This window comes from Teretinema zuelzerae (assembly GCF_021021555.1).
Taxonomy (GTDB): Bacteria; Spirochaetota; Spirochaetia; order Treponematales; family Treponemataceae; genus Teretinema; species Teretinema zuelzerae.
Genome location: NZ_JAINWA010000001.1, coordinates 574,983 through 632,653 on the forward strand (window position 1 = coordinate 574,983; position 57,671 = coordinate 632,653).

Sequence of the window (57,671 nt, forward strand, 5' to 3'; positions counted from 1 at the left end):
GATATTCCTCATCAGGATCCCGATAGCGATATTCACCCAGGCATGGGACAAATAATAGTCCTGATTTGCCCCTCTTGAAGCGAATTCCCCGAAGGGATCTTCTTTTGCCATTTGCGCGGTAAAGGAAAAGCTTTCGATACTTTTTCGTATTCCGGAAACAAGAGAAGACAAACGCATCAGATTTTCGCGTCCTTCACTACGAAAACAGACGCCTTTGTCTGTTTTATACCCTTTTGTCCTCCTGTGCTTTTTAGATAATTATTTATCGACATATTAACGCCTCTCGTCATAAGATTTATCACTGCTGTCCAAGATAATTTCATAGACAAAACTCAAATTGCATACAACTGACATCTGGAGCGTGAACAGAAACTGGCGGCGACGACCCGGCAAACCAAAGGTTCAAATCAATACGTTGGAATAATGAAACAGAGATTTCCGAAATAAAATGTGTGAAGCATTTCGTTATACTGCCTGTCGATTTTTTGAGCATTATATACAAAAGGTAAACGATCATAGCAATCCAAATCTGCGTTTTTACCGCATTCTCAGAGGTTCCATAAAAACGTTTTATTTTCAGGTTTTGCTTAATAGTTTTGAAAAAGAGTTCTATGTGCCAACGCTTTCGGTATATTTCAGCAACCTTTTCCGCGCTGCAGCTTATCATGTTCGTAAGTAAAATAATTGCGCTTCCAGTCTCATTATCAACGGTCCGAATACGCCTGAGTTCATTTGGGCATTTGCTTTTTGCAACCTGGCCGGTAAACTGAATGATATGGTCGCTCGATATCTTTGTGGTATGCGTTTTTCTTCGTTTAATTACTTTGTAGGAGGCATTATCTTTAAGTCTGGTAACGAAATAGACACCGTTATCACAAAAATCAGAAAACTGAGCGTAGTTATTGTATCCCTTATCAAAGGTAACAATATCGCCTTTCTTAAGATTCATTTTTCCAAGCGTATTGTTCTCATGCTCTTCTGCATTAGTAATGAACAAATATTCCGGAACTGATTCGCCAACGTCATATTTCACATGGATCTTAACACCGCTTTTTGTCGATCTGAATTTCGCCCATGGGAAATCATTCAGAGAAAATCCGATTGTGGTTGCATCTACGGCATACAGTTTCTTTTCCGTCAACTTACGTGCGCCGCGCTCAAGCGTTGAAAATAATTGATAATACAAGGACTCGAAAAACTCGGAGCCGTGATTTTTATTTGCGTATGAAATCGTTGATCGTTTTATTTCTTTGTTCAGGCCGAGATGGTAAAAAGATTTTTTTTGGCAATTCATTGCATTTTGAATACTACGCAGGCCGTTTTGTCTAGTTATTTGCGCAAAGGCCATGACAACGAATTGATCCCATGTATTGAAATCTTTTCGGAATTTGTCTGATTCCATCGTTTTGCACAGTTTATCAAATTCAGGTCTCTTAACTTGTGATAGAAGCTGTCCAAAAAGTGTGTTATAGTTATTCATACCCGATTTCCTTTTGTGGTAAAGGTTTGTGTGGTAACAAAACTGTATCACGGAAATCGGGTTTTTAAAATAGTTCTATTTATCTTGGACAGCAGTGAAGATTTATTAAACTTTTCAGGTCAATTACACACGACGCCATACTGCACATGGCTGAAAATCGCATACCTCATCGCGTCCATGTAGTGGTCATTCACCTTCACGATCTGGTTTCCTTCGTCCCGGGCGTAGTCCGCAATTTCCTGCAATACGCCGGTGCACTTCACGCTCACAAAAAACCGGTTCCGTTCCATCAGGGCGCAGATGTAATCAATCCCCGAATCGACGGAATTGTTCGCCTTCACACCGCCAGTGATCTCCTGTATCCGCTCGCCGCCCGCCGGATCGCAATAGGTCGGAAACAAATCCGCTTCGTTCTTGTCGTTCCGGTACCACCCGAGGTCTGTCAGCTCCTCGTTGAAAGTCCTCGTCGGCATGTTGTACGCGCCGTAGTCGGCGATCAGGTAGACGCTGTTCCCGATCCAGCCCACCTTCACATTCGTGATGTTCAGGCCGAAATCCTGTCCCGCCGTCACGAAGTCAAACTGCTCGGGTATCCTGTCTTGCGGAAGGATCATTTCCTCCCGGAACTTCTCGTACACGACGCCGTCGGCCTTTACCCACAGTCCGTCCCGGAAACGCGCACGCTGCTTTTCGGGCATCGTGTCCAGAATGTCGCTTATGTAATCCTCAGCAAGATTCCCCGCATTGTCGGCGGGGTTCAAAACCATGGATACATAGAGGTCCGGTTTAACGAGGGGCGTATCGGTCCGCGCCTCGATCTTCCTGATGAATACCTTGTACGCCCAATGCATGGGAGACGCCGGATTGCAGTCATACAGAAAAAGGTTCCTGCATCCCGGAACGTGCATTGCAAGGCGGCTGTAGGCGACGTTTACTGCCGCATACGAAATCTGGCTCACCTCGTTGAAGTAGATCGTGTTGTACTCGTGCCCGAGTATCTTGTCGACCTGTTCCTTGTCCCCGAGCCCGCCGATCCATATTTCCGAGCCGTTCCACATCTTGATGTAGTTGTCATGGACGACAAGCTTGTACCGCGCGTTCCCCACGATCTTGTCGAGCCAGGGAACGAGGGTTTCGTGCAAGACCGAACTCCGCGCGTCCTTCGTCCGGAGGCGGCAGATCAGGTGCCGGCTCCCCGCATACCGTATCGCCCGGAAAATGATGACGATCACGAGGATCGTCGTCTTCCCGCTCCGCGATCCACCGAAGAGCAGAATATGTTTTGCGCCGCTTTTCAGAAGTTTCAGTGCTTCCCGTTGCACGCGCGTCGGCAGGAATACCTTATCGGATAGGAGCATCACAAGCCCTCGAAGTCCTGCACAAAATTGATCTCAAGCTGCCCGCTTATCGGTTTTCCGTCCCCGGACCCGTTGCCGTCCGCCGCGTGGGCCTTGCCGAAAATCGTCCGCTCGATGTCAATGGAGTTTTTCAGCCAGTCGATCACGTTCGACTGCGTCAGCTCCTCGGGGTCAAACCCCGCCAAACGCTTCTCGACAATGCTCAGCACCTTCTCGGTAATCTTCTGGTACATCTTCTCGCGCTCTCCGTACTCCCGCTCCCGTTCGGCTCTCTTCAGTCCGTCGAGATACACGTCATACGCGCCGCAGCGCTTTACCCAATCGAACTTTGCCGACCACTTGCACCAGACCCCGTAGCGTGTCCGGGAGATCCCGTTCAGCGCGATCGCCTTCAGGATCCCCCGGTCCACACCGTAGTCCCGGTACATGCAGAACGCGTTCCACGACGCATTTGTTTCATCGGGACTTCTTTCCCACAACTCGGAAATTGATCACCTCCCTGCGCCTCACGCTGCGCCTGTGCTATTTTCCCGGCTCAAGCTCAAGGGCACACAATGAACGGATAATCCTGATGCTGTTCTCGTACTCCTGCACCCACTCGGCATTTCCCGTTTCAATCGCGTGCGCCTTCCGCTTCTCCAGAAACTTCACCGCCTGCCGGATACCATCCAGCGTCAGATACGGCTTCTTCATTTTGCCTCTCCTCTCCTTTTTTTGTTTTACGTGCCCCTACAACACAAAAACAAAAAACCTCAAGTTATTTCAGGGCTAACTGTAAACCCGTTCGGAAACAATTTTTATGTGTGTTTTTACGACAGGTTTTTCCCTTTTCTCGCAAAAATACGAAAAAGGCAATCTGGCATGGTGTTTCTTGCGGTGAGAACGAAGAGGTTCGCATTTTGCTGTATGGCCCATCGTGTTTCTAACGGGGGAGGGGCAATTATATGTCCGGTGCCGGAACCCCACAAGGCCAAGCAAGCGTCGTCGTCGCTTCGACGATTACGTCTCCGCTCCTAGCCGGCCTTGCGTGAACCCGGCACCGGACAGAAACTATTTTTCGCCCCCGTTAGAAATCTTAAAGGGCGAATCTCGTCCTTCGAGAAAAAAAATGACCAAAGGAGAACGCTATGGCAGACTTAGCAATTCAACAGGACGCGCGCGCGGAAACAGTCGAGAGGATCGAAAGCCGATTCGAGCAGAAAGGTTCAAAGGCGTTTTATGGGGATCAGGATATTTTTCTGTATCCCGCCGTTTTCGGTTCCGGCGGAACCGTCTCGTTCGACGTTTCGCGCACCGCCTGGCAGCACGGCATACAGACACCGCTTCACCTGTCTGCATCCCTGTATTGCCGGTGGATACTCAATCCGCATTGGAATCCGGTAAAAACAGTCGCGGCGCTTTGTCACGCATTCCTGTACCATGTCGACCTGGACAACGAAGGACAAAGAAAATTGCTCTTCACGTTTCCGGCATTTTCGCCAGTCGAAGGAATCATCGGGGTCCCGGTTCGGGCGACAATCAACGGATTCAGGACCGAATACATTTTCATCGAAGGTGACGAAGAATAAAAAAAGGCCGGTCAGGGAATATGAACTGACCCCACAAAAGTGGACAGTGATTTAAGCAGTTTGACTGAAATGGCTCCTGTAAGCAACAGGGGCCATTTTTAATTTTGTCTGAATTCGTTCTTTATTATAAAAATCGACATATTTACGAATCTTTTCCTCAAGCTCTTCTCGTGTTTTTGGCTTGATCCTATGAATTAATTCGCTTTTCAAATGGCTGAAGAAATTTTCCATAACTGCGTTATCCCAGCAATTTCCCCGCCTGGACATGCTTTGTATTGCTCGCTTTTCGCTCAATAAATTACTGTAAGCCAGCGACATATAATGCCCTCCTTGATCGCTATGAATCAGAAGGTTTTCTGTAAGCCTGTGTGCAAATGCATCCTTGATCGTTTCTAACACGAAAGCTATTCCAAAATCCGAGCTGATCCGATATGCGACCAGTTCATTGTTGTAAAGATCAAGAAGCGCGGACATATATAATCGTTGAGAACCGGACTGAAGATAGGTTATGTCGGTTACCCACTTCTGGTTCGGTTTCTCAGCGATAAAGTTCCGATTCAATATATTTGGCTTTGCCCCTTCAATAACGAATGATGATTTCGGATAGTTAAACCTTTTACGTCTGATTACAGCCTGAAGATCATTTGCTTTTTGAAGTCGTGCAATCCGTTTGTGGTTGACCGGGTAATGTAACTGTGCTTCGATAGCGATTTTCATTCGTCGGTATCCATACGTCAGACTAGTTTCGGTTTGAATAGCCCGCATACATTGCACAAGAGCATGGTCTCCATCGGACTCCTTGTCTGTTGCCTTTAAAAACTTGTAGAATCCGCTTCTTGAGACGCAAGCGACAAAACAAAGTTCTCTAATGGGATATTGGGATTTCAATCGTTTGATGATTCTGAATTTGTCTTTTTTTTTAAGTCCACACGATTTTGAAGATACTTGAGAAGCTCGGTTTTGTACGCCAGCTCGACCTTCAATCTTTCATTTTCCATTCTTAGACTAGATTCAAGGTCATCGCGCACAGTGATTTTTTGTATTTTTGTTGGACGGCCGCGTTTCATTGCCAGTGGCTCTCCTGCTATATAGCGTCTTGTCCATTTTATAACGTTTTCTGAGCTAATGTGATAGATACGGCTGAGCTTATTGATTCCGTATCCGTCTTCCAGCCGTTTCTTGACTATGAATTCTTTGAACTCGATAGAGTGTTTTCTGAATTTTTGTCCTTTCTTGGACATAAAAAGACCCCCTGAAGTGTCTACTTCTAGGGGGTCAGTTCAATAATCCCCGACCGGCCCCGATCAATCCGATTATGCAACCTTTTTTCTGTAAATTTCGTTCAAAGCAGGTCGGTCGGTTGACTCAGGCAAGTACCGTTTGTCATTCTGCCACTGGTCGTTTTGTTCGATCAGCATAGAAGCCGCAAGGCGAAGTAAACTCTCGGCGTTCGGGAAAACACCCACTACTTTCGTTCGCCTGTTAATCTCCTTCATCTGGCGTTCTGCCAGATTCGATGTTCGCATCTTCCTCCTGTGATTTTCAGGGATGTTGAATACACTCAATCCTTCCCGTATATTTACATCGGCCCAAGCCGCTAAACGCGGATGGGTTTTTTGATATTTTTCAACGAGCTGTTGCAAATATCGTTCTGCATTCTCGCGGTCAGGCGCATTGAACACCTTCCGAATATCGGCGGCTACCAGCGGGATGTCATCTTTTTTCGTGACGTAGGAGTGGGCATTCTGCTGCAGATGAAACTGGCAGCGTTGCCACAGAATTCCAGGGAAGACAGCATCGATTGCAGCGCGAAGTCCTGAGTGGTCATCACTGGTGATCATTCGAAGGCCGTGCATCCCTCGTCGTACGAGATCCTCGAGAAAGGAACGCCAGTTTACCTCTGCCTCACTGTTCGCGACTTCGGCGTCAAGAATATGCCGATTCCCGCTGTAATCAACGCCAATAGCCACTAGAAGAGCCTGCTTGACCACCTGGGAACCGACGCGCACCGATTCATAGGTCGCATCAAGTACCAAGTATTGAATCTGTCCGACAGGCTGCGCCTTCCAAGACGTAATCTCTTCATCGAGCTCCTTTGCCAGCCTGCTGACCTGGGACGAGCTGACTTCGGTGCCACAAAGAATTTCGACGATATCCGAGACCCTGCGGGTACTTACTCCTTTGACATACATTTCGGCGATGGCGAGCTTGAGAGCACGCTCACTGCGCATGCCTTTCTCGATGCAGCTGGGGTAAAACTCCATCCCGCGAACTTGTGGTACTTTCAAGAGGACTTTCCCGGTCGCAAGATTGAGCGTCTTGTCTTTAAATCCATTGGCATGCCCAGTACGCTCTTCCGTGCGTTCATATGGTTCGGCGTTGAGAGCCTTTGCTCGCTCGATCTTCATGGCCTCATTGACGACCACTTCGATAACACGAGAAAATTTATTGTCCCCATTCGCTGCCAGCATCTGGATCACTTGCTCCAAAAGTGTATATTCTGATTCGTAGGCCATCGGGTTCTCCTTATGGTTGGTTTGGTCACTTACCATTTGAGCCCGATCGGCCTGCTTTTTTCAACCCAATTTACAGAAAGAATTGTACACTAACCTTCCGTGCGTTCATATGGTTCGGCGTTGAGAGCCTTTGCTCGCTCGATCTTCATGGCCTCATTGACGACCACTTCGATAACACGAGAAAATTTATTGTCCCCATTCGCTGCCAGCATCTGGATCACTTGCTCCAAAAGTGTATATTCTGATTCGTAGGCCATCGGGTTCTCCTTATGGTTGGTTTGGTCACTTACCATTTGAGCCCGATCGGCCTGCTTTTTTCAACCCAATTTACAGAAAGAATTGTACACTAACGTAACGATCATTTTGTTGGTTTTGATGGTGTATATACAAAAGTTGATAGCGATACATGGAACCAAGCAGTTTTTTTTGAAAATATTTGGCTGGTTTTTTTTATACTGGCAATTATCTCAATCCTTTACCTATCTTATGGCTTTTTCCTCGTGAAACATTATCAGCATTATAAAGACAAGCTCTTAACTTTTTTTAAGAATAAGGAATAAGATGACAATATAATTTTTTTAGAATTATAAGATGAAATCCTCTTTAGTATGTTGTTGATAAAAGTTCAAGTTAAGCTTCAAGCGCCATCCAGCGGGAGGGGGAGGCGCTCGCTGGCTTTCAAACCAAGTAAGCTTGTCCGCTTGAACTGCTTTTTTTTATTTCTCCGCGTCTGGAGATCAGAAATTTATTATTATGCCCTTGACTTCATATGAACTACAAGGTATATTCAAGTATGTGGAAAGTAGTTGCAACGGATGAATATCTTAAGTGGTTCGGTTTGCAGGATGGAGATTCTAAGGAATCTATACTTTCCAAGGTAATTCTATTAGAGGAATTTGGTCCTTCCTTGGGACGACCACATGTCGATACTTTAAAAGGTAGTTCTATGAGAAATCTGAAGGAACTTCGCGCTCGAACTACTTCACATGTTCTTCGAGTTTTGTTTTACTTTGATGAAGATCGGCAAGCGTTACTTCTTATCGGTGGTGACAAGAAAGGGAAAAACGAAAAGGAATTTTATGACCGGCTTATACACCAGGCTGAATCCTTGATAAAGCGATACCGGCATTAAGGAGGTTCTGAATGGCAACAGCAAAGAACGCGGTTAAGAGTATGGAATCTTCGATGACTGCAGATCAGATTAAACGCGCACGAAATGAGGCTGAACGAGAAATACTATCAATTCGTCTTTCCGAGCTTCGGGAACGCCGTGGGATTAAACAGTCGGAAATGGGCTCTTTTAGCCAGACTGCTGTATCCAAATTGGAACGACGAAAAGATATGAAGCTATCAACATTAATTGAATATCTTGATGGAATTGGAATGGGTCTGGAACTTCGTGTATATCCAAAAGAAACAAACGGGATATCTGAAACAGAGATGCTTCTTAAGGTATAGCCCGAATGTGATTAGTGGTAAGAATGTCGAGTACAGATTTCCTTGATTCTTTACCATGATCTTTGACATGACTTTCGCCTTTAAGTAACGCTGGAAACGCTCGCCGGTACTACGATAGCGCGATTTCGGGAGACCGAAAGCGCACACTACTTCAACGCCCGCTGGTACGATTCAGATACCGGCCGATTCATCACCGAAGACCCCATCAGGGACGGCGAGAACTGGTACGCGTATTGCAGCAATAACCCGGTGATGTGGGTTGATCCGACGGGGTTGATAACAAAGGCTGCGCATTATGCTAGGAATAAGTTGCAGGAAAAGGAAACGTTTTTAACGCGTGATGAAGCAATAGAAAATGGTTATACTCAACTAGGTATTGATGATGGTATAGAGAATGCAGAAGGGTTAGACCGTTATCATGAAATGGGCAATAAACATGATGGTACGATATATGGCAATGGAAATGATAAATTTATAAAACCAAGTGTTGATGGGAAAGGTTCTTATGAACTTGTCTTTGATAAAAATGGTAACTTGGTAACAGACTCCATAAATGGAGGAACGTATAATTTTTCAGATTCAGGATAATCAGTTTTAGGTCACATCATTAATGACATGATTCCATATTATTTATGGGGAAATGATGAGACTGATAAAAAAACCACAAACATTTTCCAACGTGTCTTTGGGACCTATAAAGGGGAAATTTCAATCAAAGAAGAGGTAAAAGATTGTACCATAGATTGATGAAGTCATGTGTTACCATTATTGGGTTCATTTTACTCTGTTCTACGGGGTATAGTCTTCCTATGATGGACTTTGAAAGATATCGCTCTTTTCATACGCAAACAGAACCTCAACTTTATAAGATTGTTGAAACTGGTAATTTAACAAGTGATACTCTCTTGCAGTATACAGTCGATGATATTATTTTTGTTCTTATTCTTGAGTCTTCGTCAAATGAGATTAAGGGAGAAGATATAAAAAAGGATCTTGCAGTAAGTAACTATGTGTTACGTGTTTTTACAAAAAAGAAAGCAAATTTTATTTATCGCATTAAATCCATGAAATATCGTGCACCAGACTTTTGTGACGATGTAAGTAGTCTTGTTTACTATCAAGATCATAATGCTACTGGAAAGCAAACTCCCTTTCGTGTTTTCAATAAAAATATGGATTATCAGTATTCTGTTATACTAGGTGGGTATTTTAAATATCCTCGACCAAAGGATATGAGATTCTCGATTGATATCGTACTAGAAGTTGAATGTGAGGAGAAGTTAACTACTCACTCATTTACATTTAATTATTCATTGACAATGAAGGATCATTGGATTCGTTTAAAATCATGAGATATACACTTATTAAAGTCAGATCATAAAGGTTATTGAATATTTGGTTATTAAACATGTTAACACCCAATGTCGATAAAAGTTCAAGTTAACCTGCAAGCGCACTGACTGGAATCAGAATAATTCTGAGAGCTGTGCTTGTCAGGTTGAACTGCTTTTTTTATTGCTCCGCGTCTGGAGAACAGAAACCAAATCCTAACGATGCTTCAACTTGACACCCCGGCTGTGCCGTTAGTGTACAATTCTTTCTGTAAATTGGGTTGAAAAAAGCAGGCCGATCGGGCTCAAATGGTAAGTGACCAAACCAACCATAAGGAGAACCCGATGGCCTACGAATCAGAATATACACTTTTGGAGCAAGTGATCCAGATGCTGGCAGCGAATGGGGACAATAAATTTTCTCGTGTTATCGAAGTGGTCGTCAATGAGGCCATGAAGATCGAGCGAGCAAAGGCTCTCAACGCCGAACCATATGAACGCACGGAAGAGCGTACTGGGCATGCCAATGGATTTAAAGACAAGACGCTCAATCTTGCGACCGGGAAAGTCCTCTTGAAAGTACCACAAGTTCGCGGGATGGAGTTTTACCCCAGCTGCATCGAGAAAGGCATGCGCAGTGAGCGTGCTCTCAAGCTCGCCATCGCCGAAATGTATGTCAAAGGAGTAAGTACCCGCAGGGTCTCGGATATCGTCGAAATTCTTTGTGGCACCGAAGTCAGCTCGTCCCAGGTCAGCAGGCTGGCAAAGGAGCTCGATGAAGAGATTACGTCTTGGAAGGCGCAGCCTGTCGGACAGATTCAATACTTGGTACTTGATGCGACCTATGAATCGGTGCGCGTCGGTTCCCAGGTGGTCAAGCAGGCTCTTCTAGTGGCTATTGGCGTTGATTACAGCGGGAATCGGCATATTCTTGACGCCGAAGTCGCGAACAGTGAGGCAGAGGTAAACTGGCGTTCCTTTCTCGAGGATCTCGTACGACGAGGGATGCACGGCCTTCGAATGATCACCAGTGATGACCACTCAGGACTTCGCGCTGCAATCGATGCTGTCTTCCCTGGAATTCTGTGGCAACGCTGCCAGTTTCATCTGCAGCAGAATGCCCACTCCTACGTCACGAAAAAAGATGACATCCCGCTGGTAGCCGCCGATATTCGGAAGGTGTTCAATGCGCCTGACCGCGAGAATGCAGAACGATATTTGCAACAGCTCGTTGAAAAATATCAAAAAACCCATCCGCGTTTAGCGGCTTGGGCCGATGTAAATATACGGGAAGGATTGAGTGTATTCAACATCCCTGAAAATCACAGGAGGAAGATGCGAACATCGAATCTGGCAGAACGCCAGATGAAGGAGATTAACAGGCGAACGAAAGTAGTGGGTGTTTTCCCGAACGCCGAGAGTTTACTTCGCCTTGCGGCTTCTATGCTGATCGAACAAAACGACCAGTGGCAGAATGACAAACGGTACTTGCCTGAGTCAACCGACCGACCTGCTTTGAACGAAATTTACAGAAAAAAGGTTGCATAATCATCGTTACCTTTGATATACCCCAAGCTAGCTCTTCCTCCAATATCATTGGTATACAAGCCAAAAATAATTCCTACTGAAAAAGAAATAACTAGCTGTATCACTGCATAAATCTTAAATACTTTACTCATTTCATTGCCCTTTCAAAAATAGAATTCCAATCAAACGCAAATTTTACTCCAAGACCAGCCCCTGCGGGAGCACCTTCGACTTTTAGTGTTTTTGGTCCTACTTCGAATCCAGCACCAACTCCTACAAATCCAAATATTTTGGCATTTACACCATAATCTTTAAATTGCCCACCGACTTGAACCGCAGAAGCTTTTGCTTTTACAATTAATGCTCCATCCTTTATTCCAAAGACACCTTCTGCAACAAAGGTACTCGCTGATGCATCAACAGGAGTTTTAGGAATTGATAATTTTAAATCTGCACCACCAACTACTTTACCTGAAATGTATAGATTTCCTTTTAGTACATTTATATTTGTTGTAACCTCATAACCCACAGCCTTCGAGTTTAACATCCCTTTATCTTCAGCTAGATATTTTGATGTAGAGAAATCGTTTGAAATGTTATCAAGGGAATCACTTACATCATTAACAACCGCTTTTGTCGCTTCTTTTGTTAAATCAGTCATTAATACCGAAGACTGTTTATTTCCAGATACTGCATCATGGAATAAATTTACAACCTTCGCAAATGGATCAATAACGCTAACCATATCCCAAAGATTCTGTAATGAAAAAATATCATTACAGCCCCGTGGGATCTGTGAACATCACCGGGTTATTACTGCAGTACGCGTACCAGTTCTCTCCGTCCCTGATGGGGTCTTCGGTGATGAATCGGCCGGTGTCGGAGTCGTACCAGCGGGCGTTGAGGTAATAGAGGCCGGTGGTTTCATCAGAATCTTTTCCGGTGAATTTCAGACCAAGGTTACTGTATGAATCGGATGAGACGACCGTGAAATCGCCGAAGGGAGACGCGTCGGCGGTCCATACAGGGATTCCTTTTGAATCAGTCATCAGAATCGTGGACGAAAGATGGTCGGTGCCGTAGAACAGGACTTCGCCCTTCTCCACTCTCGCCAGATGCCGTTCCTTCAAGAACACATACTGAACGCTTTCCTCTTCTCCCGCCTCCTCAAGAATCTTTCCTGATAGATCGAACACGTAATCGGTCCGTTTCGTTCCGCCTACTGTCTTCGATACCCGTAGCCCGTCAATATCATAAACGTACTCGACTACCTTGTCCACGGAATTCTTCACAGGGTCGTACTTGCTCACTGAATGAAGCCGGTTCTTCAGGTCGTACTCATATTCCCAATACTCGGCACCAGCGATCCCGTTAGGTACCGTGACAACGCCGAGCTCGCCCTTAACCGTTCCCTTCTTTATCAGATTTCCATTCTTATCATATTGATAATAGTACTTTCCGTTTGTCCACAAAAGGTCGGAGTCGGAGTAATACTCATAGCTATCGCTCTTCACTGCTGTCCAAGATAATTTCATAGACAAAACTCAAATTGCATACAACTGACATCTGGAGCGTGAACAGAAACTGGCGGCGACGACCCGGCAAACCAAAGGTTCAAATCAATACGTTGGAATAATGAAACAGAGATTTCCGAAATAAAATGTGTGAAGCATTTCGTTATACTGCCTGTCGATTTTTTGAGCATTATATACAAAAGGTAAACGATCATAGCAATCCAAATCTGCGTTTTTACCGCATTCTCAGAGGTTCCATAAAAACGTTTTATTTTCAGGTTTTGCTTAATAGTTTTGAAAAAGAGTTCTATGTGCCAACGCTTTCGGTATATTTCAGCAACCTTTTCCGCGCTGCAGCTTATCATGTTCGTAAGTAAAATAATTGCGCTTCCAGTCTCATTATCAACGGTCCGAATACGCCTGAGTTCATTTGGGCATTTGCTTTTTGCAACCTGGCCGGTAAACTGAATGATATGGTCGCTCGATATCTTTGTGGTATGCGTTTTTCTTCGTTTAATTACTTTGTAGGAGGCATTATCTTTAAGTCTGGTAACGAAATAGACACCGTTATCACAAAAATCAGAAAACTGAGCGTAGTTATTGTATCCCTTATCAAAGGTAACAATATCGCCTTTCTTAAGATTCATTTTTCCAAGCGTATTGTTCTCATGCTCTTCTGCATTAGTAATGAACAAATATTCCGGAACTGATTCGCCAACGTCATATTTCACATGGATCTTAACACCGCTTTTTGTCGATCTGAATTTCGCCCATGGGAAATCATTCAGAGAAAATCCGATTGTGGTTGCATCTACGGCATACAGTTTCTTTTCCGTCAACTTACGTGCGCCGCGCTCAAGCGTTGAAAATAATTGATAATACAAGGACTCGAAAAACTCGGAGCCGTGATTTTTATTTGCGTATGAAATCGTTGATCGTTTTATTTCTTTGTTCAGGCCGAGATGGTAAAAAGATTTTTTTTGGCAATTCATTGCATTTTGAATACTACGCAGGCCGTTTTGTCTAGTTATTTGCGCAAAGGCCATGACAACGAATTGATCCCATGTATTGAAATCTTTTCGGAATTTGTCTGATTCCATCGTTTTGCACAGTTTATCAAATTCAGGTCTCTTAACTTGTGATAGAAGCTGTCCAAAAAGTGTGTTATAGTTATTCATACCCGATTTCCTTTTGTGGTAAAGGTTTGTGTGGTAACAAAACTGTATCACGGAAATCGGGTTTTTAAAATAGTTCTATTTATCTTGGACAGCAGTGATCGCTCTTGATATCGGTCGCCATGACGCTCTTACCGGTTCTATTTCCCTTGGAGTCGTACATGTAGAACTCGTTTCTGCCGCCCACTATGCAATACGCCTTGATTGCGTCCGAACTGGATACCCTGAAAGTCGATATAGACGTATCCGGGGAGCCGTCCTGCATCATCTCGTTGTAATGACAGTGAACTTTCATATATCGGGCATAGATGGGAGTTTTCAGGACAATCGTGATCACTCCGGTAGAAGAGTCAATCTTGACGACAGGATTCTCGACAACGTCGTAATAGCCGTCATTATTGAACATCGCCGTATGGATAGAAAGCGTTTCGGGGGTGATTCTATGATCAACCCTGGCAGGCGTTATCTCAACCTTGGATATCCGTTTCGGATAGGTGTAATCGATTACCAACGATGACGCTGAATTATCCAGAACAACAGTATCAGAGACCGGTACGGCTTCCTCTAACCCGAGAACATCCTCTTGCGCGTGCATGGCTTTTGCGTAATCAATGGGAAGCTCTTCAGCCAACGCATCTCCAATAATACTGGCAGAAATAAGCTGATTTTTAACATCGTATCCATACGCATCGCCATTTCGCGCTGTCATATTGCCGGCTCTGTCATAAGAATACTCGAACCCTGGAAGAAGAAGGCTTGTATCAGTGCTTGTATACTGAAGCGAAGAGAGATACCCATTATCCTTGTAATCATAGGCAACAGAGATGCCATTTTTTTGCTGATATGACTTGAGATAACCAACTTCGTTGAATGAAAAGCGTGAAGCATAATCAGTGACTTCTTCAAGCTGTCCAAGACTATTCCATTTCTGGTTCACCTTGAGACCGCTATGAAAATCGATCCCGGTTAATCGATTGAGCGTATCGAATGAATATGATGTGCCATAGGTCTTTCCTGAAAGTATTACCCTTTAGGGGTGCATTTCATTTTTACCAGTGCAAAACGACTTGTTTACCAGTGCAAAACGATTTATTTACCAGTGCAAAACGACTTGTTTACCAGTGCAAAACGATTTATTTACCAGTGCAAAACGATTTGTTTACCAGTGCAAAACGATTTGTTTACCAGTGCAAAACAGTTTGTTTACCAGTGCAAAACAGTTTGTTTACCAGTGCAAAACGACTTGTTTGCCAGTTGTAAACGAGTCATTTACCATTTGAGCCCGATCGGCGGGCTTTTTTTCTACCCATTTTACAGAAAAATTGTACATGAACACATTTATAGCTATTCGTGTGTACTTTTACCGTACAAAGCGGTATACTTTGTTATGAAGGAGAGACATTATGCAAACATCCGCTTCAATCAGGTCTGATCGAATCGACGTACGAACAAATCCGGAAGTTAAATCGATCATCGAACGAGCAGCCCAGCTCAACCATAAAACTATATCCGCTTATATTCTTGAATCTGCGCTGCAAAAGGCCCGTGAAGATATTCGTGAAACCGAAAAAATGAGCCTCTCAGAAGCTGAGCGCGAGTCATTCTTCGCTGCCCTTATGAATCCGCCGGAGCCTAATGACGAACTCAAATCGCTCTTAAGCAATCCTTGAGGACGTGCTAGCATGCAGCTCTCGCTTGTGCCTATAACCAAAGAACTCCAAAAGGTCCCCTTTGATTGCGGTTACCCCGACTTGAACTCCTATTTTAAGCATTACGCCCTAAAAAATGATACTCTCATGATTGGTAAAACCTTCGTAGCGATCGATGATTCGGGAATCGTTACTGGATTCATGACATTTTCAAATGCCCGGATTGAAGCAACCAACCTTCCAGAATCTATTACACGTAAACTACCTCGTTACCCGGTACCTGCGTTCCGTATCGGAAAACTGGCCGTTGATTCTCGATTCCAGGGAATGGGAGTTGGATCATGGCTTCTGAAAATGGCGCTGCAACGAGCGCTTGATGTTTCGACATCGGTTGGAATATTCGCCGTATTAGTCGATGCAATAGACGAAAAAGCAAAAGACTTTTATCTCCGTTACGGATTTATTCCTATGGATGATCATCCACTCACATTGTATTTACCGCTCGCCACTATTCGACAGGCGAGAGAATCATAGCGTGAGAAAACCTGAACAGGGCGGCTTCAGCCGGCCGGTCGCCCTTTTGTATATTCGGCAAACCGGCTGCCGGCGAATCGGGATCGCGGAGTTATTCCGGCTGATTTCCGGCGTAGAAACGAAGATACCGCGCGAGGTTCGGGTGCCAGTAGGCGGCGTTATGCGCGCCCGGAGCGGAGAAGAAGGCGACGTCGGCCTTCCGTTCCGAAAGAACGTCGGCGAGTTCCTTGCATCCGGCGAAGAGGGAATCGTCCGCGCCGCAATCAACGAACACGCTCATGCCGCGGAGATTTTTCTTCCGCGCGAGCGCGATCGGGTCGACTTCGGCCGTTTTTCGGGGTTTCGCGTAGAGGAAGTAATCAGGGATTTGCGGTCCTCTGAGCGCGGGGCTGTGTCCGCCGACTCGCGCGAAAAGCTCCGGATGTCTGAAGCCGATATGAAGGGCGGCGAATCCGCCCATCGAGATCCCGCCGAGGCTCCGTTCTGAGCGTTCCTTCGAAGCGCGATAGCGGGTTTCCGCGAGGTACATGACTTCCTTGAGGAAGTACGACTCGTAGGGGCCGCTGAAAAGCGCCCGTTTCGGCGACGGCCCGTTCATGGCGGGTTTTCCCGAATCGATCCCCCAGCTGTTGTCCATCCGCGGCGCGATAATGATTGTCGGCTTCATCAATCCCAGCGCGATAAGCCTGTCGGCTACCTCGCCCAGCTTGTGATATTCGAACCATTCGATTTCGTTGTTGCCGAAACCGTGAAAGAGATAGAGTACGGGCCACTCGCGTTCGCTCGAGTATCCCGGGGGGAGGTAGGCGTAGAGAGCCATCGTCTTTCCGAGAATCGCGCTGTGAAACTCGATTCGCTCGAGTCCCGGCTCAGCCGGGAGAGGGGGCAATTCGGCGGTCGTACGCTTGAACGCGGAATCGCACGAGCAGAGCGCGAAAATAGCGGCGAGAGCGAAGAAGGAAGCCGACAGTCGCGAGAAGGCGGCGGCGGGTTTTGCATCGTGAATGATCATGAGTACTCCTTGCGTCGCATGGAACGCGGGCTCGGCGCTACCGATACGTCGATCGGATCATGAATGTTTTGCCGCAGTTCGGACATTTCGATCTCATTTCCATACCCCGAGCGTAGACCCTCTCCGCCCGGGCGTCAACCCGATTCTTCCAAAAAAAATTTTCTCAAAGAACATGCCGCAGTACGCGTTCCGGTGCTCCCTGTCATGGCGGCGATCGTGTAATAGATACGGGGATGCGCCGGAAAAGGCCGTTGCCCGGTTTTCGGCGCCGGGGCGTTAAAGTCTGCCCCGATACTTCCCGGAATTCCCTGCGGGATCTGAACGCGGAGGGAAGAAGGCGGACGGTTTGCAAAGGAAGGGGGAGGCCGCAACCATGTGCGGCCGGGGGGGAAGGCTGAGAATGCCGAAAGGCAGTCTCTTCCCCCTCGTATGGTCGCGCTTCACTCGCTTGGAGAACCTTCGTTTATTATGGCGCCGGCGGAGCGGAGATCGGCGAGCCAGAGCCGCTGGGAAGGAGTCCAGCTGATAGGGCTGCCTTCCAGGTTGAGGGTTTTGAGATTTTTCAGGGCGGTGAACGATTCAGGGAGGCGGGTCAGGCTGTTGCCTTTTGCGACGAGGTACTCGAGGGAGGCGCAGGAGCCCAGGCTTGGGGGAAGCTCGGAGAGGCCGTTATCGGAGAGGGCCAGTTCGCGCAGGTTGCGGAGACGATCGAAGACGTCGGGCAGGGAGGCGAGGCGATTTCCGTACAGGGAGAGTTCCCGCAATCCGGACAGTTCGCCGATTCGGGGAGAAAGGGTTCGGAGGCGGTTTCCTCCGAGGGTGAGGATTTCAAGGCGTCCGAGGCGGCCGATCCACTCGGGCAGCTCCGCGATTTCGTTCTGAAACAGAACCAGAATCTTGAGGTTTTCGAAGCCGGCGAGCCAGGAGGGCGCCTCTTTCAAGCCCATGCGGGCGAGCGCGAGTTCCTCGAGGCCGGTTTTTTCGCGCAGCCATAAAGGAAAATCGCCGAGGGGATTCCCGCTCAGGTTGAGGGTCTTCAGCTGCGAAAGGTTCTTGATGCAGTCGGGCAGGTCGGTAAAGCGGTTGTCGATTAGGGAGAGGGATTCCAGGCGAGGAAGAGCGCAGAGGGAAGGCGGCAGAGCGCGAAGCCTGTTGCGGTTCAGGTCGAGCCTCCGCAAGCCGGAGAGACGCCCGATCGAAGGAGGAAGCGTTTCCAGTTTTTTATTGTTGAGGCGGATCTCCGAGATCTCCCCGTCTTCGCAGGCGTAGCCGAAGTGTTTGTAGTCGAATCGTTCAACGCGGGGAAGGCTTTCGCCCAGGAGGGCTTCAATGTCGTCAAGAAATTCTCTCATGTTTCGAAAGTACGGATAAATCGGGCAGCAATCAAGCGGAGGAGAAAGGGATGCGACGCGCCGCCGGAGGCAAGCCCATCAAAGCCGGCGCGTTTCATGAATCCCGCGAAGGGTTGACAGCAAAAGCGATAGAGATTTAACATCGGACAGTTCGCATCAAAGCGAACACAGAGCAGAATGAAGATTCCGCGGCGATCGACGCTGGACTTTTGAGGTATACCGATGGCTTTACCGCGCAAGCAACATGATTACAGCGAGGCGATGATCATAGCGTCGCTGCTCTTTCTTACGCTGTGGATCAGGATTTCGACACAGATGATCATCCATACCGGCGTGGACGAACGGGATTACTGGTACGCGGCTAAGGCGCTCTCGCAGGGGCTGCCCTATCCCCGGCTGACTCACCGGACCGTTCGCTGGGCGATCATACTCCCCGTAGCCGCGCTTCAGAAACTGTTCGGAATTCATCCGAACGTGTATTACGTTGCGCCGTTGCTGAACGCGTTAGTTCAAACCTTCCTCCTGTACCGGCTCGGGAAATCCTTGGGCGGACGTTTTGCCGGAGTTCTATCCGCGCTTATGCTGATCGTCTTCCCCTACCAGATCAGAGCGGCGAGCCAGGTGAGGCCGGAAATATTCTCCATCACCTACATGCTCCTTTGCGCGTGCCTCCTCGTACCCGCGCTGAACAGGGACGGAAGGGGCAGGGTCCGACTGATCGTCGCCTCGAGCCTCGCCATGTTCCTTGCCTATGAAACAAAGATAACGAATCTTTTTTTCCTCCCGGGCGTGTTCATCGCTTTGCTTCTTTATGGAGGAAAAACGCGCATCAGGGACTGTTTCGCGTTCGGGCTGCCCCTGCTCGCCCTTTTCGTCGCTGAAACTGCGGTTTACGCCGCTTTCACGGAATTCAGTTTCGGACAGCTATCGGTCATTACCGCCAACCATCTTTCCAGCGATTACGCCGATCCCCTCTCGTCGTATTGGCAGGTGTTTCTCCGGTACACCCCCGAATACCTTCAGCTGTACTGGCAGCTGCCCATCGCAGCGTTCGCGGCGGCAGGCGCGTATTACCTTACGCGAAAAAAGAATCATGAGTTGAAGACTCTCGTAATCATGGGATTCAGCTTCATATTCTGCATCACCTTCGCCGTCAGCGACACCGATCCCATCATGGTTGCGGAAGATTTCATCAACCGCTATTTCTGCGCGCTGCTGCCCTTCGCGTTCATCGTCATCGCTCGGGTTCTCCGCGACGCCGCTGCGAAACTGGCTCCGAAGGCGCTGGATCGCGCGAATTCGGCGTCCGCCCTCCCCTATGCGCTTTCTGCAGGGGCTCTCTCGTTGGCGGTTTCGGTTTTGTTTTCGCTTCCGATAGTCCCCGATTCCGCGAAGGAATTTGCCCATAGCCCGCTGAGGCCTGAAACGCATCCGTTCGCGACGACCGCCGGATACTACCGGGAATTGAACAACGCCTGGAATGCCGGAGTTCCGGTTCTTTCGGCTGAAGGAAACGGCGGCGAGGACGCGGCGCAGACCGTCTGCAAGTACTTCCTGGACCTCGACGCGTACAATGACGGAGGCGCGCCCGAACCGGCGAGAGCGACGGAAAACGGAACGGAAGTGTATATCGTTTCGAAAGACGGCGGCGTACAGGGAGAAACATTCATTCAGGCAGTCCGGTTTCCCTTCAGGATCTCGACTGTTCCGCTTTCACGCATTTCAGAAATAGACAGCGAAAGGAGCATACAATGAACGGCGTCAGCATCATCATCCCGACGTACAACGAGGAAAAAGCGATTCTCGAAACGATACGCAACCTTCATGGAACCATGAAGGCAAGCGGAATCCCCTATCAGATAATCATCGTCAATGATTGTTCGAAGGACGGCACCCGGGAGATTCTCGAATCGAACGGCGGAGGAGAGGGGCTCGGAGCGACGTTGATCCACCACGAGTTCAACAGGGGCTACGGCGCGTCGATTAAAACCGGTTCCAAGCACGCGGTATACGACGTATTGTGCATCACCGACAGCGACGGCACGTACCCGAACGACAGAATCCCGGATCTGTACGCGGAGATGAAAAACCGCGACATGGTAGTCGGAGCCCGCATCGGCAAAAATGTCCACATACCCTGGCTCAGAAGGGCTCCGAAAGCTTTTATCAACAGGTTGGCGTCCTATGTTTCGGAGGTCGACATTCCGGATCTCAATTCGGGCCTTCGCGTTTTCACGAAGGAACTCTTCGACCGCTATTTCAGCCTGTACCCGAACGGATTTTCGCTCACGTCTACGATAACCCTTGCCGCGCTCACGAACGGCTACGAGGTAAAATACGTCAAGATCGATTATTTCAAGCGAGAAGGTTCATCGAAGATTCGCCCCATAAAGGATACTATGAATTTTATCATGCTTATCCTCAGGATGTGCGTACTTTTCAACCCCTTGAGGATATTCATTCCGCTCAGCCTGGCTCTTTTGGCTCTCGGCACGGGCGTTCTCGTCTGGGGTCTCGCGTTCATGGGCAAATTCTACGACGGAACGTTCATCATGCTCTCCCTGAGCGCGATTCAATTCTTCTGCATGGGCCTCATCGCCGACGCGATATCCAGAAGGGAGTAATCAGGAACGGAACAGGATCAGGCGGCGGGCGGCGTACTTCCAGGAGTAGCCGATCGCCGCCGATACGACGCGGGCCGCGAGGTAGTACAGAGAAAACAGGCTGGCGCAGATCCACATCACCAGAGTGTTGACTCCGAGGCCGGCAATTCCGATGCCCACGAATATCGCGAACTCTTTGCGGCGGTCTGAATAGGTACGGGTGCCGAATACCCAGTTCACCGAAATATAGTAGTTGATGACGAGCCCGAGCGCGTAGCTGAGAACGCTCGACGCGAGGTAATGGACGCGCAGAACGTCCGTAAAAACAAACAGCGTGCAAAAATCAATAACAAGAGAAAGGCCTGATACGACGAAGTAGCGGAACAACTGAACGAGCACGTTGTCGGTTTTTTCGAGCATAAGCCGGTCGAGTTTTTTTTTCAGATCCACACGGGACTCCTTACATCATTTCAATTCAAGCGGCTGCAAGAAGACGGACTTCGCGCCTTTTCCGATAAGCAGGTCTTTGAACCGCTGCGCGTCCGATTCTGTCCCTTCGGCGGAGCCGTAATGAGTCGGAACGCCGATCGACGCTCCCGAGTCGAGAACCGATTCGACCGCGTCCTCCACGGAGAGCATCGTATAGACTTGGCCGAGCGGAACAACGGCGATGTCGCATTCGATTTCTTTCATTTCAGGTATGCGCTCCGTGTCTCCGGCGACGTATACGCGGGTTTCGCCCAATGTGAAGATAAATCCGGCATTGCCGTCTCGCCTGGGATGGTACTGCGTTTTCACCGCGTTATACGACGGAACGGTTTCCACGCCGATGCCGGAAATCTCCCGCTTTTCGCCTACCGGAAACGAAGTGATGCCGGTTGCGTCGAAGGGCGCGTAGACCGGAACGGATTCGCCCAGCTTGGAGATCGCGATTTTATCGTAATGGTCGCTGTGCCGGTGGCTGACGAAAACCGCGTCGGCTTATTCGCTCGGTACGGAGCCGATGGGATCTACGTAGAAAACGGTTCCTTTCCATTCGATCCTGAGCGTAGCGTTCTCTCCGCGCGTAATGCCGCGCAGCGCTGTTTCGGCCGGAGAACGCGCGCAGGAAGCAAGGAGAAGGGGAAACGCGATAACCGCGGCCATGGATGACGTAATTCTGAAACGATTCATATGACACCTCGTTGATTTTTTTTGCGGATGATTACCCATGCCTCCGCGCTTGGGCTCGAGTCGATTTTTATCGGTTTTCCTTCTTTGCCGCGGAGGCGATGAATACAAGAAGAAGAACGCCGGAGAAAAAGGCCATCGATCCCTGGATGCCGACGCTGTCCGCGGCCAGTCCTGACAAGGGCGCGAGAACGGCGACGCCGATCGCCTTGGCCTGCGAGGCAACCGACAGAATAGTCGCCTGGTCGGACGCGTCGGAGTACGAATCGTACTGGGCGACGTTGACCGGAACCCAGAGGTTCTGCAGGATGAACAGAACGACGAAGACCGCGATCGCGATGTAGATCCGGCCGGTGTAAAGACCGAAGGCAGAAGCCGCGAAAAGAGCCGAGCCCGCAAGCAGAAGTATGAGGGCCGCCCGGTTTTCCGATTTCGCTTTTTTTACGAAGCCGTGGGCGCGGCGCGAGGTGAAGGCAGACACCATGTGCAGAACGAAGTATACGGCGCCGACGCCCAAGGATGTCGCCCGGTCTTCGCTCAGCGCGATATAGGACGCGAGAACGAGAACCTGCGCCTTTAACAGCGGCTGGATGAAATCCTTCGATACGACGAAGCAGCCCTCGAAAGCCATGTTCTGGGCGACGAGAGTCCGCAGGCGCGGATGGGAGACAGCCTTCTTCACTCCTGAAAAAGTATGCAGCAAGACGTCGCGGACGGACACCGTTCCGCCGTTTCTATGGTTGAGCTCGTCGGGATAGCAATACATGTTCCACAGGCCGACCAGGCCCGGAACAACCGAGAGCCAGAAAACCAGCCGGTAATCCCGGAAGACGATCATTATCGCCGCCGCTATCAAGACGGAGAACGCGCTGCCGTAGTTCGACCAGGATCGGGTGTATCCGTACACCTTCGTGCGCTCGTCCAGGCGTCCGTTTATCTTGAGCCAGTCGAAAATCATCGCTTTGTGCGTGCCGGTTCTGAAGGCGTCGCCCATGGCGTAGAACACGAGGGGAAGAAACAGCATGGCGAAGGACTGCGCGACGGCGAACAGGATGAAGGAGACGACGTAGCTCGCGAGCGAAATCATCATGCAGGTTTTCCGCCCGTAGAGATCGGCGAAGGCGCCGCTGGGAATTTCCATGGCGTTGATGAGCACGTTCTGAAACGCGACGAGAATGCCTATCTGAAAGAAGTTGAGGCCGAGTGAGAGCCAGAACAGTATGAGAAACGGCTCGGAGAAATCGAAATTCTTCAGAAAGCCGTAGAGCGAAAAACGCGTAATCATTTTCATGAATGTCTCCTTGTCATCGTTTCCAAAATGCGGGAGTGAACAGCACAAGAACAGTGTATATTTCAAGACGGCCGAGAAGCATCACGAACGATAGCCAGAGCTTCACCCATTCCGGAAAGAATCCGTAGTTGAAAGAGGGACCGACGAGAGAAAAGCCGGGACCGATATTTCCGATGGTCGCGAGGGTCGCGGAAAGACTCGTGAGAATATCGAACCCGGCCGCGGATACCACGAGGGTCGATACGAGCACGGAGCTCAAAAAGAGAAACACCATGGCCGCGATGTCGTACACGATATTTTTGTGTACGTACCGGCGGTTGACGAAGATGCCGTAAACGCCGCGGGGATTCAACAGGTACTTCATCTCGGCCGCGCCCATTTTTAAAAGAGTTACAACCCGGCCGACCTTGATTCCGCCGGCAGTCGATCCGGCCGAGCCGCCGATGAACATCAGGCAAAACAGAATCGCCTGCGCGAAAGACGGCCACCCCAGATAATCCGCCGTGGCGAATCCGGTGGTGGTCAGTATCGAAGCCGCCTGGAACGACGCATAACGCCAGGCCTCGGCAAACGATCCGTACAGGCCCGAATCGGCCAGCGAGAGGCTGATGAAAATCGACGAGCCGAAAAAGATTCCCAGATACAGCCGCCATTCGCTGTCCCGGAGCACGGTCAGGGGCTTTCCCTGCATGAAGCGCCAGTGCAGAGCGAAGTTGGTGCCAGCGAGAACCATGAACAGCGTGATGATTCCGTCTATATACGCAGAGTTCCAGGCGCCCACCGAAGCGTTTCTGGTGGAAAAGCCGCCTGTCGCCATGGTAGCGAAGGAATGCGTCAGAGCTTCGAGGAAGTCCATGCCGCCGAACAGCAAAAGGACGAAGAGAATCACGGTGAGGCCGAGATAAATAAGCCAGAGAATGGCCGCGGTGTTTGAGAGGCGGGGCGTGAATTTATCTACCTGCGGACCGGGGGCCTCCGCTTCCATCAAAGCTTTTCCGTTCAAGCCGAGCAACGGAAAAATCGCGACGGTCAATACGACGATCCCCATTCCGCCGAGCCAATGCGTGCAGGCGCGCCATAACAGGAGGGAGGCCGGCAGCGCTTCGATATCGGCGAGGATGGTCGCTCCCGTCGTGGTAAAACCGGACATGACTTCGAAAAAAGCCGAACTGAACAGGGGGATGCAGCCGGAAAGGACAAAGGGCAGAGAGCCGAGACAGGCGGACAAAAGCCAGCCGAGAGTTACGAATAGATACCCCGTTCTGGGAGAGAGAGCGGTTTTATGACGGTTTCCGGTAAAGGCGAGAACAAAACAAAAGAGGCCGATCAGGCAGGGCGGGATATATATCCACAGCGATGACGGCGCTTCGCCGTACGCCAAGCCGACAAGGGCGCAGGGAACCATGAAGGCGGTGACGATCGCCAGAAGAAGCGCAAGCGCGCGGAATAGAGATTTAGTCTCCATCCGCGCCGCCGAAAATGTTTTCTATTTCAGTTATGTTTGTTTTATGAACTATCAGTGCTATCGTATCGCCGGCATTCAACACCGTATTTCCGGTAGGAACGATGAATCCGGAGTTTTGATGGAGAAACGCTATGAGCACATCCGAAGGCAGGTCGACCTCGCGAAGCTTTTTTCCGGCGACCGGAGAACGCGCGTCGAGGCGGAGCTCGGCTATTTCCACGGAATCCTCGTAGAAACTGTAGATGGTGCGGATATGCCCCTTTCTGAGGGTTTCCAATACGCTTGCAGCAATGGCATCGTTTGCGCATACGAAGGAGTCCACTTCAAGATCCGGGCCTATCGGGAGGAATCGGTGATTCAGGGTAACCGCCATGGCCTTTTTCGAACCCAGGGTTTTCGCAAGCTGGGCGGTGATGATGTTTTTTGACTGGGAATCGGTGGCCGCGACGAACAGGTCTGCCTTCGCGACCCCTGCGCTTTCCAGCACGCCTTCCTCGGCGCAGTCTCCCTGAATTACGGTGATATTCTGAAAAGCCTGGGCGAACTTTTTGCAATCAGGCTCGGAGGCGTCCACGAGGGTGATAACGGATTTCTTCTGGAAAAAACGCCTGACCGCATGGGCGAAGCCGTTCGAAGCAGTTTCGTTCCGGTTTTGAAGAAGCGATATCAGGCGCTCCGACACTTTGGTCGCGCCGAGAATGACGATTCTCCGCGGAACATCGGTCAACCCTTCTACCGCGCCGAGCACCGCATCGAGAACTTCCGGCAAGCCCAGAACATAGAGCCGATCTTCTTCGCGGATTTTGAAATCGCCCTTTGGAACATGAATCCGGCCTTCGCGCACCACGGCTGCGATCAGATAATGAGCCGAAGAATCCATCTTGATTTCGCTTAACGTTTTGCCGACATAACCGGGAAGGTCGGCTGTTTCCACCATGCGGAGCTGGAGAGATCCGTCGTGCAGGGGAGTCACCTGTTCGGCAAAGCCCTCCGCGATGATGCGCGAGAGGGATCGGGCCGTTTCCATGGCGGGATTCACGAGAAAATCCAACCCGAAAGTTTTTTTCTGGGCATTGGACAACGCATTATAGAAAGAAGCTTCCATGCGGGCGATGGTGCGGGTCTTGGGAGACTCCGCGGCGACCAGGCCGCAGGCGACAATATTCACGGCGTCGGAACCGGTCAGGGCGATAAACCAGTCTGCTCGATGAGTTTCGGCTTTTCGCAGAGTTTCAGGACGGCTCCCGTCCTCGTTCAGCACGAGACAATCAAGCTCATTGTCGGCGAGGCGGGCAAGCTCGGGATCTCGTTCGATGACGACGACGTCCCGGTTTTCTGCGATGAGTTCGCGGGCGATCTGGATGCCGACCGTGCCGGCTCCAAGAAGTACAATACGCATAACACGACTATAGATGATAGATCTTGCAAGGGCAAGAGTTTGCATTTCTCTGTAACGCCTGTACCGGTGGATCCTTATTACTATATATTCAAGACGGCGGCGGCGCTTCATTCGTCCGCCGGCCGGGGAGACAGCAATGAAAAAACCGCTCTTTGCGCTACTGAGCATATTTCTCTGTACGGGCGCCGGATATTCCATTCTGCAGGCGCAGGACGCTCCGTCGGTTTTGCGGAACCGCATCGAACAACTCTCCCCCGGCACGAGGCCGAGCATAGCGCTGGTGCTCGCCGGAGGCGGAGCCTGGGGTCTGGCCCATATCGGAGCCGTTAAAGTAATAGAAGAAGCCGGCATTCCGGTCGATATAGTCGTCGGAACCAGCATGGGTTCCATCATCGGCGGCCTGTACGCCTCCGGCTACAACGCGACTGAGATGGAAGAAATCAGCGTTTCCGCGGATTGGGGATATTTATTCGAAGAAGGCGGAGCTTCGGGCCGGGAAACCATGGAAGAGCTCAACGCCCGTTCCCGGCAGGCCTTGAGCGCGCAATTCGACCGGCAGGGTTTTTTCCTGAACGGCGGGCTCATAAGCGGCGTGCGCATTATGAGGTATCTCGACAGTCTGCTCGTCGATATGCCGGCCCAGTCACATTTCGACGAGTTGCCGAAGCGATTCCGAGCGATCGCGACCGACGCTTCCAGCGGCGAGCGGATCGTCATAGACACAGGCAGCGTTACGGACGCGATGCGGGCGAGCATGAGCTTGCCCGGCATTTTCACTCCCTTCCCCTATCAAGGGAGGTATCTTGTCGACGGCGGCGTCGTGGACAACCTTCCGGTAACCGTGGCGCGGTCGCTGGGAGCGGACATCGTAATCGCCGTGGACCTCTATAACGGAAAACCGTTGGAGAACGGCGAGGCGGCGAGGTCCCCGACGGCAGTGCTGTCGCGATCGATGGAAATAATGCGGCACGAAAACTCCCGCCGCGAAATACCCTTCGCGGATCTCGTCGTTTCGATCGACGCGCAGGGCTTTCTTCCCACGCAGTTCGAACGGGCGAAGGAGTTCATCCTCTTGGGAGAAGAAACAACGCGCGAATATTCGAAGGATCTCGCCGGACTGCGCGCCCTCTTAAGCGAATTCGAACCGGCAGTTCATGCCGAACGCGAGAAAAATCCGCCGCTCGACGGCTTCACCATTTCCGGAGGCTCTGAAAAGGACCGGGCGCTGGTTCGATCCTTCATCGAGAACCTGCCGGATCGCCATCCGTCCTACGACGAATTGAACGCGCTCTTCTCCCTGCTCGACCGCACCGGAAGAATACAGGCAGTCAGAATACACCGCAAAAAAAACCGGCAGGGCGAGTATCTGGAGATAGCGCTAACGGAAAAAAACGCGAAAAAGAACGGGCTCAGCCTCGGTTTTCTCTACGAATCCACCATGGGTTCGTCCATCGTCACCGATCTGGACATCATGCCGGCAGTCGACCTCCGGGGATTGACCACGAAGGACTCCAATCTGCATATCGAAGCGGAAGCGCTCGACGCACCGGGAATATCGGCGGTTTTTCACCAACCGCTGGGCTCGTTTTTCACCCTCAGCCCCTTCTACCGCTTCGAGCGCGACTTTACCACGAAAATCACCCAGTCTTCGGTGAACTGGCAATACCAGACCATCGTGCAGACGGGAGGCCTCGTCTTCGGCATAACTCCGTATCCGGGAATCAGAATTTCCGGTTCCTGGAGCGTCAAGGGCATGGAGGAAGGAGACATCCCGGAAATCCCCGCCGTTCCTGAAGAACATCTGTATTCGCTGATCAGCGGATCGTTCGAAGTCAGGCGCCTTGATTCCCCGGTGTTTCCGATGCAGGGAATCGATATGATATTCCGCTCGACTGCGTCTCTGCCCGCCCTCGGATCATCGATCCCCTTCCGGGTGTTCGAAACCGAAGGAAACACCTTTCTCTCGCTGGGAACGCCGTTTTCGGTCGCGTTGATCTGGCAGGGAGCGACGGACTTCAGCCTGGACCCTGACGCGGCCGGAGCCGCCCCCGCCTACTTCAAGCCGACCGTAACGAACCGGCGGCTCTTCCCCGGCCCGCTGTCGATCGAAGAGCGCAAGGGCAGCCACGTCATGACGGCCGGCATGGAAATCAAGCACAATCTCAATTGGAACTCCAGGGGAATATCGTTCCCGGCATTCTTCATCCTCCAGGGAGCAGTCGGTTCGACGATCCAGGATCTGGAGCATACGAAGGCGCTCGACATGATGCAGAACTATATGTACGCCTCGGGAAACGCGGGAGCGGGAATCCGTTTCAGCGACGCATTCGGCCTTTCTCTGCGGGGAGGCCTGCATTTCAGCATGGAAAGAGAAATCAGGCCGTATATAACGCTCGACGTCGGCGCCATCGGAAAAGACCGGGACGGTTTATGACAGACGGATTCCTTCGAGTTCGCACAACCGGCGCTTGATGCGCATTCCCCCGCTGAATCCGCCGGGGCCGCTTGCGCCGACTACGCGATGGCAGGGAATTATGAGCGGCAGAGGATTTTTCCCCACCGCGGATCCGACGGCGCGGCAGGCATTGGGATTTCCGAGAACCCGGGCAATCTGCCCGTAGGTTCGCGTCTCGCCCCGGCCGATTTTCCGCACCTCCGCCCATACCGCCATTTGAAAGGGCGTGCCCCGCGGATCGAGAGGAACCGAGAACTGGTCGATCTCTCCGGCGAGCCAGGCGGCGATCTCCTGCGCGGCGAGGCGAAGCGGTTCGGGGCCGGAGACAGCGGACATGGTTCCGGAAACCGTACGGCATGCGGCGTTCAGCGGTTCGTCGCGTGAGGAGGAACCGGCGGGTTCGGCGCCGAAACGGACCGAAACAAGCGCCGTTTCCGTAGATTCGAGAAAAAGCGGGCCTATCGAAGTTTCGAGCCTGCACGCAGAAAGTTTTTCGATTTCAGAATTACGCATCGATTCAATAGTACCCCCGATGCGCCGGATAGTACAGAACGGCTTCGCGCGCGGATACGAAAAAAACTACAGGTTGCGTTAGCCCCGGATATCCCCTATACTGGTACGTGATGACACGGGTCGGACAAGGAGGAACACATGTCCCTGAAAGCCATGGATTTATTTGAGGCATACCAGCAGAACAAGCTTCCAATGGACGAGGGCTATATCGTCTCTTCGTTTTTCAAGACGACATCGTCGTACAGCATTTACGAGATAGTGTCGTATTCGGCAGTAAAGGATTTTTACGCTTCCGGAAACAGCATTACGCTTCAAACCAACGGAAAGAAAATCTACGTTCTCGTAGAACCGTCGAATTTCATACAGAAAACAGTCGAGCCGTACTGCCGCGCGCAGGAGTTCCAGATTCCGCTCCGCTTCAGCGAGGCGAACATCATAACCGCGAAGAACCAGGCCAGAATCATCTTCAACAAGGAGCCTCAGCAGGCTATTTCCGCCTTTACGGTGCTCAGGCCGGAAGGAATGAACTTTGCCTTCCTCTTTTATTCGCGGCCGGACGTATTCAAATCGATGGAGCTCTTTTTCAGCAAAACGCTGAATCAGGAAGCAGGAATTCCCCAGGCCGACGCAGCGAAAGCCTCCGCCGAGATCGCGGAAATCTGCGCGCAAACCCTTACCTGGCCGAAAGACCGCGAATAAGGCCGTGCGGGCGATTGCCGTATGGGGATTGAAAACCCGCGACCATGAATGGCTCAGGACCTTTCGTCCTGCGCAGAGATTAAAAACCGAAATGGAAAACCGGGGCGTTCAGCTCCGGTTTTTATTTCGCGAGGAAGCAGCAGCCCTCCTCCAGCCAGACGGGGCGGCCGGCTTCGATCCGCGCGATACGCTCGTCCTGCTCCGCGGGGCGCTCCCGAGGGACCTGCCCTTCCGCCTCGAGGAAGCCGGCTGGACCTGCGTTAATTCCGCGCGTTCCGCGGCCCTTGCCAACGACAAGCTTGAAACATTCCGCTTTTTCTCCGCGTTCGGCTATCGCCTTCCCGCGACTATCGATGCCGAAACCGTCGATGCCGCGAGCGAACTCGCGGCGGAATCGGCGTTCCCCTCCCCTCCCTGGATTCTCAAGCCGCGTTTCGGTTCGAGAGGAGAAGGAGTCCGCCTGATGAGCGGCGCGGCGGAACTGGATGCTTTTCTCGCGGCGAAGGACTCAGGAGAGTTCATCCTGCAGGAGTATATTGCAGAATGCGAAGGAACCGATATCAGGGTGTTTTTCGCGGCGGGGAGAGTAATCGCCTCTGCGGTCCGCCGGGCGCCTGCGGGAAGCGTCGTTTCCAACGCGTGTTCTGGCGGCGCGATGCGGAAGGCGCCCTCGCGCGATCCGCTCGTTCGGGAAGCGGAACGACTCGCTCTGGAAATGGGAAATCTGGCAGGCCTCTATTACGGCGCCGCGGATTTTCTCCCCTCGATGAACGGCAACGGGACGGCAGAACCGGTTCTCTGCGAACTGAACGCCGCTCCCGGCTTTGAAGAGCTGGAAAAACAGTGCGGAATCGACGTCGCCGGCCCCCTCGCCGCCGCGATAGCCGACTATCCGCGCGCGAAACTGTAACAGCGCGCGCTCACACGGTGCCGGCAAGCGCACACGGTGCCGGCAAGCGCACACGGTGCCGGCAAGCGCGCTCAAGGTGCCGGCAAGCACGCACGGTGCCGGCAAGCGCTCACGGTGCCGGCAAGCGCACACGGTGCAAGCCAGCGCGCTCACGGTGCCAGCCCGCGCACACGGTGCCGGCAAGCGCTCACGGTGCCGGCAAGCACGCACGGTGCCGGCAAGCACGCACGGTACCGGCAAGCGCTCACGGTGCCGGCAAGCGCACACGGTGCCGGCGCGCGCTTACGCTTCGCCGAGCAGGCTTTTGAGTTCGCGAATCTCCGCGGCGAGCTTAGAGCGCTCGAGCTTCTGATATTTCGCCGGAACCATTTCCCGGCTCGTGCATTCCAGCACCGCCACCAGATTCTGAAGCTCGATCTCGTAGGGATAGCTCGGCGGAATAAAATCACGTATCGTCTGCTCGAGATCCTCCCGCGTGACTATGGCCCGCCCGTCCATGGTGGCGCTCATTTTCGCCCGCACGAGGATCGCTTCGATGTCGGCCCCGGAAATATCGAACTTGAACGCCTTGAAAATATCCGTAAGGGAGAAATCCTTCACCTTGATGTCGAGCTTGCGCTGGAGGATGCGGAAAATATCCGCCTTTTCCTCCACCGTTTCAGGATAGAACAGGGCCAGATGCTCCTCGGCGCGGCCCTGCCTTTTAAGGTCGATCGGGAGGAGATCAGGGCGGCAGGTGATCAGGAACCAGATGATTTTCCCGCGGTACTCGGTGTTCCCCATAAAGTTCGCTATCTGCGCGAACACCCGGTTCGAGGTTCCCGAATCTCCGGCTGAATCCCGGTCGCCCAGGAAGGCGTCGGCCTCGTCGATCATTACCGCTACCGGAGCCATCGCCTTGAGAATATTCAACACCCGCTCAAGATTGCTTTCCGTCGCGCCCTGCCACTGGGAACGGAAGTTCCGCAGCTTCACCATCGGCACACCTATTTCTCCGGCGAAGGCGGACACCATGAAGGTTTTTCCGGTGCCGACCGGCCCGGCGATGAGATAGCCCATGGGGAGCACGTCGGTGCGGTTCTGTTTTATTGCCTTCGCCGCGCTCTGGAAGCGCCGACGCACAAAGTCATGGCCGGAGACGTAGCTCAGATCGTGATCGGTCTCCACGAACTCGAGCAAACCGGCGGCCTCGTTTTCGATGATGCCTTTTTTGCGGTCGCGCAAAAACTCGAGGGTGATCGGCTTGTCCTCCTGAAAGGACTCGGCGACCAGCTGGTTCAAATTAAGCAGATTCAAGCCCGAGGTGAGCGCTCCCACCCGTTCCGGATTGAGCCCCCGCTCAAGAAGAAGCATTTCCCTGCTTTCGAGGAACTCGAGGAACTGCGTCCGCACGAGCGTGCCGGGAAAGGGGATCGCGACCTTCACCGTGGAAGGCGAGCTGGAAAGGCGGGGATTGATGTCGGTCAGGTTTTCGGTGAGCATGAGCACCGAAATATCGCCCCGGGTAAACTGGGGCTCGTGGGACCAGCGGTTGAGGGTAACGAGGCAGTAGCGGTCTATCTCGTCGAGGCGGCCGATCTCCTCGGCGGGAACGATGGTCTCGGCGTAGTCGATGATGAGCACGATGCGCTGCGCCTTGGGAAGATTCAGGACGAAGTACCGCTCGAGCCAGTCGAAGGCTTTCTGGGGATCCTTGGAAAGAAAATCCTCCGGCGGCACCGCCGGGTAGCGGGCGGTCATCGTCTTGAGATAGTCTTTCTCCATCTGCGACATGCAGAAGCTCACCCCGCTCGATTTATCGTAATAGACGATGATGTCGCGGTTTCCGAACAGCACCTCGGAGATGTATTCCTGGATTCTGACGAACATGAACTCGCCTTCGTTCATCTGATGCGGAAGGAAATCCCGGATATTACCGTGGACGAAATAGAGATTCGCGGTTTTTGAACAGTACTTGACCGATAATTCCTGAGCCCAGGCCGGCAAAATGTTGATGAAATCGAGGTTTTTTTTGATAAGCTGTTGGCTCTCGGACATTGGTGCCCCTCCCCTTACGCTCGCGCTGACCCTTTATTTAACACCACAACAGGCAAAAAAACAACCAAAACGATAGTGTGCCTCGAGCTCTTGTTTTTTCCCGCCGAATACGCTATTTTTTTACCAATATCAACGAGAAAGGAGTCTACCCATGGCTTATAAGATTTCCGATGCTTGCATCAACTGCGGCGCCTGCGAAGGCGAATGCCCCGTCAGCGCGATCAGCGAAAAAGGCGACAAGCGCGTCATCGACGCCGCCACCTGCGTCAGCTGCGGCGCCTGCGCGGCCGTCTGCCCCGTAGAAGCGATCTCCGAAGAGTAATCTTCCCGCAGATTGCTGATACAACAACCGTTCGGCGCAACTCTCCCGAACGGTTGTTTTTTTTTGTCCCCGCAGGTATTCTGTTTCCATGCTGAAACGAATTCTTGCCGGCTACGCCGCCTTCATCGGAGCTCTGGGGAAAACCCTCCTTCTCGCCGGGATCTGCCTCGGCTCAGCCCTCCTCATCGTCTGGCCCCTGTGGAAACTCGCCTCCTCGAACCCTTCAATATATACGGTTGTTTTCGTAACCTTTTTCGGAGCCCTCGTTTCCTGGATGCTCTTCGACCGTCTAAAGCCGGTCTTTAAAAGAAATCCTGGGGCTTTAGCTCGAACGCTCGTACGCATAGCGATTCTCGCCTTCGGCGCCGCGGCAATCGTAATTCTCGTTCTTTCCTGGCGTAGAACAGCAGCGCTCGCCGTGTTCCTGCTCACGATTATCGGATACGGGATCGCCGCGTTCGGTTTTCCCCCCGATTCCCGGAAATAACGAAACATGGCCGCCCGGCATCCCGCCGAATTCGCATTTCACGGAGCGAGGCTTTGGGCGATTCTTTGCGCATGCTTATTTTTGCCGCACTCCATTTTCGCAGAATCCTCCCGCTATCCCCTCATCGAAGAGCTTTCCGCCCGTGACCCGGTGTTTCTGCAGTATTCGGACGATGTGGCCGCTTCGCGAATGGCCATGGCCGCCGCGAAACCCGATCATCCGCTCTCGCCGGGAATCTACGCGTATATCGCGCGCGCGGGAGACAGCCTGTTATCCATCGCGGCCCGCTGCGCCGTTCCCTACGACAGCATCGCAAGCCTGAACCGCATTTCTTCCATCAAGACGGAACTTGAAGGCAGGCTTCTCATGCTTCCAACCCTCCCCGGCCTCTATATTCCAGATTTTGCGCAAAACGCCCTGGAAGCCCTGCTCCTGTCGTCCTTCGATCCCAACGATCCAACCCTCGTCTCCTTTGCGCTGGCCGGGGAAAACGGAGTCCGGCACGCTTTTCACTGCCTTCCGGGCGCGAATTTCGACGGCACGGTGAGAACCTTCTTCCTGGTGCCCGGAATCCGCTTTCCCCTGCCGGAATCCCGGGTAACATCCACCTTCGGCATGAGAAAAAACCCGGTTACCGGCAACCTGGTCTTCCACAACGGCATCGATCTCGCCGCTCCCCGGGGAACGCCCGTTTTCGCCTGCGCCGCCGGCGCGGTGCGGAAAACGGGATACGACCCGATCTACGGCAATTTCGTCATCCTCTCGCACGACGGAAACCGCGAAAGTTTGTACGGACATTTAGAATCCATAAAAATCGAGTTGCACGATAAAATCAAATCCGGTACTATACTAGGTACCGTCGGCTCAACAGGACAATCTACCGGACCGCATTTACACTTCGAAATACATGAAAACGGGATTCCGAAAGATCCGGCAGGATTACTCAGAGGGTACTAACTATTATGAACACTCGCGCACTCCTGCTCGCTTCGCTCTTGGTGTATCCGGCCGTTAGCGCATATACGGCCGATTCGTTCCGGGTGCGAAGCCTCGTTCCGGTCTCGATACAGGCGCATTCAGAAACTCAAACCATTGAAATGGGATATAACGACGCCCTTGGCATCGCATTCGAAGACGACGCAGTCTTCATCCGCGGCGTCGAAATAGAAATCAAGCCGCCGCAGGCCATTCTGGAATACCGGAATAGTCTTGCATGGGGGCTCTACTCTGCTCCCGCGCCCCAGCCCGATCCGTCAGTAATCGATTATAAGGCGGTCCAGCTCGCCCTCAACACGCTGCCGTCGCGGCTCAGCTTCATTCTGCAAATTCCCTTGAAGCAGAATCACGGCTTCAAGGCCGGACCCTACGCGACCGTTCTGCAATCGATCGTCGATCCCGCCAAAGGGCCCGTTCTTTTTCGTCTTTTCCCCGTCATGAAGGGCCTTCCCGACAATATCGAGACTCTCCGCTTCGTCTGCAGGATCAAGCCCCTGCTCACCGACGAAGGAGGCGCGCTGCTCGACATAACGCGGCCGGGAGAAAAGCATCCCATCAGCGTGCGCGTCGACGAGACCCTCGTCCAGAATACCGGGGAGATGCTGATACTCAAGCCCGGGTCTCATCATCTTTCCATTGTTTCGGAGGAATACCGCGACGAGGTGCGCGTCTTCACCGTAGAGTCGGCCCGCGTAACGGAACTGAAGATTGAATTGAAGGATACGATTCCGCGGATTTTAGTCACCGCTCCGGAAAACGCCCGGATGAAAGTGAACGGACAGGAAACCGAGGTACGCAGGGAACCGTTTCCCGTCGATCCGGGAACCTATACCTTCAGCTTCGCTCTGGGTGATTGGGAAATTTCACGGCAGCTTACGGTTGAAAAAGGCCGGGATTACGCGATCAATCTGAAATTGGACCTTGAAATTTCGGAAAGTCCGGAAATCTCCGACAGCCCTGAAAAAAAGGAATAAAAAGTTCAAGTTTTTTCCGATCGGTACCGAATATCTAGTTATCGGGCAGTTCAGTTCCCCTCCCACCCACTGACTGTCCGAAAGCCTGATGGGCGGGCCGGTTGAAATACACCGGCCTTTTGTTTTTTAAAGCAGTTCGATCGAGCCGGCCCGAAAAGACGCCCCGGCGCGATTCCCTTGTAACAAAGACCGCTTTATGATTTTATTACATATATGTTTGGCAGAAAAAACCGAAATTCCCTGATTCCCCTGATGCTGATTCTCTTCTTCTCCGCCCTCGGAGGAGCGTTGATCGGACTCAACGTAGCCCTGGTCCGCAACCTGAAAAACAACGAACATTTTACCGAATTCAATCCCGCGCTCCCTACGCGCATCCTGGATATAAACGGCGAACTCATCACGGAATTCGCATCGGACGAAAAAAGGGAACTGATCACCCTGGACGCCCTGCCGCCTCATATGATCAACGCTCTGCTTACCCGCGAAGACCAGATTTTCTACAAACACAATGGATTCAGCGTAAAAGCCCTTGCTCGCGCGGTCTTCGGACAACTGACCGGGCGATCGCTCGGCGGCGGAAGCACGATCACGCAGCAGGTCGCCGGTACTCTGTATCTCGACCGGAGCGAAATCTCGATAACCAGAAAGATTAAAGAACTATGGTGGGCGCTCCAGCTTGAACGGAGATACTCGAAGGATGAAATCCTCGAACTCTATCTCAACAAAATGTATTTCGGAGGCGGAACCTACGGAGTCAACGCGGCGTCGAAGTTCTACTTCGGACATCCCGCTACGGAGATCACTCCGGCGGAAGCCGCGATTCTCGTAATCCAGCTCTCGAATCCCGCGTTCTACAATCCCTTCCAACACCCGAACCGCGCGATGGACAGGCAGAAGGAAGTGCTCCGCCAGATGGTGGAAATCGGCTATCTGGGCGAGCGCGAAGCGGACGAATCGTTCGACGACTATTGGGCCAATTTCGACTTTACCCGAACAGCCACCTCGGCATACCTCACCCGCGACGATAAGGCCCGCTGGTTCTCCGAGTACGTGCGCCGGGAACTCGAAACGATGATGTACGGCACGATGGACATCTATTCCGGCGGATACACGGTCCATACGACATTAAATCTCGCGCACCAGGCCGCAGCGGAAGAAATCATGAAAAAATCCCTGGAAACCGCGAACAAACGGTTCCGGCAATCGAGCACTGCCCGCTTCGCCCAGGGCGACGAATACGCCCAGATCACCGAGCTGATGGCCTTCGCCTTCAACATTCCCCAGCTTGCCGTCTCCGCCGAACGCCTGCAGGTAAAAAGCCTCTCCCGCTACCGCAACCAGATCAATCCGGTCGTCGACATGCTCTCGCTGATCACGGGACTGGACGCGCTGAAGATTGAAACCAACAAGGCGAACGCGAATCAACAGGCGGCCGCCGCTAAAACGACGGTCGAAGGAGCCCTGATAACGCTGGACAACAGCACCGGATACATCACCGCGATGGTCGGGGGCAGCAAATTCGATCAGTCGAACCAGATCATCCGCGCGACCCAGGCCTCCGTTCAGCCGGGAAGCACCTTCAAGCCGCTGTATTATTCGGCCGCCATCGATACAAGGAAGTTCACTTCAGGAACCATGATCAGCGATACTCCGGTGGTGTTCTACAACGAAGACGGACGTCCCTACACCCCGCTTAATTTCAAGGGCGAATGGAAGGGCACCGTCCTCTTGTGGCAGGCCCTCGCGAACTCGATGAACGTGCCGTCCATCAAGGTTCTGGACGGCATCGGCTTCGACGCCGCCATCAACCGCGCGGCGGCGCTTCTGGGGTATACGGACAAGTCGGAAATCCAGAAGGTATTCCCCCGGGTTCACTCGATCGGACTGGGAGTCATCAGCGTAGCGCCTATACAGATGGCGAAGGCCTTCGGCATTTTCGGAAACCAGGGAAAGGAAGTCACGCCGATCGCTATCCGCTCGGTCGAGGACAGGAACGGAAAAACCATCCTCGACCCGGAAAAGGAGCTTCGCCTCGAACAAAAGCGGAAGGGCAGCGCCATACAGATCATCAGTCCGCAGAATGCATGGATCATGACCGACCTGTTGAAGAACACCATACAGGCAGGAACTCTCGGCTGGGCCTCGGGATACGAGCGGAAGTTCACCTTTAAGGACCAGAACGGAAAATCCTTCGTCATGCCCGCGGCCGGCAAAACAGGCACGACCCAGAACTGGGCTGACGCCTGGACGGTCGGATACACGCCCTACTATACCACCGCCATCTGGTTCGGCTTCGACAGGCGCGGGCTGTCGCTCGGACTCGACAACACGGGAGCGACCCTTGCGGGCCCCGCATGGGCAGACTATATGAGCGACATCCATCAGGGCTTGCCGTTCCGCGATTTCGTGAAGCCTCAAACCGGCCTCGTCAGCGCCCGCGTCTGCGCGAAATCCGGGTTATTGCCCACGGACGACTGCGACGACGGCGCGGTAGACTTGTATTTTCTCGAAGGAACGCAGCCGACTCGCTATTGCGATTATCATGAAAATAACCAAAACTTGAAGAGGGTCTCCATCGATCGGCTTCAGCGCGAAAGCTACGCAGTCGGTCAGCGGCCGATAGAAATAGATTCGTCTTCGCTGGCCCTCGATCCGCTGATTTTCGAAGATCCCGAACCCTCCGCGCGCGCGGTGAAAGCCGCAGCCCGCAAAAATAACAGCGGCGCCGCTCAGCCTGCCGACGAAGGCAGCGGAGTCCAAAATGAAGAAGTTCTCCAATCGGCGGAAGAGGCGGCTCTTCCGGAAGCTGCGGAACAGATAGAGGAAAAAAGTCCAGAGATGGACTTCAATCCCCTGCTTGAATAATGAAAAAAGTTTTATAAGGAGGAAGCCATGCTGATTTCCCTCGCAGATATAAAAGTAAAAAGAAGAGTGCGCCATAAGGCGGAGGATCTGGAATCTCTGATGGAAAGCATGCGCCGCTACGGGCTCCTGAATCCCGTCACGTTGAACTCGCGCCTCGTGCTCATCGCCGGCGAAAGAAGGCTGGAAGCCGCTAAGCTGCTCGGATGGCACAGCATCGACGCGGTGATTCTCGACGAGACCGATCCGATATCCGAGCTTGAAATTGAAATCGAAGAAAACACGACCCGCTCGCCTTTTACCGATCAGGAATTGATGGAGGCCTATACCAGGCTGGAACGCCTGCGTAATCCCGGCTTTTTCGCCCGCCTTTGGAGGGCGATCATGAGGTTCTTCTCTTTTATCTTTTCGCTTTTCAAGGGCCGCAGGAGCTGAGCGGATTTTTCGCGCTCCGCTATGAAAAAAACGGGCTGTCCGGTACGATGCCGGACAGCCCGTTTTTCGTTTTTATGCGAGGCCGGAATTACGCGGTTATCACCCGAACGAATTTCTTTTTTCCGGCGCGGAGCACCACTTCGCCGTCCGAATCCAATACGTCGGATCGCACGACTGCCTTGACGTCTGAAACGGCCGCGTCCCCGATAGACGCTCCGCCCTGTTCAACCAGACGCCTGGCGTCGCTCTTTGTTCCCGCGAGCTTCGCGTCGAAGAAGAGATCGAGCACGCCGATTCCTGCTTCGAACCGCGACCGGGGAATCTCGACGGTAGGCATCGAGGCTTTATCTCCGCCGCCGCCGAACGCAGCACGGGCTCCGGCAAGAGCCTTGTCGGCTTCTTCTTTTCCGTGGATTTCCTTGGTTACTTCCCATGCGAGCCGTTCTTTCGCCTCGTTGATGTTTCCCGCCATGAGGGCGTCGATTTCCCCTACCGGAAGGAAGGAGAACAGGAGAAGGAACTTCCGGGTGTCCGCGTCGGAGACGTTGCGCCAATACTGGAAGAACTCGTACGGAGTCGTAACCGCGGGATCAAGAAACAGCGCGCCCTTCTCGGTCTTTCCCATCTTCTTGCCGTCGCTCGTGGTGATGAGCGGGAAGGTCAAACCGTACACCTGGTTGCCGTTGATGCGGCGGACGAGTTCGATTCCGGCGACGATGTTTCCCCACTGGTCGTCTCCGCCGATCTGGAGAGCCGTGCCGTGGCGTTCATTGAGCTTGAGAAAATCGTAGCTCTGCAGCAGCTGATAGTTGAACTCTACGAAGGAGAGTCCCGTCTCCAGCCGTTTTTTGTACGCTTCGAAGGTGAGCATGCGGTTAACGGAAAAGTGGGAGCCGATGTCCCGAAGAAAATCGATATAATTGAGGTCGGCAAGCCAGTGCTTATTGTTGTCCAGATACGCGGTCTTGCCGTCGAATCCGAGGAAGCGGTCGAGCTGGCGGCCGATGGCCTCCGAGTTTGCGTCGATCTGATCATAAGTGATCATTTTGCGCATCTCTGTTTTTCCGGAAGGATCGCCGATACGGGCGGTTCCGCCGCCCACGAGGGCGATGCCGATGTGTCCGGCTTCGCGGAGGTGTCTCAGCGCGAAAAAAGGAACCATGTGTCCGATGTGGAGGCTCGACCCCGTCGGATCGCAGCCCACGTAAAACGTCACGGGCCCTGAATCCATGAGTCGGGAAAGACCTTCGACGTCCGTGCATTGCTGGAAAAATCCGCGTTCTTTGAGGGTTTCAAGTGCCTTGTTCATAATGGGAAACAGTATAGCGGTTTCGCTTTTTTTTGTATACCGAAACAGTTGTCAGCTTTGATTGCTTCCGAACAAGGCCCTCGCATGGTTCGCGGATTTTTCCTTAAAAAATCCGCGTTCTTTGAGGGTTTCAAGTGCCTTGTTCATAATGGGAAATAGTATAGCGGTTTCGCTTTTTTTTGTATACCGAAACAGTTGTCAGCTTTGATTGCTTCCGAACAAGGCCCTTGCATGGTTCGCGGATAAAAACAGTATAGCGGTTTCGCTTTTTTTTGTATACAATGAGGTTATGATTCATGGATTCCTGAAAACAGCGGCCGCGACGCCCGTTTGCACGGTAGCGGATTGCGGAGAAAACACCGCTAACATCCTCTCGCTCATTCAAAGCGCGGCCGCGGACGGAGTGCGCCTCGTCGTATTCCCCGAGCTGTGCGTAACCGGATACACCTGCGGAGATCTGTTTTCGCAGGATCTGCTGGGAAGAGTCGCCGAGTCGGCCGTCCGCCTCATCGCGGAGAAAACGAAGGATCTTGCGATAACCAGCGTCGTCGGTTTTCCCTTTCAGTTCAGAAACGCCCGATATAACTGCGCGGCGGTAATAGCCGGCGGGAAGATTCGCGGAATCGTGCCGAAAACCAATATCCCGAATTACGGCGAATTCTATGAAACGCGCCATTTTGCTCCGGCGCCCGCAGAAACCGCCATGATTCCCGCGGGAATCTTCGGCTCCTGCGAAGTTCCCTTCGGAACGAAGCTGCTGTTCTGCGACGAGCGGGACGAAGAAATCGCGTTCGCCGTAGAAATCTGCGAAGACCTGTGGGTGCCGAACCCGCCGTCCTCGGCTCACAGCGCCGCAGGCGCCCTCGTCGTCGCAAACCTTTCGGCAAGCGATGAAACGGTCGGAAAAAAGGAATACCGGAAAAATCTCGCAGCATCGCAGTCGGGCCGATGCGTGGGCGGCTACATATACGCGGACGCAGGCCCCGGAGAATCGACGACGGACATGGTGTTCGCGGGACACTGCCTCATCGCCGAATACGGATCGATCCTCGCCGAAAGCCCCCGCTTCGAACACGGACTCGTCAAAACGGAAATCGATCTCGGCCGGCTCCTGTACGAACGCCGGAGAATGAACACCTACCCGAAAAACGAGGATTCAGGATATCTTCGAGTATCGATGCCCCTCGTACCTTCCGGGCAAAGCGCATCGCAGGGCCAGAGTCCGCGCGCCCTCCTCAGAAAAATCGATCCGAGACCCTTCGTTCCCTCATCCCGGTCAAACCTTACCGAAAGATGCGAGGAAGTCTTCTCCATACAAACTGCGGGATTGATGAAGCGGCTCTCGCACACCGTCTCGAAATCCGCCGTTATCGGCGTGTCAGGCGGGCTTGACTCAACCCTCGCCCTTTTGGTGACCGTTCGATCGTTCGACCGGCTCGGTCTGCCGAGAACCGGCATCCGGACGATCACGATGCCGGGCTTCGGAACCACCGGCCGCACGAGGAGCAACGCCCTCAAGCTCGCCGAGCTCCTGGGAACCGCGACCGAAGAAATTAAAATCCACAAGGCAGTCAACCAGCACTTCCTCGACATAGGGCAAAATCCCGAAACGCGCGACATAACCTACGAAAATTCCCAGGCCCGCGAGCGCACCCAGATTCTGATGGACAAGGCGAACATGCTCGGCGCACTGGTCATCGGCACCGGGGACCTCTCGGAGCTCGCCCTCGGCTGGGCAACATACAACGGCGACCACATGTCGATGTACGGAGTGAACGCATCGATACCCAAAACCCTCGTCCGCCATCTGGTGGCCTGGTGCGCGGACAACCCCGAACTCATGCTCGAACGCGGAACCCCGAATGCGGCGGGAAGCGAAGCAGACACCGAAACGCTCCGCAAGAAAAACGCCAAAAAACTCGCCGCAACCCTCCAGTCCATTCTGGATACGCCGGTCAGCCCCGAACTTCTTCCCGCCGAAGACGGAGAGATTTCCCAAAAAACCGAACACATCGTCGGGCCCTACGAACTCCACGATTTCTTCCTCTATCATTTGGTCCGCTGGGGAGCATCCCCTGCGAAAATTCTCTACCTGGCGGAAAACGCCTTCTCAGGCGATGCAGGCGAGGAAGCCGAATCTTCCGGCCGATCCGTGTATGCAAGAGAGGAAATCCTCAAGTGGATGAAGGTGTTCTATAGAAGGTTTTTCAGCCAGCAGTTCAAGCGTTCATGCCTTCCGGACGGTCCCAAGGTGGGAAGCGTCACCCTTTCGCCCCGTTCGGACTGGAGAATGCCGAGCGACGCGAGCGCCGCCCTCTGGCTCAAAGAACTGGAAACGCTGGGATAAGGGCCGGTTATTCGGGGAGAAAGCTTCGGTAGTCGGCCAGATGGGCCGGCAGGGTTTCGTACGGCTTCAACCCGTAGGGGCATCGCTTGGCGCACAAGCCGCATTTCGTGCAGTCCTCGATCCGGCTCATCAGCTCCCGCCACTCGGGGGTAAGCCACTGGGCAGGAGGAGACCGCCGCAACAGCTCTCTCATGCGGTTCGCGTTGTTTATAGGGATGTTCGCGGGACACGGAAGGCAGTAGCCGCAGCCCCGGCAAAAATTTCCCGCCAGCTCAGCGCGGTCCTTTTCAATCATGGCTGATAACTCGTCATCGAGCACGGGAGGCTCGCGTTCGAGCGCGAGAAACTCCTCGAGCTCGCTCGTTTTTTGTATGCCCCACAGGGGAACCGCGTTCTCCTGTTTTCTCATCCATGCGAAAGCCGATCGCGCGTTCGTGAGCAAGCCCCCGGCAAGCGCCTTCATGGCGAGAAAGCCCACCTGCTTTTCCTCGCAGAGGGCGGCCAATTCAACATCCTCGGGAGCAGAAAGATAGCTCAAGGGAAACTGGATGCTGTCGTACAATCCGGATTCGGCCGCCTGAAGGGCGAGCTGGCGCGAGTGGTTGGTAACCCCGAAAAATCGGATCTTCCCTTCTTCGCGGGCTTTCGCCAACGCGTCGTAGAGGCCGTCCTCCCCGCCGGGAAGCGGGATGAACGAGGGGTTATGCAATTGATACACGTCGATCCAGTCGGTCTGCAGGTTTCTCAGACTTGTTTCCAGATCCTTGAAAAGGTCGGCTCCCGTTCTCGCCCCCGTCTTCGTCGCGACGATTACGTCCTTGCGGATTTCGTCGAGGGCGAAGCCGAGCTTTTCCTCGCTGTCGCTGTACGCCCGGGCGGTATCGAAAAAATTGACGCCGCCGTCCCAGGCTGTTCTGAGCAAGGTAGCCGCCTCTTCCACGGATGCGATGCGCTGAATGGGAAGGGCGCCGAAAGCGGTGCGGGACACCATAAGACCCGTTTTGCCGAAGGAGATGTATTCCATGAAGGGGATTATCCTTTTCGTTTCAATATGTATTCGTACAGATCGTATCCGACCATTTCCTGGAAACGGTCGGCGATATCGGGAACGGAAAACAGTTTTTCCACGAATAGTCCGGCGGCTCCGATGGATACCGCGGCCTTCCCGTAACGGGAAAACTCTATTTCCAATTCCCGGCTGATGTCATAGTTCCAGTTGTCGGCGACCGCGCTTTCCACATAGGAAGCGAGATTCCCCCGGTGCTCCGGAAGGTCGCCGGCAAACACGATTTTAGTCAGATCGAAGCAATTCACCAAAAAGGCGAGGTTCTCGGCAAGCTCGCGGTAGAGCGTGTCGAGCAGCGAAGTATTTTCAGGGAGAGAGGCAAGCTCCCTCCAGGGTATTTCAAATTGTCCGGTTTCAGGATTCGAATACACGGTGCGGAATTCGCCGGCGGTAAAGTGGTCCCCGTGCAGAACGCGCTCCCGGATGACGATGCCGGTTCCCAGCGCGAATCCGTGGCACTGGGTTTCGTTCGGACGGTCGGTGCGGAACTCCCCGAGAACGCTGATGAAATTGCGGCTCCGGTTGTCGCTGGCGAAGGCAAGCTCAGCCCAGCAGCAGCAGTTCGCGTCGTTTTCAAAGAAAATCGGCTCGGGAATAAGCGGTTCAAGCTCGTCCTTCAGCCTGCGCGGCGCGCCGAGTCCGAAAGAATGCGAGCGGATGACGGTCCCTGTATACGGGTCGATGACGCCCGGAAGTCCTATTCCGATTCCAAGCAGAAAAAGCCCTTCCCCGTCGATCCATTTCCGGGCAAGCGCGATGACAGAAACGATGCGCTCGGCGAGGTTTCCGGCGTCGGCCGCGCCTGGGCTTTCAAAGGAATGGAGAACAGAGCCCTCAAGGGTGGTAATGACGCCCGAACAGCGCGCCGCCTGCAGCTCGAGGCCTATGACGACGCCGAGGTCCTCCCGGATGCGGAGCTGAACCTGCCGCCGCCCGACGCCGCTCTGTTCGGTGCTTTTTCCCGCGGTAACGACCAGCCCTCGGTCGAGAATCACCTGCATGATTTTCGTCACCGTTGAGCGGTCGAGATCCAGCAGTTCGGCCGCCTGGATCCGGCTAACGCCGGGATTGAGCCAGATAGCCCGGAGAATCCGCGAGGTATTGATGCTGTGAAGTCTGTTGCTGTCGGCCATACCTTCCGGATTCCCCTTGCTATGCCCGCCGGATCACACCCGGCGGTAGTTCTTGATTTCGGCGCGGATGCGCGCGGCCAGTTCCGAGCGGGGCACGCGGACCTGCTCCATGGAATCGCGGAAGCGGAGCGTCACCGTATTGTCTTCCTTGGAATCGTAGTCGACGGTTACGCAGAAGGGAGTTCCGATCTCGTCCTGGCGGCGGTAGCGCTTGCCGATGGCGCCGGCCTGGTCGTAATCGGTCATGAAGTCTTCCTTCAGCTCGTTCTGGATATCCTTCGCAAGTTCGGCCAGACCGTCCTTCTTCATCAGCGGAAGCACCGCCACCGTCACCGGCGCGATGAACGGATGGAAGCGGAGCACCGTTCTCCAGTCGTCGTCGTTGCCCTTGTCCGCGACCTTTTCCTCTTCATAGGCGTCGCAGAGGAACATGAGCACGTTGCGGGTAAGGCCGGCGCTCGTCTCGATGATATAGGGAATGTAGCGCTCGTTTCCGTTGTCCTGATCGATGTACTGAAGATCCTTTCCGGAGAACTTCGTGTGCTGGGTCAGGTCGAAATCGGTGCGGTTGTGGATGCCTTCGAGCTCCTGGAATCCCATGGGGAACTCGAATTCGATGTCGTAGGCGTCCTTCGCGTAGTGGGCGAGCTTCTCATGGTGATGGAAGCGCAGCTTCTCCGCGCGGATGCCGTACTTCGGGTAATAATTCATGCGCTCGGCGCGCCAGTACTCGAAGAATTTCTCGTCCTCGCCGGGCTTCACGAAGAACTGCATCTCCATCTGCTCGAATTCGCAGGTGCGGAAGATAAAGTTCTTGGTCACGATCTCGTTGCGGAATGCCTTTCCCACCTGGGCGATTCCGAAGGGAATCTTGAGGCGGTTCGACTGGGCGATGTTCTTGTAGTTGACGTAGATGCCCTGGGCTGTTTCGGGGCGGAGATAGATCACCGACGACGAGTCTTCCGCGGGGCCGATGCTGGTCTTGAACATGAGATTGAACGAGCGGGGTTCGGTCAGGGGGCCGCCGCACTTCGGGCACTTGCGGGCTTCGACGTTTTCGCGGGAAATCTGCGTATCGTCGTCCGCGCGGAAACGGCTCTTGCAATCCTTGCAATCCACCAGCGGGTCGGAAAAGTTCGCCACGTGGCCCGACGCTTCCCACACACGCGGATGCATCAAAATGGCCGCGTCGAGCCCCACGATGCTGTCGTGAAGCTGGGTCATCTCCTTCCACCAGGCTTTCTGAATATTATTCTTCAGCTCGATTCCCAGAGGACCGTAATCCCATGCGCCATTCTGCCCGCCGTAAATTTCGGAGGACTGAAACACAAAACCGCGCCTCTTGCAGAGGCTTACGATTTTTTCCATTGTTGTTGAGTGATCTTCCATTGTAAGGATGCTCCTTTGCCCACGCTGGTTGCGAGGGACCGTGATTAGAAGTACAGGATACCATATTTGCGCGAAAAGTGTACAGAAGAAACAATTTCAAGACTGAGGCAGGAAGCTCAAGGACGGGCGGAGCCTCACGGCGGGAGCCCCCGCAAGAAAGAGGCGCAAGGGGCGGAATATCCAATACTCCCGATTTCTCCAGTTTTCTGCGTTTGTGTAAATTTGTATCGATATCCGTTAGATAGTATTTGATTCGCCGGCCGTCCCGGTGTCATACTGGTTTCAAACATAAAACAAAAAGAGGTACCGCATGCTTAACGAAGAAGACATCGTCTTGTTGAATCTTATCAGGCAATCCATGCTTCCCGGACAGGACGGCATCAAAATGAGGGCTTTTCTCGCTTTCAACCGCGACCACCCGCTCGCAAAGGCGGAAGCCGTCGAGGCGCTCGCCGCAAAGGACGCCCTCGTCGTAAAAGACGACACCCTCTATCCGGTGGAAAACATCTGACAAAAATCTGCAACCTGAGTGTTACATCTGTGTCTATTTAAAAAGAGACACAGAGGTGCACTGTATGAAACTAAAAAAGATAGCGCATGAAACATCAGCCGTATTCTCGATCTTCTTCTCATTCACCTGGCTTTTCTGGATGTTGCTCGGAGCCTGGGCAGGGTTACGTTCGCTATTCTGCGGAAGCGACTGCTGAGCCGGCAATAGCCCGCTCGAGCCTCTCGGGATGCTTCGCCGATTACCAATGAATACACAGATGTCATCAAGCTAAAAGAAAACCCCGCGTCGTATCGCGGGGTTTTCTTATTAAATCACTTTCCATTTTCTTCCATTAGGGAAGATGCACGTATTTACCGGGGGAAGCGTTCAGACAAAGTCCTGTCTATGCGCGCGAGCGAAACCTCTATCCCGAGAATCTGGATCGAACCGACGAGAGGCGGAGACACCCTGCTGCCGGTTACGGCCATGCGGATGGGCATCATGAGGTCGCCGAGCTTCGCATCGAGCTTTTCGGCGGCGGCCTTGAACAGGAGATTCGCGTCCTCCTCGGTCATACCGCCGATTTTAGCAATAACATCCTTCGCTTCTATCAGAATCTCTCTGGTTTTCGCGGCGTCCAGTTTTTTCGGAATGATCTCCTCCGCCGGAGGAACCGCAGGTTCCCCGAACAGGAATGATACCATCGCCGGCGCATCGGTAAGGAAGTGAAGGCGTTCCTTGATCAAGGGCATCACCTTCATAAGTTTTTCCTTCTGTTCGTCAGTCGGACGAAGCAGGGTTTGATCGGCGAACAGGAATCCCGCGGCCTTTCTGGCTTCCTCGCCGTTCGCTTCTCCCGCGCCGCATCCGCCGAAGAGGCCGGAATTCGCGATGAATGGCCAGGTCAGATCGAACAGCTCCTCGTCGGTTTTCATCCGCATGTACTGGCCGTTGAACCATTCAAGCTTCTTGTAGTCGAAAACCGCCGGAGCCTTGTTGATATGCTCCATGCGGAATAGAGATCCCAGTTCTTCGAGGGTATACATGTCGCGGGCGTCTTCGTAGGAGCAGCCCAGCATAGCCACGTAATTGATGAGAGCTTCTTTGAGGTACCCGTTGTTCCGGAACTCGTTGCAGCTGGTCGCGCCGTGACGTTTCGACAGCTTCTGGCCGTCCTGACCCATGACCATGGGCAGATGGCAGTAATCGGGATGCTCCCAACCGAAAGCCTTGTACATGACGACATGGAGCGGAGTCGAAGGAATCCATTCCTGCGCGCGCATGACGTGGGTAATCTTCATGAAGTGGTCGTCCACGATGTTCGCGAGGTGGTAGGTCGGGAACCCGTCGCTCTTGAGAAGAACAGGATCGGGGTTCACGTCTTCGTTCTTCCATTCGATGTCGCCCAGAAGCACGTCGTGGAATTTCGTCGAACCCTCCATGGGAACGGCGAGCCGGATGACGAAGGGCTTTCCCGCGTCGAGATTTGCCTTCACCTCGTCGGAAGAAAGGGATCGGCAGTGCCTGTCGTATCCGGGAGGCATCTTGTTCATCGTCTGGATTTTGCGAATGCGTTCCAGCCGCTCTTCGTCGCAGAAACAGTAATAGGCCTGTCCCTTTTCCACGAGCTCGAGGGCGTATTTCTTATACAAATCGAAGCGCTGGCTCTGAACGTAGGGGGCGTACTGTCCGCCGCGGGGACCGCCCTCGTCCCATTCAAGGCCGAGCCATGCGAGAGTGTCGTATAAATTCTGTTCATATTCCGCGCTGTATCTGGTTTGGTCGGTGTCTTCGATCCGAAGTATGAACTTTCCATTTTGGGATCGGGCGTAAAGATAATTAAAAAGAGCTGTTCTCACTCCGCCGATGTGCTGCATCCCGGTCGGGGACGGTGCATAACGAACACGTACTTCCACTGTAGGTCTCCTTAAAAAGGGGCGCAGAACCGTTTCATATTCCTCAGGATCTGCGCGCTTCCCGGCAGTATAGGATTTTTCCTTTTCTTGGACAAGCGGAGCCCCGATACGCCGGACTGCCGAAAGCTATTCAGGGAAAACGGATCGCGCAGAGCGGAAGCCGACCGTTCCGCTTTTTCCGCTGAATTTCAGCACAGAGCGGTTAGCGGCCGCGCAATCTACTATCGTACCGCTATAGCTTGATCCGCGGATAACCCTTTCAAGAGCAGGACTCGCGGCAGGGCCGCCTGAATCAAATTCCCCCGCATTCGAGTACCAGGCGGGGTCATGCCAATCCTGGCACCACTCCGCGACATTGCCCGCCATATCGTAAAAGCCCGCTCCTGTAGACTCAAGAGAGCCGACAGGCCAGGTAGACTCCCGTCCCGCCGCCTTGCAGCTCGCCGGATACCACGCAAAGCGGGGCAGTCCGGTTTTGTCGTCGGTTCCCGGATACTCGGTACGCTCATCTTCCATCCCCAAAGGGCCCATGCCGGCCGCGTATTCCCATTCGGCCTCGGTCGGAAGCCTCCACCCGTCGGCGCGGGGGGAAACGCATACAAGGCCGGAGGCTATCGGCTTGCGCAATGGTTCTGAAAGGGTTTCATCAGTGTAATAAACAGGGGTTACGCCTTCCCACTCGCTGCGCGCGTTGCACCATATAGCCGCGTCCTGCCAGGAGATGTAGGTAACAGGCTCCAGATAATCAGCTGTGCAGGGATCTCCGGCGGTTCCGTCGTTTCCTTCCCGGCCCTTGTTAGACCAGGTCCACTCATGCGGCGAGTATTCAGCCGCCCACTGGCGAACTGAGGTCCATAACTCATACGTGGTCTCATTCTCGGACAACTCAAAAGAACCGACGGATATCTGTTTTTCGGGATTATCGTCATACGCGTCGAAATCGTTTCCCCGAATAAAAACGCCGCCGTTCAATATATGAACTTCCGCGGAATCAGTGATTAACAAGGGTATTTCGATAGAACCGTGATCCGTCTCAAGCCGCAAAAGCGATACGCCCGAGCTTGCGGTGTCGACGAAGGAATCAGTCTCTTGCATATCGACAGGAATCAGGGAGCCGTCGCTCATCCGCACGGCAAGCTCGCAACCGGTCAAATCGACTGATTCGCCTACCCGATACTGGATGCGATCAGGAGGGGCAATCAATTCAAGACCAACAACGGTCGCGCTCTCAACAGGAGGTTGAGGTTCAACCGGGGTAACAGGCTCGGCGGGAGGCTCTGCTTGCGCGGACGAATCCGCCGGAATTTCAGGGCCGGCCGGAGTTTCGGGTTCCGCTGGAAGTTCATTTCCGCCGGAAGACTCCGGTTCGCTCCCGTCGGGCGCCGCAGGCTCGGAAGGAGGATCTGTTTGCGCGGACGAATCCGCCGGAATTTCAGGGCCGGCCGGAGTTTCAGGTTCCGCTGGAAGTTCATTTTCGCCGGAAGTCTCCGGGTCGCTCCCGTCGGGCGCCGCGGGATCGGCAGGAGGCTCTGTTTGCGCGGACGAATCCGCCGGAATTTCAGGGCCGGCCGGAGTTTCGGGTTCCGCTGGAAGTTCATTTCCGCCGGAAGACTCCGGTTCCTTCACTTCAGGCGCACCGGAGTCATCATCGGCTTCCCCGGGCCCGGTCCCCTCGTCCTGATCCGATTCCTGGCCGCTCGCGGTCCCCGCCGGATCGACCGAGCCGGGCGTCTCGAGTTCCCTACCCGTTTCTCCAAGCGGAGCGTCGCAGGAAATCACGATAAACAATGCCAGCAAGGCGGAAAAAAACAAAAATCGATTCATACCTTCCTCCGGTTTCAGACAATCGAGAGTCTTTTCATTCATTAATCGATGAAAAAACCCTGCGCCGATTACCTTGGAGGAAATTCGCTTTTTTGCCCGACTCTCGCGCGATTATCCGCGCTTTTTTTGCCCAGTATTTCTTAAGGGGACCTCTAAAAACTTCAGTTTTTAGAGGTCTACCTTAATGTATGTGTAAATCCTGTAAGGATTTACAAAGGCCCCGAGGAAAACTAACCGAGTTTTTCGAGGTGCCCTTAATTAAAAGCACTGTCGAGGAAGAACGAGCCCAGAGTACGTGACGGATTCTTTTTTGCCTCGTACGCGGCCTTCAGATACAACGCCGCGACCTTGTCGTCGGGATCAATCGCCGTGACAGTCGCGAAGGCGGCGGCGGCGTCTTCAATAGAGTCGGCGTAAAAGGACTGGACAGCCTGATTGAATAATTGCAGCGTTTCAGTCTTTCTCCGTTCGAATAAGAGCTCGGAAACCTCGAGGGGAGTTTTGCGGCCCTTCATCCTGATGCGCCCGACGAATCGAGACGGAACTCCCGTAAAGTCCCCGAGCGAGGCAGTGGAGACAAGAGCGCAAGTATGCAGCTGCCGGGTCAGAGATTCGAGGCGGATGGAGAGCGATACCGTCTCGGAGAACAAGCCCGCTTCCACATGGCTGCCCTCGCCGATCAACGCAAGCGTGACAAGTCCCCGGTGAATTCCCATCCCGAAATCGACAGGAGCATAAGCGCAGTTGGAGCGATGGCCGTTATATACATCCAATTCAAGGCGCAGCGCCTCTGCGGCGCGAAGGGCGTCCGTCGCCGATCCGGGAAAGAGCGCGAGCAGGCCGTCGCCTACATACCGGTCCACGAAACCGCCGTGATCTCGGATTATCGGAGCGAATCGCGACAGGTACGAATTAAAAAATTTCAAACCCTCCTCGGGCGAAAGGCCTTCGGTAAAGGAGGTGAAGGCGCGCAAATCCGAATACAGGACGGTCATTTCCTTTCTTGCCATCGAACCCACTTCCAAGTCCGAGCCGACCTCTTCCTTCACCAGCTTCAGGAAATCAGCCGGTACGAAACGCTGTTCGGAATCATAAATCCGTTTCAGGAGAAGATGGCTGCGAATGCGGGCCAATAATTCCTGGCGCGAGAACGGTTTTGTGATGAAATCATTTGCGCCGAGGCTGAAACCCTGAAGAAGATCGTCGATCCGGTTTTTCGCCGTCAGCAACAATACAGGCAGTTCGGCGCTCGAGCAGGTTTTCCGTATCTCGACAAGCGCCTCGTATCCGTTCATGCCGGGCATCATAATATCAAGCAAAACCATGTCAGGGCAAACTCCCTGGTCAAGCAGCGAAAGAAGCTCGTTCCCGCCGGAAAGAGAAACACCCTTATAGCCCGATGAGGAGAGCGCATTCATCAGTATCTGCCTGTTCGTAGACTCGTCGTCAACGACTAATACCAGGGGCATATCGGAAGGCTTTGCTACGCGAAGAGCGGAATGAGCGTCGTCCTCATCGGTGAAGCCTCCGGGAACGGAAAGCATCGAACGCGGAGGAACCCTGAAGAATGCGTTTTCCTCATCCTCGGTGCCGTCGGAGAGAGGCAGGGCGACGGTGAAAAGAGAACCCTTCCCGACTTCGGATTGAACCGTAATGCTTCCGTTCTGCAGCGCGGCCAGTTCGGCGGCTATGGTGAGCCCGAGCCCTGTTCCGCCGTATCGGCGGGAAAGCCCGCCGTCGGCCTGTTGAAAAGACTCGAATATCAACTCCTGTTTATCTGCCGGTATTCCGATTCCGGAATCAGCGATCTCTATGCAAAGAAGCCCCCCCGATTCGCGGGCGGAAAGAGAAACCCAGCCTGATTCGGTGAACTTCAACGCGTTGCCGAGCAGATTATAGAGAATCTGCTCCAGACGGGCGGGATCAGCGTAGACGGGAGAAAGTCCGTCGATCTTGTCCATCCGTAATTCAATACCCCGGGAAAGAGCGTTCACCGAGAAAAATTCGCACACCGGCTCTGCGACTGTCCAGAAATCGACTGATCTGGGGAATACCGCAAGTTTTCCGTTTCGCAACCGGGCATGGTCGAGAATATCGTTTACCAGGGAAAAAAGGCGCCTCCCGCTTGAAGAGACCAGATCGAGCTGATGCAGCTGTTCAGGGCTCAAAGGGCCCTTGTCCCCGGCGGCAAGGCTTTCGGTGATGCCGATGATCCCGTTCAAGGGCGTTTTCAGCTCATGGCTCGTATTCGCGAGAAATTCATCCTTCATGCGGTCCATTTCAAGAAGAGCTTCTGTTTTCTCGGCAAGAGTGCCGGAAAGAGTTTCGACTTCCGCGAAGGCCCGGGAAAAACGTCTGGCCAAGATAAAAGACTGAAACAGGAAGCACATCCAGACAGCCGTTCCCAGGTAATACGTCGGTCCGGCGATCTGAAGCGAAACAAGGGCGTCGTGTATTCCGATAACCATGATGAACAGCATGGCTATGAACACCAGCCCGGCTTCGTTCTGTTTCTTGACAAGAGCGTACAAGGCCATCCAGAAAGAAAAGATCAACCCGAAAATGATGAATATATCCCGCACGCCGCCGAGAACCGAAATGTACGGATCGAGAAAAGGAATATAGTACAAAAGGCCGAGCACAATAGACTGGAGAACGAACACGCGCAGAAACCATTTGAATTTCTCTTGGGGAAAGAGGCTGTAGATATAGAGAAGAAACAGCGGCAGCAACGGATAGATTCCGAAAGCCTGAAGCAAATCCCAGACATACACGGTCAGCGAAGGGAATAGCGTAAAAACGAGCTTCGACCCTCCGACCATGAGCTGTCGAAAGACCATGAAAAGGGCGAACAAGCCGAGATACAAGGGAGTTTTATCCTTGGTACGGAATACAAACAGAACAAGAAGATAGAGGCCCATAAACCCGAGAGAACCTGCCAACAAGAGATCCCACATCCGTTCGACGAAAGAAATATGGCTTATCGTCTCCCAGGAGCCGATTACGGGCGGCCTTCCGAGCCCTCCGTGGGTTTTATATTCGTAATTCGTTACCTGAACAATGATTTCGAGCGACTCTGCGCCCCGGGGAGCGAAATAAAACGAAGTGCGCGCGGCGTTTCCCCGTTCGTCGGATCGGGAAGTTCCAATGACCCCGTGTTCATAGGCCAGTTCGCCGTTTATCCACACGCGATAGGCCGAATACACCGACATAAAACGGATGCCGAGGATTTCAGGAAAAGGAGTCTCGCTGCGAAATACCTGACGATAGGTGCCCTTTCCGTAGGCGGAATACCCTTTTTTTGACCAAAAATCAGGAATAAACCGCGCGTCAGGAATAGGCTGAGCCTGAGGATCGAGAAATTGAGACGGGTACAAGAGCTGGTCCCAGTAAAAATCCCAGTCAGCGCCGAGCTCGACGGTTTCGCCGCTATCCCAGTCGGCTGCATTCAACAGTCTGGATTCGGCGTCTGCGGCGGCACAAAAAATCGCCGTAATAAATATAATTGCGCAGGCAATTCGTCGCTTTGTCATACACTCGATTATACCATTAATTGTACAGTTTACTATACGACCGGAAAAATAAACGAACAGAAACGCAAAAAAAAAGAAGCGATAGCGGTAGGCAAGCCGATGAGTTATACTGTACTGCAAACGGAGGAGCATAAAATGAAAGTATTGATAGTCGAGGATGATTTCACCAGCCGTCTGTTGATGCAGGGCCTCTTTGAGCCCTATGGATTAACCCATACCTGCGTAAACGGAAGGGAAGGAGTTGAAGCGTTCAGGAAAGCCCTGGAAGACAACGCTCCCTACGATCTGGTCTGTCTTGATATTATGATGCCCGATATGGACGGTCAGGCGGCCTTGAAGCAAATACGCGAAATCGAAGAAAACGCCGGCATTTTTTCAACCTCCGGCGTTCGCATCATAATGACGACCGCTCTGGACGACAGAAAAAACATCATGACGGCTTTTAAAGAACAATGCGACGCTTATCTGGTAAAGCCTATTGATCGGGAAAAACTGCTCGATACGCTTCGATCACTGAATCTCATATAGAAAAGATCTCGTTATCCCCTTAGAAGGGGATTAAAACATGGCGCAAACAAAAAAAACGTATTCAGAAAATGAAACAAAAAGTTGCTCGATGCTCGGCGATATTCCTGTCGGATTAATCGTTATTAATCCGATAAGCAGGAAAATAGAGTATGCGAATCGGTGCGCGGCAAAACTCTTCGCCATGGAGCCCGAATCGATGCTCGGAAAAAGATGCCATCATTTCGTCTGTACCGCGCCCGAAGGATTTTGCCCCTTTTGCGATCTGCAGCAGCCGGTAGAAAACCAGGAACAGCGGATATTGCGGAAAGACGGAAGCACTCTTACGGTTCTCAAGTCCGTCATGCCGCTGGAGGACGGAGAATTCACGGGAATGCTCCTGGAAAGCCTTGTAGACATCACGAGCCAGAAACAGACTGAAGAGGAACTGAGACAGGCGACCGACCGTCTCCAGATAGCCGCGCGGGCCGGCGGAGTCGGAATCTGGGATTACGACATCGAAACAGGCACGGAAATCTGGGACGACCAGATGTACCGGCTGTATAAAGCCTCCCGGACCGAATTCCCGACGGGAGACGCTGCGTGGAAGGCGAGGATTCATCCTGAGGACAAAAACTTCCAGAGCATGGAAATACGGAGAACGCTGAATACCGGAAAAGACTACGACACCGAATTCAGGATTCTCTGGCCGAACGGTTCGGTGAGAATCATTCGCGCCTTCGGTATTTTAAAACCATCTCCTGCCGGAACCGGCGGACACCTCATCGGAACTAACTGGGACATCACGACTCAAAAGGAAATAGAGCAGGAGCTGATAAAATCGAACCTCCATCTTGAGGCCGCAGGAATACGGGCAAATGAACTGATGATTCAAGCCGAAGTCGCCAACGTCGCTAAAAGCGCCTTTCTCGCAACCATCAGCCATGAAATCCGCACCCCCCTGAACGGAATAATCGGCATGGCAGCCCTCCTGCTGGACAGCAGCCTCACCGGATCCCAGAAACAATACGCGGAACTGTTGAAATCAAGCGGAGAAACGCTTTTGTCTCTCATCAACGGCGTTCTCGATTATTCCAAGATCGACGCCAAAAAAATGGTTCTCGATTACGTCGATTTCAATCTCCGCGAACTGGTCAATAGGACAGTCGCTTTAATGGAAGTCCAGGCGCGGGAAAAAAAGCTTTCCGTAACATGGGCCATCGACGATGAAATTCCCGAAACATTGTACGGCGATCCGGGCAGGCTGAGGCAGATACTCCTGAATCTCATAGGGAACGCGATAAAATTCACGGATAAAGGAAAAATTTCGATCCGGATTAAAAAAGAATCCACAGAAGAAGACGCGCTGTACATCCGCTTCGAGGTGGAAGATACGGGAATCGGAATCCCTGAGGAAAAGCAGAAATTGTTATTCTCGCCCTTTACGCAGCTCGACAGCTCTACTACCAGAAAAAGAGGCGGAACCGGGCTTGGACTCGCTATTTCAAGGCAGCTGGTCGAACTGATGAACGGCGAGATCGGAGTGGCCAGCGAAGAATCGAAAGGCTCCACTTTTTATTTCACCGCGAAGCTTCATCGCGAAAGCAAACAGGATACCGCTCTCGATTCTAAAGAAGAAAAAACGGAAAAAAAGAAGAAGGCTCCTCTGCCCAAGAAAGGCTCCATTCTGGTTGCGGAGGACAATCCCACGAACAGGCTCATCGTAACTAAAATTCTCGAAAAAATGGGCATGTCCGTCACAACGGTAGAGAACGGATTGCAGGCGCTTTACGCGCTCGAAAGAGGACGGTTCGATCTGGTGGTCATGGATTGCCAAATGCCGGTGATGGACGGATACGAAGCTACCCGGAAGCTGAGAGAGAGGGAAGCGGCACGGGGAGCGACGAATGAAAAGCCGATCCCCGTCATCGCGCTGACGGCATACGCCCTTGAAGGAGACCGCGAAAAAAGTTTGAACGCGGGGATGTCGGATTATCTGATTAAACCGCTCGATCCGGAAAAATTCCAGGACACGGTCAGATCATGGCTATCGGCGCATCCCCCGAAACGCGCGGCGGCGGCAAAAACTTCCAGCGCATCGGCATCCGGAAAAACGCTGTTCGATTACGACGATTTTCTCCACCGCACCATGGATTCGCCCGCGCTGGCCAAAAGCGTGATCGAAGCATTTATCGGCGACATGCCGCATCAGATAAGCCAGATAGCAGGAGCGCTGCGCCTTCAAAACAGGGAAGCGGCGCGAGACGCCGCGCACCGCATCAGGGGAGCCTCCGCTAACCTTGCATGCGGAAGACTCTATGAATGCGCGCGGGATATGGAAAAATCCTGCATGAACGATACGATCGACGCGGCTATTACGAAATCTGATCAGCTGCGCACGATCTACGATCAAACCGCCGCGTTGCTTAAACAAGAATTGACGAAGCTCTCTTAACTTTTTTTCTCTATTTCCACTCAAGACTTGCATCCTCTCCTTTTCTACATACACTTTGGTATAAGAAAACAGGAGCACAAAACAAAATGCCTAAAAGTATCGATGAGGAAACGTTGGAAATCCTCTTGTCCTTTGTGGCAGAAGGGTATGAACGGCTTGACGACGCCGAAGCTCAATTGGCTCACCTTGAGGAAGGCGAGACGGAAAGCAGGCTTCACTCGATATTCCGTTTATTCCATTCGGTAAAAGGATCGGCGGGATATCTCGGCCTCAACAATATTCAAAAACTCACGCACGAAGCGGAAACCCTTCTGGACGTATTCCTTAAGGAAAAGAAGCCCCTTGCGCAGGACGCCGTCGACGTCATCTATGAAACAGTAGACATACTTCGGACTCTGATAACGCTTGTGGAAAAGGAATTCTGCGATGACGACGGAGAGCAGAAAGCCGGCGAACAAACTGAAAAGATCAAAGCGCAGATTTCTCTGATACGCGGCGGAGCGGCGGCGGCGCCGGCAAATCCGGGAAACGCGTCATCCCCTTCCGCTTCCCCGGCGAGCGAGAAGCAGGAAGGGGCGGCAGCTGAGCATTCTCACAAAAGCGACTCCCCGAA

The 57,671-nt window shown here is 52.8% G+C and carries 53 protein-coding genes and 3 pseudogenes (2 of these 56 cut by a window edge); 26 read left to right on the forward strand and 30 right to left on the reverse strand.

What is annotated here, in order from left to right; translation table 11 throughout:
* From K7J14_RS02635 to K7J14_RS02655, 5 genes are all read right to left on the reverse strand, one after another.
* On the reverse strand, window positions 1–111 hold the beginning of the coding sequence (locus tag K7J14_RS02635) for a phage portal protein (protein ID WP_230752759.1). It extends 1,020 nt beyond the left edge of the window; only the first 111 of its 1,131 coding nucleotides appear in the window; it begins with the start codon at window positions 109–111; its stop codon lies off the left edge, out of view.
* A gap of 208 nt (window positions 112–319) precedes the next feature.
* Complete coding sequence (locus K7J14_RS02640) at window positions 320–1,480, reverse strand: IS4 family transposase (protein ID WP_230752762.1); 1,161 nt, start codon at window positions 1,478–1,480, stop codon at window positions 320–322.
* A 119-nt stretch (window positions 1,481–1,599) separates the two neighbouring features.
* Window positions 1,600–2,838, reverse strand: coding sequence for a phage terminase large subunit (locus K7J14_RS02645; RefSeq protein WP_230752764.1), 1,239 nt, complete (start codon window positions 2,836–2,838; stop codon window positions 1,600–1,602).
* Entirely contained in the window at window positions 2,838–3,317 is a 480-nt protein-coding gene (locus K7J14_RS02650; RefSeq protein ID WP_230752766.1) for a hypothetical protein, read from the reverse strand. Before K7J14_RS02650 ends, K7J14_RS02645 begins: the two co-directional genes overlap by 1 nt.
* A 43-nt stretch (window positions 3,318–3,360) precedes the next feature.
* Window positions 3,361–3,531: a hypothetical protein gene (locus K7J14_RS02655; protein ID WP_230752769.1), complete on the reverse strand. Its 171-nt coding sequence runs from the start codon at window positions 3,529–3,531 to the stop codon at window positions 3,361–3,363.
* 434 nt (window positions 3,532–3,965) lie between these two features.
* Between K7J14_RS02655 and K7J14_RS02660 the strand changes: the two genes are divergently transcribed.
* Window positions 3,966–4,406 carry a hypothetical protein gene (locus tag K7J14_RS02660; protein WP_230752771.1) on the forward strand — a complete coding sequence of 147 codons (441 nt, stop codon included), beginning with the start codon at window positions 3,966–3,968 and terminating at the stop codon, window positions 4,404–4,406.
* A gap of 51 nt (window positions 4,407–4,457) precedes the next feature.
* On the opposite strand, the gene K7J14_RS02665 is transcribed toward K7J14_RS02660, so the two are convergent.
* The 4 genes and pseudogenes from K7J14_RS02665 to K7J14_RS02680 all read right to left on the reverse strand — a co-directional run.
* Entirely contained in the window at window positions 4,458–5,294 is an 837-nt protein-coding gene (locus tag K7J14_RS02665; RefSeq protein ID WP_230752775.1) for an IS3 family transposase, read from the reverse strand.
* Entirely contained in the window at window positions 5,291–5,647 is a 357-nt protein-coding gene (locus tag K7J14_RS02670; protein ID WP_230752777.1) for a hypothetical protein, read from the reverse strand. Before K7J14_RS02670 ends, K7J14_RS02665 begins: the two co-directional genes overlap by 4 nt.
* Before the next feature lie 72 nt (window positions 5,648–5,719).
* On the reverse strand, window positions 5,720–6,922 hold the full coding sequence (locus K7J14_RS02675; protein WP_230752658.1) for an IS256 family transposase: 1,203 nt from the start codon (window positions 6,920–6,922) through the stop codon (window positions 5,720–5,722).
* A 95-nt stretch (window positions 6,923–7,017) separates the two neighbouring features.
* Window positions 7,018–7,179: pseudogene (locus K7J14_RS02680) on the reverse strand (IS256 family transposase); the annotation flags it as partial.
* A gap of 536 nt (window positions 7,180–7,715) precedes the next feature.
* Here K7J14_RS02680 and K7J14_RS02685 point away from each other — a divergent pair.
* The 6 genes and pseudogenes from K7J14_RS02685 to K7J14_RS02705 all read left to right on the forward strand — a co-directional run bounded on the left by K7J14_RS02685 (window position 7,716) and on the right by K7J14_RS02705 (window position 11,259).
* Window positions 7,716–8,054 (forward strand): type II toxin-antitoxin system RelE/ParE family toxin, encoded by a 339-nt coding sequence (locus K7J14_RS02685; RefSeq protein WP_230752783.1) that lies wholly within the window; start codon window positions 7,716–7,718, stop codon window positions 8,052–8,054.
* An 11-nt stretch (window positions 8,055–8,065) separates the two neighbouring features.
* Window positions 8,066–8,380 carry a helix-turn-helix domain-containing protein gene (locus K7J14_RS02690; protein ID WP_230752786.1) on the forward strand — a complete coding sequence of 105 codons (315 nt, stop codon included), beginning with the start codon at window positions 8,066–8,068 and terminating at the stop codon, window positions 8,378–8,380.
* A 114-nt stretch (window positions 8,381–8,494) separates the two neighbouring features.
* Window positions 8,495–8,644, forward strand: a pseudogene (locus K7J14_RS16330) (RHS repeat-associated core domain-containing protein); the annotation flags it as partial.
* Between the two features lie 45 nt (window positions 8,645–8,689).
* Window positions 8,690–8,968: a hypothetical protein gene (locus tag K7J14_RS02695; RefSeq protein ID WP_230752788.1), complete on the forward strand. Its 279-nt coding sequence runs from the start codon at window positions 8,690–8,692 to the stop codon at window positions 8,966–8,968.
* 221 nt (window positions 8,969–9,189) lie between these two features.
* A complete protein-coding gene (locus tag K7J14_RS02700; RefSeq protein ID WP_230752791.1) occupies window positions 9,190–9,732 on the forward strand; it encodes a hypothetical protein in 543 nt (180 codons plus the stop codon).
* 324 nt (window positions 9,733–10,056) lie between these two features.
* Entirely contained in the window at window positions 10,057–11,259 is a 1,203-nt protein-coding gene (locus K7J14_RS02705; protein ID WP_230752658.1) for an IS256 family transposase, read from the forward strand.
* Window positions 11,260–11,386: 127 nt separating this feature from the next.
* On the opposite strand, the gene K7J14_RS02710 is transcribed toward K7J14_RS02705, so the two are convergent.
* The 4 genes from K7J14_RS02710 to K7J14_RS02725 form a co-directional block, all read right to left on the reverse strand.
* Entirely contained in the window at window positions 11,387–11,983 is a 597-nt protein-coding gene (locus tag K7J14_RS02710; protein ID WP_230752794.1) for a hypothetical protein, read from the reverse strand.
* A gap of 31 nt (window positions 11,984–12,014) precedes the next feature.
* Entirely contained in the window at window positions 12,015–12,752 is a 738-nt protein-coding gene (locus tag K7J14_RS16205) for an RHS repeat-associated core domain-containing protein (RefSeq protein ID WP_230752797.1), read from the reverse strand.
* 17 nt (window positions 12,753–12,769) lie between these two features.
* Window positions 12,770–13,930: an IS4 family transposase gene (locus K7J14_RS02720; protein ID WP_230752762.1), complete on the reverse strand. Its 1,161-nt coding sequence runs from the start codon at window positions 13,928–13,930 to the stop codon at window positions 12,770–12,772.
* A 79-nt stretch (window positions 13,931–14,009) separates the two neighbouring features.
* Window positions 14,010–14,558, reverse strand: coding sequence for a discoidin domain-containing protein (locus tag K7J14_RS02725; protein WP_230752800.1), 549 nt, complete (start codon window positions 14,556–14,558; stop codon window positions 14,010–14,012).
* Window positions 14,559–15,330: 772 nt separating this feature from the next.
* Here K7J14_RS02725 and K7J14_RS02730 point away from each other — a divergent pair.
* The gene (locus K7J14_RS02730) at window positions 15,331–15,597 is read left to right on the forward strand and encodes a type II toxin-antitoxin system TacA family antitoxin (RefSeq protein WP_230752802.1); all 267 of its coding nucleotides are present in this window, start codon (window positions 15,331–15,333) and stop codon (window positions 15,595–15,597) included.
* 12 nt (window positions 15,598–15,609) lie between these two features.
* Window positions 15,610–16,110 carry a GNAT family N-acetyltransferase gene (locus tag K7J14_RS02735; RefSeq protein ID WP_230752804.1) on the forward strand — a complete coding sequence of 167 codons (501 nt, stop codon included), beginning with the start codon at window positions 15,610–15,612 and terminating at the stop codon, window positions 16,108–16,110.
* Between the two features lie 91 nt (window positions 16,111–16,201).
* Here K7J14_RS02735 and K7J14_RS02740 read toward each other — a convergent pair whose 3' ends face one another.
* Together K7J14_RS02740 and K7J14_RS02745 are read right to left on the reverse strand one after the other, a co-directional pair.
* On the reverse strand, window positions 16,202–17,122 hold the full coding sequence (locus K7J14_RS02740) for an alpha/beta hydrolase (RefSeq protein ID WP_230752806.1): 921 nt from the start codon (window positions 17,120–17,122) through the stop codon (window positions 16,202–16,204).
* A 440-nt stretch (window positions 17,123–17,562) separates the two neighbouring features.
* Window positions 17,563–18,474, reverse strand: coding sequence for a leucine-rich repeat domain-containing protein (locus K7J14_RS02745; RefSeq protein WP_230752809.1), 912 nt, complete (start codon window positions 18,472–18,474; stop codon window positions 17,563–17,565).
* Between the two features lie 222 nt (window positions 18,475–18,696).
* On the opposite strand from K7J14_RS02745, the gene K7J14_RS02750 reads away from it, so the two are divergent.
* Together K7J14_RS02750 and K7J14_RS02755 are read left to right on the forward strand one after the other, a co-directional pair.
* Window positions 18,697–20,229 carry an ArnT family glycosyltransferase gene (locus K7J14_RS02750; protein ID WP_230752813.1) on the forward strand — a complete coding sequence of 511 codons (1,533 nt, stop codon included), beginning with the start codon at window positions 18,697–18,699 and terminating at the stop codon, window positions 20,227–20,229.
* On the forward strand, window positions 20,226–21,098 hold the full coding sequence (locus tag K7J14_RS02755; protein ID WP_230752816.1) for a glycosyltransferase family 2 protein: 873 nt from the start codon (window positions 20,226–20,228) through the stop codon (window positions 21,096–21,098). The genes K7J14_RS02750 and K7J14_RS02755 overlap by 4 nt, the downstream gene beginning before the upstream one ends.
* Here the strand turns inward: K7J14_RS02755 and K7J14_RS02760 are convergent, their stop codons facing one another.
* From K7J14_RS02760 to trkA, 6 genes and pseudogenes are all read right to left on the reverse strand, one after another.
* A complete protein-coding gene (locus K7J14_RS02760; protein ID WP_230752819.1) occupies window positions 21,099–21,527 on the reverse strand; it encodes a GtrA family protein in 429 nt (142 codons plus the stop codon).
* Window positions 21,528–21,542: 15 nt separating this feature from the next.
* Window positions 21,543–22,046: pseudogene (locus K7J14_RS02765) on the reverse strand (MBL fold metallo-hydrolase); the annotation flags it as partial.
* A gap of 12 nt (window positions 22,047–22,058) precedes the next feature.
* Window positions 22,059–22,250 (reverse strand): hypothetical protein, encoded by a 192-nt coding sequence (locus K7J14_RS02770; protein WP_230752822.1) that lies wholly within the window; start codon window positions 22,248–22,250, stop codon window positions 22,059–22,061.
* A gap of 67 nt (window positions 22,251–22,317) precedes the next feature.
* A complete protein-coding gene (locus K7J14_RS02775; protein WP_230752826.1) occupies window positions 22,318–23,538 on the reverse strand; it encodes an MFS transporter in 1,221 nt (406 codons plus the stop codon).
* Between the two features lie 13 nt (window positions 23,539–23,551).
* Complete coding sequence (locus K7J14_RS02780) at window positions 23,552–25,003, reverse strand: TrkH family potassium uptake protein (RefSeq protein ID WP_230752829.1); 1,452 nt, start codon at window positions 25,001–25,003, stop codon at window positions 23,552–23,554.
* Window positions 24,993–26,402, reverse strand: coding sequence for a Trk system potassium transporter TrkA (gene trkA, locus K7J14_RS02785; RefSeq protein WP_230752832.1), 1,410 nt, complete (start codon window positions 26,400–26,402; stop codon window positions 24,993–24,995). Before trkA ends, K7J14_RS02780 begins: the two co-directional genes overlap by 11 nt.
* Window positions 26,403–26,538: 136 nt before the next feature.
* Here trkA and K7J14_RS02790 point away from each other — a divergent pair, with 136 nt between their 5' ends.
* Window positions 26,539–28,836, forward strand: a complete 2,298-nt coding sequence (locus K7J14_RS02790; protein ID WP_230752834.1) for a patatin-like phospholipase family protein — start codon at window positions 26,539–26,541, stop codon at window positions 28,834–28,836.
* Here K7J14_RS02790 and K7J14_RS02795 read toward each other — a convergent pair.
* Window positions 28,831–29,370 carry a methylated-DNA--[protein]-cysteine S-methyltransferase gene (locus K7J14_RS02795; protein ID WP_230752837.1) on the reverse strand — a complete coding sequence of 180 codons (540 nt, stop codon included), beginning with the start codon at window positions 29,368–29,370 and terminating at the stop codon, window positions 28,831–28,833. The genes K7J14_RS02790 and K7J14_RS02795 overlap by 6 nt on opposite strands.
* A 138-nt stretch (window positions 29,371–29,508) precedes the next feature.
* Here K7J14_RS02795 and K7J14_RS02800 point away from each other — a divergent pair, with 138 nt between their 5' ends.
* A complete protein-coding gene (locus tag K7J14_RS02800; RefSeq protein ID WP_230752839.1) occupies window positions 29,509–30,069 on the forward strand; it encodes a hypothetical protein in 561 nt (186 codons plus the stop codon).
* Window positions 30,070–30,097: 28 nt separating this feature from the next.
* Window positions 30,098–30,979, forward strand: coding sequence for an ATP-grasp domain-containing protein (locus tag K7J14_RS02805; protein WP_230752843.1), 882 nt, complete (start codon window positions 30,098–30,100; stop codon window positions 30,977–30,979).
* Between the two features lie 282 nt (window positions 30,980–31,261).
* Here K7J14_RS02805 and K7J14_RS02810 read toward each other — a convergent pair whose 3' ends face one another.
* The gene (locus tag K7J14_RS02810) at window positions 31,262–33,016 is read right to left on the reverse strand and encodes an ATP-binding protein (RefSeq protein ID WP_230752846.1); all 1,755 of its coding nucleotides are present in this window, start codon (window positions 33,014–33,016) and stop codon (window positions 31,262–31,264) included.
* Window positions 33,017–33,167: 151 nt separating this feature from the next.
* Between K7J14_RS02810 and K7J14_RS02815 the strand changes: the two genes are divergently transcribed.
* From K7J14_RS02815 to K7J14_RS02840, 6 genes are all read left to right on the forward strand, one after another.
* Complete coding sequence (locus K7J14_RS02815; RefSeq protein ID WP_230752848.1) at window positions 33,168–33,338, forward strand: DUF362 domain-containing protein; 171 nt, start codon at window positions 33,168–33,170, stop codon at window positions 33,336–33,338.
* Window positions 33,339–33,426: 88 nt separating this feature from the next.
* On the forward strand, window positions 33,427–33,825 hold the full coding sequence (locus tag K7J14_RS02820) for a hypothetical protein (protein WP_230752850.1): 399 nt from the start codon (window positions 33,427–33,429) through the stop codon (window positions 33,823–33,825).
* Between the two features lie 6 nt (window positions 33,826–33,831).
* Complete coding sequence (locus tag K7J14_RS02825; RefSeq protein WP_230752852.1) at window positions 33,832–34,782, forward strand: M23 family metallopeptidase; 951 nt, start codon at window positions 33,832–33,834, stop codon at window positions 34,780–34,782.
* A 5-nt stretch (window positions 34,783–34,787) separates the two neighbouring features.
* The gene (locus K7J14_RS02830; RefSeq protein ID WP_230752855.1) at window positions 34,788–35,795 is read left to right on the forward strand and encodes a hypothetical protein; all 1,008 of its coding nucleotides are present in this window, start codon (window positions 34,788–34,790) and stop codon (window positions 35,793–35,795) included.
* A 213-nt stretch (window positions 35,796–36,008) separates the two neighbouring features.
* The gene (locus K7J14_RS02835; RefSeq protein ID WP_230752857.1) at window positions 36,009–38,660 is read left to right on the forward strand and encodes a penicillin-binding protein 1A; all 2,652 of its coding nucleotides are present in this window, start codon (window positions 36,009–36,011) and stop codon (window positions 38,658–38,660) included.
* 27 nt (window positions 38,661–38,687) lie between these two features.
* Window positions 38,688–39,092, forward strand: coding sequence for a ParB N-terminal domain-containing protein (locus K7J14_RS02840; RefSeq protein ID WP_230752860.1), 405 nt, complete (start codon window positions 38,688–38,690; stop codon window positions 39,090–39,092).
* A gap of 88 nt (window positions 39,093–39,180) precedes the next feature.
* On the opposite strand, the gene tyrS is transcribed toward K7J14_RS02840, so the two are convergent.
* The gene (gene tyrS, locus K7J14_RS02845) at window positions 39,181–40,401 is read right to left on the reverse strand and encodes a tyrosine--tRNA ligase (protein ID WP_230752863.1); all 1,221 of its coding nucleotides are present in this window, start codon (window positions 40,399–40,401) and stop codon (window positions 39,181–39,183) included.
* 289 nt (window positions 40,402–40,690) lie between these two features.
* Here tyrS and K7J14_RS02850 point away from each other — a divergent pair, with 289 nt between their 5' ends.
* Entirely contained in the window at window positions 40,691–42,748 is a 2,058-nt protein-coding gene (locus K7J14_RS02850) for an NAD(+) synthase (RefSeq protein WP_230752867.1), read from the forward strand.
* Window positions 42,749–42,755: 7 nt separating this feature from the next.
* On the opposite strand, the gene K7J14_RS02855 is transcribed toward K7J14_RS02850, so the two are convergent.
* Genes K7J14_RS02855 through K7J14_RS02865 form a run of 3 tightly spaced genes read right to left on the reverse strand, consistent with a single transcriptional unit; the run spans window position 42,756 to window position 46,336 of the window.
* A complete protein-coding gene (locus tag K7J14_RS02855) occupies window positions 42,756–43,772 on the reverse strand; it encodes an aldo/keto reductase (protein WP_230752870.1) in 1,017 nt (338 codons plus the stop codon).
* Between the two features lie 8 nt (window positions 43,773–43,780).
* Complete coding sequence (locus K7J14_RS02860) at window positions 43,781–44,947, reverse strand: ROK family transcriptional regulator (RefSeq protein ID WP_230752872.1); 1,167 nt, start codon at window positions 44,945–44,947, stop codon at window positions 43,781–43,783.
* Between the two features lie 33 nt (window positions 44,948–44,980).
* The gene (locus K7J14_RS02865) at window positions 44,981–46,336 is read right to left on the reverse strand and encodes a glycine--tRNA ligase (RefSeq protein WP_230752874.1); all 1,356 of its coding nucleotides are present in this window, start codon (window positions 46,334–46,336) and stop codon (window positions 44,981–44,983) included.
* A 310-nt stretch (window positions 46,337–46,646) separates the two neighbouring features.
* On the opposite strand from K7J14_RS02865, the gene K7J14_RS02870 reads away from it, so the two are divergent.
* Together K7J14_RS02870 and K7J14_RS16065 are read left to right on the forward strand one after the other, a co-directional pair.
* Window positions 46,647–46,847: a hypothetical protein gene (locus tag K7J14_RS02870; RefSeq protein WP_230752876.1), complete on the forward strand. Its 201-nt coding sequence runs from the start codon at window positions 46,647–46,649 to the stop codon at window positions 46,845–46,847.
* Window positions 46,848–46,911: 64 nt separating this feature from the next.
* Complete coding sequence (locus K7J14_RS16065) at window positions 46,912–47,043, forward strand: hypothetical protein (RefSeq protein WP_269062371.1); 132 nt, start codon at window positions 46,912–46,914, stop codon at window positions 47,041–47,043.
* A 154-nt stretch (window positions 47,044–47,197) separates the two neighbouring features.
* Here K7J14_RS16065 and gltX read toward each other — a convergent pair whose 3' ends face one another.
* The 3 genes from gltX to K7J14_RS02885 all read right to left on the reverse strand — a co-directional run bounded on the left by gltX (window position 47,198) and on the right by K7J14_RS02885 (window position 54,099).
* Complete coding sequence (gltX, locus tag K7J14_RS02875) at window positions 47,198–48,742, reverse strand: glutamate--tRNA ligase (protein ID WP_230752878.1); 1,545 nt, start codon at window positions 48,740–48,742, stop codon at window positions 47,198–47,200.
* Window positions 48,743–48,868: 126 nt separating this feature from the next.
* The gene (locus K7J14_RS02880; protein WP_230752880.1) at window positions 48,869–50,566 is read right to left on the reverse strand and encodes an SUMF1/EgtB/PvdO family nonheme iron enzyme; all 1,698 of its coding nucleotides are present in this window, start codon (window positions 50,564–50,566) and stop codon (window positions 48,869–48,871) included.
* A gap of 254 nt (window positions 50,567–50,820) precedes the next feature.
* Window positions 50,821–54,099, reverse strand: coding sequence for an ATP-binding protein (locus K7J14_RS02885; protein WP_230752883.1), 3,279 nt, complete (start codon window positions 54,097–54,099; stop codon window positions 50,821–50,823).
* A gap of 135 nt (window positions 54,100–54,234) precedes the next feature.
* Between K7J14_RS02885 and K7J14_RS02890 the strand changes: the two genes are divergently transcribed.
* The 3 genes from K7J14_RS02890 to K7J14_RS02900 form a co-directional block, all read left to right on the forward strand.
* On the forward strand, window positions 54,235–54,627 hold the full coding sequence (locus tag K7J14_RS02890; protein WP_230752886.1) for a response regulator: 393 nt from the start codon (window positions 54,235–54,237) through the stop codon (window positions 54,625–54,627).
* Window positions 54,628–54,664: 37 nt separating this feature from the next.
* Window positions 54,665–57,058, forward strand: coding sequence for a PAS domain-containing hybrid sensor histidine kinase/response regulator (locus K7J14_RS02895; RefSeq protein WP_230752889.1), 2,394 nt, complete (start codon window positions 54,665–54,667; stop codon window positions 57,056–57,058).
* Window positions 57,059–57,144: 86 nt separating this feature from the next.
* On the forward strand, window positions 57,145–57,671 hold the 5' end (the start) of the coding sequence (locus K7J14_RS02900) for an Hpt domain-containing protein (RefSeq protein WP_230752892.1). 1,807 nt of this gene lie beyond the right edge of the window; only the first 527 of its 2,334 coding nucleotides appear in the window; it begins with the start codon at window positions 57,145–57,147; its stop codon lies off the right edge, out of view.

Bases quoted from the DNA above. Each gene is read 5' to 3' on its own strand.
- K7J14_RS02640 (WP_230752762.1), bottom strand. From the start codon at position 1,480: ATGAATAACTATAACACACTTTTTGGACAGCTTCTATCACAAGTTAAG.
- K7J14_RS02645 (WP_230752764.1), bottom strand. From the start codon at position 2,838: ATGCTCCTATCCGATAAGGTATTCCTGCCGACGCGCGTGCAACGGGAA.
- K7J14_RS02655 (WP_230752769.1), bottom strand. From the start codon at position 3,531: ATGAAGAAGCCGTATCTGACGCTGGATGGTATCCGGCAGGCGGTGAAG.
- K7J14_RS02660 (WP_230752771.1), top strand. From the start codon at position 3,966: ATGGCAGACTTAGCAATTCAACAGGACGCGCGCGCGGAAACAGTCGAG.
- K7J14_RS02670 (WP_230752777.1), bottom strand. From the start codon at position 5,647: ATGTCCAAGAAAGGACAAAAATTCAGAAAACACTCTATCGAGTTCAAA.
- K7J14_RS02675 (WP_230752658.1), bottom strand. From the start codon at position 6,922: ATGGCCTACGAATCAGAATATACACTTTTGGAGCAAGTGATCCAGATG.
- K7J14_RS02685 (WP_230752783.1), top strand. From the start codon at position 7,716: ATGTGGAAAGTAGTTGCAACGGATGAATATCTTAAGTGGTTCGGTTTG.
- K7J14_RS02690 (WP_230752786.1), top strand. From the start codon at position 8,066: ATGGCAACAGCAAAGAACGCGGTTAAGAGTATGGAATCTTCGATGACT.
- K7J14_RS02700 (WP_230752791.1), top strand. From the start codon at position 9,190: ATGATGGACTTTGAAAGATATCGCTCTTTTCATACGCAAACAGAACCT.
- K7J14_RS02705 (WP_230752658.1), top strand. From the start codon at position 10,057: ATGGCCTACGAATCAGAATATACACTTTTGGAGCAAGTGATCCAGATG.
- K7J14_RS02710 (WP_230752794.1), bottom strand. From the start codon at position 11,983: ATGGTTAGCGTTATTGATCCATTTGCGAAGGTTGTAAATTTATTCCAT.
- K7J14_RS02720 (WP_230752762.1), bottom strand. From the start codon at position 13,930: ATGAATAACTATAACACACTTTTTGGACAGCTTCTATCACAAGTTAAG.
- K7J14_RS02730 (WP_230752802.1), top strand. From the start codon at position 15,331: ATGCAAACATCCGCTTCAATCAGGTCTGATCGAATCGACGTACGAACA.
- K7J14_RS02735 (WP_230752804.1), top strand. From the start codon at position 15,610: ATGCAGCTCTCGCTTGTGCCTATAACCAAAGAACTCCAAAAGGTCCCC.
- K7J14_RS02740 (WP_230752806.1), bottom strand. From the start codon at position 17,122: ATGATCATTCACGATGCAAAACCCGCCGCCGCCTTCTCGCGACTGTCG.
- K7J14_RS02745 (WP_230752809.1), bottom strand. From the start codon at position 18,474: ATGAGAGAATTTCTTGACGACATTGAAGCCCTCCTGGGCGAAAGCCTT.
- K7J14_RS02750 (WP_230752813.1), top strand. From the start codon at position 18,697: ATGGCTTTACCGCGCAAGCAACATGATTACAGCGAGGCGATGATCATA.
- K7J14_RS02755 (WP_230752816.1), top strand. From the start codon at position 20,226: ATGAACGGCGTCAGCATCATCATCCCGACGTACAACGAGGAAAAAGCG.
- K7J14_RS02770 (WP_230752822.1), bottom strand. From the start codon at position 22,250: ATGAATCGTTTCAGAATTACGTCATCCATGGCCGCGGTTATCGCGTTT.
- K7J14_RS02775 (WP_230752826.1), bottom strand. From the start codon at position 23,538: ATGAAAATGATTACGCGTTTTTCGCTCTACGGCTTTCTGAAGAATTTC.
- K7J14_RS02780 (WP_230752829.1), bottom strand. From the start codon at position 25,003: ATGGAGACTAAATCTCTATTCCGCGCGCTTGCGCTTCTTCTGGCGATC.
- trkA (WP_230752832.1), bottom strand. From the start codon at position 26,402: ATGCGTATTGTACTTCTTGGAGCCGGCACGGTCGGCATCCAGATCGCC.
- K7J14_RS02790 (WP_230752834.1), top strand. From the start codon at position 26,539: ATGAAAAAACCGCTCTTTGCGCTACTGAGCATATTTCTCTGTACGGGC.
- K7J14_RS02795 (WP_230752837.1), bottom strand. From the start codon at position 29,370: ATGCGTAATTCTGAAATCGAAAAACTTTCTGCGTGCAGGCTCGAAACT.
- K7J14_RS02800 (WP_230752839.1), top strand. From the start codon at position 29,509: ATGTCCCTGAAAGCCATGGATTTATTTGAGGCATACCAGCAGAACAAG.
- K7J14_RS02810 (WP_230752846.1), bottom strand. From the start codon at position 33,016: ATGTCCGAGAGCCAACAGCTTATCAAAAAAAACCTCGATTTCATCAAC.
- K7J14_RS02815 (WP_230752848.1), top strand. From the start codon at position 33,168: ATGGCTTATAAGATTTCCGATGCTTGCATCAACTGCGGCGCCTGCGAA.
- K7J14_RS02820 (WP_230752850.1), top strand. From the start codon at position 33,427: ATGCTGAAACGAATTCTTGCCGGCTACGCCGCCTTCATCGGAGCTCTG.
- K7J14_RS02825 (WP_230752852.1), top strand. From the start codon at position 33,832: ATGGCCGCCCGGCATCCCGCCGAATTCGCATTTCACGGAGCGAGGCTT.
- K7J14_RS02830 (WP_230752855.1), top strand. From the start codon at position 34,788: ATGAACACTCGCGCACTCCTGCTCGCTTCGCTCTTGGTGTATCCGGCC.
- K7J14_RS02835 (WP_230752857.1), top strand. From the start codon at position 36,009: ATGTTTGGCAGAAAAAACCGAAATTCCCTGATTCCCCTGATGCTGATT.
- K7J14_RS02840 (WP_230752860.1), top strand. From the start codon at position 38,688: ATGCTGATTTCCCTCGCAGATATAAAAGTAAAAAGAAGAGTGCGCCAT.
- tyrS (WP_230752863.1), bottom strand. From the start codon at position 40,401: ATGAACAAGGCACTTGAAACCCTCAAAGAACGCGGATTTTTCCAGCAA.
- K7J14_RS02850 (WP_230752867.1), top strand. From the start codon at position 40,691: ATGATTCATGGATTCCTGAAAACAGCGGCCGCGACGCCCGTTTGCACG.
- K7J14_RS02855 (WP_230752870.1), bottom strand. From the start codon at position 43,772: ATGGAATACATCTCCTTCGGCAAAACGGGTCTTATGGTGTCCCGCACC.
- K7J14_RS02860 (WP_230752872.1), bottom strand. From the start codon at position 44,947: ATGGCCGACAGCAACAGACTTCACAGCATCAATACCTCGCGGATTCTC.
- K7J14_RS02865 (WP_230752874.1), bottom strand. From the start codon at position 46,336: ATGGAAGATCACTCAACAACAATGGAAAAAATCGTAAGCCTCTGCAAG.
- K7J14_RS02870 (WP_230752876.1), top strand. From the start codon at position 46,647: ATGCTTAACGAAGAAGACATCGTCTTGTTGAATCTTATCAGGCAATCC.
- K7J14_RS16065 (WP_269062371.1), top strand. From the start codon at position 46,912: ATGAAACTAAAAAAGATAGCGCATGAAACATCAGCCGTATTCTCGATC.
- K7J14_RS02880 (WP_230752880.1), bottom strand. From the start codon at position 50,566: ATGAATCGATTTTTGTTTTTTTCCGCCTTGCTGGCATTGTTTATCGTG.
- K7J14_RS02885 (WP_230752883.1), bottom strand. From the start codon at position 54,099: ATGACAAAGCGACGAATTGCCTGCGCAATTATATTTATTACGGCGATT.
- K7J14_RS02890 (WP_230752886.1), top strand. From the start codon at position 54,235: ATGAAAGTATTGATAGTCGAGGATGATTTCACCAGCCGTCTGTTGATG.
- K7J14_RS02895 (WP_230752889.1), top strand. From the start codon at position 54,665: ATGGCGCAAACAAAAAAAACGTATTCAGAAAATGAAACAAAAAGTTGC.